49 protein-coding genes (1 of these 49 running past the window's edge) are annotated in these 57,671 nt (G+C 54.3%); 34 read left to right on the top strand and 15 right to left on the bottom strand.

The features are described from left to right. Positions 1 to 246: 246 nt before the first annotated feature. The 8 genes from ACT3XD_RS01310 to ACT3XD_RS01345 all read left to right on the top strand — a co-directional run bounded on the left by ACT3XD_RS01310 (position 247) and on the right by ACT3XD_RS01345 (position 10,050). A complete protein-coding gene (locus ACT3XD_RS01310) occupies positions 247 to 1,224 on the top strand; it encodes a TRAP transporter substrate-binding protein (protein ID WP_192537816.1) in 978 nt (325 codons plus the stop codon). Between the two features lie 68 nt (positions 1,225 to 1,292). Further along, positions 1,293 to 1,853, top strand: coding sequence for a TRAP transporter small permease (locus ACT3XD_RS01315; RefSeq protein WP_192537815.1), 561 nt, complete (start codon positions 1,293 to 1,295; stop codon positions 1,851 to 1,853). Positions 1,854 to 1,862: 9 nt separating this feature from the next. Beyond that, positions 1,863 to 3,146, top strand: coding sequence for a TRAP transporter large permease (locus ACT3XD_RS01320; protein WP_192537814.1), 1,284 nt, complete (start codon positions 1,863 to 1,865; stop codon positions 3,144 to 3,146). Positions 3,147 to 3,157: 11 nt separating this feature from the next. After that, positions 3,158 to 3,964, top strand: coding sequence for an enoyl-CoA hydratase/isomerase family protein (locus tag ACT3XD_RS01325; RefSeq protein ID WP_192537813.1), 807 nt, complete (start codon positions 3,158 to 3,160; stop codon positions 3,962 to 3,964). A gap of 19 nt (positions 3,965 to 3,983) precedes the next feature. Continuing rightward, positions 3,984 to 5,171: a CaiB/BaiF CoA transferase family protein gene (locus ACT3XD_RS01330; protein ID WP_192537812.1), complete on the top strand. Its 1,188-nt coding sequence runs from the start codon at positions 3,984 to 3,986 to the stop codon at positions 5,169 to 5,171. 79 nt (positions 5,172 to 5,250) lie between these two features. After that, complete coding sequence (locus ACT3XD_RS01335; RefSeq protein ID WP_192537811.1) at positions 5,251 to 6,468, top strand: pyridoxal-phosphate-dependent aminotransferase family protein; 1,218 nt, start codon at positions 5,251 to 5,253, stop codon at positions 6,466 to 6,468. A gap of 16 nt (positions 6,469 to 6,484) precedes the next feature. Further along, entirely contained in the window at positions 6,485 to 9,487 is a 3,003-nt protein-coding gene (locus tag ACT3XD_RS01340) for an FAD-binding and (Fe-S)-binding domain-containing protein (RefSeq protein WP_192537810.1), read from the top strand. A 38-nt stretch (positions 9,488 to 9,525) separates the two neighbouring features. Then, positions 9,526 to 10,050 (top strand): gamma carbonic anhydrase family protein, encoded by a 525-nt coding sequence (locus tag ACT3XD_RS01345; RefSeq protein ID WP_192537809.1) that lies wholly within the window; start codon positions 9,526 to 9,528, stop codon positions 10,048 to 10,050. Positions 10,051 to 10,126: 76 nt separating this feature from the next. Here the strand turns inward: ACT3XD_RS01345 and ACT3XD_RS01350 are convergent, their stop codons facing one another. Further along, positions 10,127 to 11,818, bottom strand: a complete 1,692-nt coding sequence (locus ACT3XD_RS01350) for an L-lactate permease (protein WP_192537808.1) — start codon at positions 11,816 to 11,818, stop codon at positions 10,127 to 10,129. A 353-nt stretch (positions 11,819 to 12,171) separates the two neighbouring features. Here ACT3XD_RS01350 and ACT3XD_RS01355 point away from each other — a divergent pair, with 353 nt between their 5' ends. Continuing rightward, the gene (locus tag ACT3XD_RS01355) at positions 12,172 to 12,867 is read left to right on the top strand and encodes a glutathione S-transferase N-terminal domain-containing protein (protein ID WP_192537807.1); all 696 of its coding nucleotides are present in this window, start codon (positions 12,172 to 12,174) and stop codon (positions 12,865 to 12,867) included. A gap of 196 nt (positions 12,868 to 13,063) precedes the next feature. Then, a complete protein-coding gene (locus ACT3XD_RS01360; protein WP_192537806.1) occupies positions 13,064 to 13,462 on the top strand; it encodes a phasin family protein in 399 nt (132 codons plus the stop codon). A gap of 90 nt (positions 13,463 to 13,552) precedes the next feature. On the opposite strand, the gene uraD is transcribed toward ACT3XD_RS01360, so the two are convergent. Further along, positions 13,553 to 14,092 carry a 2-oxo-4-hydroxy-4-carboxy-5-ureidoimidazoline decarboxylase gene (gene uraD, locus ACT3XD_RS01365; RefSeq protein WP_192537805.1) on the bottom strand — a complete coding sequence of 180 codons (540 nt, stop codon included), beginning with the start codon at positions 14,090 to 14,092 and terminating at the stop codon, positions 13,553 to 13,555. A 118-nt stretch (positions 14,093 to 14,210) separates the two neighbouring features. On the opposite strand from uraD, the gene uraH reads away from it, so the two are divergent. Both uraH and ACT3XD_RS01375 read left to right on the top strand, forming a co-directional pair. Beyond that, a complete protein-coding gene (gene uraH / locus ACT3XD_RS01370) occupies positions 14,211 to 14,564 on the top strand; it encodes a hydroxyisourate hydrolase (RefSeq protein WP_192537804.1) in 354 nt (117 codons plus the stop codon). A 98-nt stretch (positions 14,565 to 14,662) separates the two neighbouring features. After that, a complete protein-coding gene (locus tag ACT3XD_RS01375) occupies positions 14,663 to 15,379 on the top strand; it encodes a GntR family transcriptional regulator (protein WP_192537803.1) in 717 nt (238 codons plus the stop codon). Positions 15,380 to 15,413: 34 nt separating this feature from the next. Here ACT3XD_RS01375 and ilvY read toward each other — a convergent pair whose 3' ends face one another. Next, positions 15,414 to 16,292 carry an HTH-type transcriptional activator IlvY gene (gene ilvY / locus ACT3XD_RS01380; protein ID WP_192537802.1) on the bottom strand — a complete coding sequence of 293 codons (879 nt, stop codon included), beginning with the start codon at positions 16,290 to 16,292 and terminating at the stop codon, positions 15,414 to 15,416. Between the two features lie 193 nt (positions 16,293 to 16,485). Between ilvY and ilvC the strand changes: the two genes are divergently transcribed. Next, on the top strand, positions 16,486 to 17,958 hold the full coding sequence (gene ilvC / locus ACT3XD_RS01385; RefSeq protein WP_192537801.1) for a ketol-acid reductoisomerase: 1,473 nt from the start codon (positions 16,486 to 16,488) through the stop codon (positions 17,956 to 17,958). A 102-nt stretch (positions 17,959 to 18,060) separates the two neighbouring features. Beyond that, a complete protein-coding gene (modF, locus tag ACT3XD_RS01390; RefSeq protein WP_192537800.1) occupies positions 18,061 to 19,548 on the top strand; it encodes a molybdate ABC transporter ATP-binding protein ModF in 1,488 nt (495 codons plus the stop codon). A gap of 103 nt (positions 19,549 to 19,651) precedes the next feature. Here the strand turns inward: modF and ACT3XD_RS01395 are convergent, their stop codons facing one another. From ACT3XD_RS01395 to ACT3XD_RS01405, 3 genes are all read right to left on the bottom strand, one after another. Beyond that, entirely contained in the window at positions 19,652 to 21,130 is a 1,479-nt protein-coding gene (locus ACT3XD_RS01395) for an NCS1 family nucleobase:cation symporter-1 (protein WP_192537799.1), read from the bottom strand. A gap of 64 nt (positions 21,131 to 21,194) precedes the next feature. Continuing rightward, entirely contained in the window at positions 21,195 to 22,565 is a 1,371-nt protein-coding gene (locus tag ACT3XD_RS01400; protein WP_192537798.1) for an NCS1 family transporter, read from the bottom strand. 108 nt (positions 22,566 to 22,673) lie between these two features. Next, on the bottom strand, positions 22,674 to 23,426 hold the full coding sequence (locus ACT3XD_RS01405) for an aspartate/glutamate racemase family protein (protein ID WP_192537797.1): 753 nt from the start codon (positions 23,424 to 23,426) through the stop codon (positions 22,674 to 22,676). Between the two features lie 265 nt (positions 23,427 to 23,691). Between ACT3XD_RS01405 and puuE the strand changes: the two genes are divergently transcribed. Next, entirely contained in the window at positions 23,692 to 24,627 is a 936-nt protein-coding gene (gene puuE / locus ACT3XD_RS01410) for an allantoinase PuuE (RefSeq protein ID WP_192537796.1), read from the top strand. A 53-nt stretch (positions 24,628 to 24,680) separates the two neighbouring features. Here puuE and ACT3XD_RS01415 read toward each other — a convergent pair whose 3' ends face one another. Further along, the gene (locus ACT3XD_RS01415) at positions 24,681 to 26,129 is read right to left on the bottom strand and encodes a YfcC family protein (protein ID WP_225736125.1); all 1,449 of its coding nucleotides are present in this window, start codon (positions 26,127 to 26,129) and stop codon (positions 24,681 to 24,683) included. A 110-nt stretch (positions 26,130 to 26,239) separates the two neighbouring features. On the opposite strand from ACT3XD_RS01415, the gene ACT3XD_RS01420 reads away from it, so the two are divergent. The 5 genes from ACT3XD_RS01420 (at position 26,240) to ACT3XD_RS01440 (ending at position 30,939) form a co-directional block, all read left to right on the top strand. Further along, positions 26,240 to 27,100 carry a MurR/RpiR family transcriptional regulator gene (locus ACT3XD_RS01420; protein ID WP_192537795.1) on the top strand — a complete coding sequence of 287 codons (861 nt, stop codon included), beginning with the start codon at positions 26,240 to 26,242 and terminating at the stop codon, positions 27,098 to 27,100. A 354-nt stretch (positions 27,101 to 27,454) separates the two neighbouring features. Next, complete coding sequence (locus ACT3XD_RS01425) at positions 27,455 to 28,288, top strand: bifunctional allantoicase/(S)-ureidoglycine aminohydrolase (RefSeq protein WP_192537794.1); 834 nt, start codon at positions 27,455 to 27,457, stop codon at positions 28,286 to 28,288. A 54-nt stretch (positions 28,289 to 28,342) separates the two neighbouring features. Next, on the top strand, positions 28,343 to 28,834 hold the full coding sequence (locus tag ACT3XD_RS01430; RefSeq protein ID WP_192537793.1) for an ureidoglycolate lyase: 492 nt from the start codon (positions 28,343 to 28,345) through the stop codon (positions 28,832 to 28,834). 84 nt (positions 28,835 to 28,918) lie between these two features. Next, on the top strand, positions 28,919 to 30,379 hold the full coding sequence (gene pyk, locus ACT3XD_RS01435) for a pyruvate kinase (RefSeq protein WP_192537792.1): 1,461 nt from the start codon (positions 28,919 to 28,921) through the stop codon (positions 30,377 to 30,379). A gap of 26 nt (positions 30,380 to 30,405) precedes the next feature. After that, positions 30,406 to 30,939 (top strand): DUF192 domain-containing protein, encoded by a 534-nt coding sequence (locus ACT3XD_RS01440; protein WP_192537791.1) that lies wholly within the window; start codon positions 30,406 to 30,408, stop codon positions 30,937 to 30,939. Positions 30,940 to 30,948: 9 nt separating this feature from the next. Here ACT3XD_RS01440 and ACT3XD_RS01445 read toward each other — a convergent pair whose 3' ends face one another. Beyond that, entirely contained in the window at positions 30,949 to 31,809 is an 861-nt protein-coding gene (locus ACT3XD_RS01445) for a DMT family transporter (RefSeq protein ID WP_192537790.1), read from the bottom strand. Between the two features lie 148 nt (positions 31,810 to 31,957). Between ACT3XD_RS01445 and ACT3XD_RS01450 the strand changes: the two genes are divergently transcribed. The 9 genes from ACT3XD_RS01450 to exaC all read left to right on the top strand — a co-directional run bounded on the left by ACT3XD_RS01450 (position 31,958) and on the right by exaC (position 44,034). Next, positions 31,958 to 32,968, top strand: a complete 1,011-nt coding sequence (locus tag ACT3XD_RS01450; RefSeq protein WP_192537789.1) for a DctP family TRAP transporter solute-binding subunit — start codon at positions 31,958 to 31,960, stop codon at positions 32,966 to 32,968. A 68-nt stretch (positions 32,969 to 33,036) separates the two neighbouring features. Continuing rightward, the gene (locus tag ACT3XD_RS01455) at positions 33,037 to 33,516 is read left to right on the top strand and encodes a TRAP transporter small permease (protein WP_192537788.1); all 480 of its coding nucleotides are present in this window, start codon (positions 33,037 to 33,039) and stop codon (positions 33,514 to 33,516) included. Continuing rightward, positions 33,506 to 34,810: a TRAP transporter large permease gene (locus ACT3XD_RS01460; protein ID WP_192537787.1), complete on the top strand. Its 1,305-nt coding sequence runs from the start codon at positions 33,506 to 33,508 to the stop codon at positions 34,808 to 34,810. The genes ACT3XD_RS01455 and ACT3XD_RS01460 overlap by 11 nt, the downstream gene beginning before the upstream one ends. A 338-nt stretch (positions 34,811 to 35,148) precedes the next feature. Next, positions 35,149 to 36,129, top strand: coding sequence for a TAXI family TRAP transporter solute-binding subunit (locus tag ACT3XD_RS01465; RefSeq protein ID WP_192537786.1), 981 nt, complete (start codon positions 35,149 to 35,151; stop codon positions 36,127 to 36,129). A 133-nt stretch (positions 36,130 to 36,262) separates the two neighbouring features. Continuing rightward, positions 36,263 to 38,863 carry a TRAP transporter permease gene (locus ACT3XD_RS01470; protein ID WP_192537785.1) on the top strand — a complete coding sequence of 867 codons (2,601 nt, stop codon included), beginning with the start codon at positions 36,263 to 36,265 and terminating at the stop codon, positions 38,861 to 38,863. Positions 38,864 to 38,874: 11 nt separating this feature from the next. Next, the gene (locus ACT3XD_RS01475; protein WP_192537784.1) at positions 38,875 to 39,303 is read left to right on the top strand and encodes a universal stress protein; all 429 of its coding nucleotides are present in this window, start codon (positions 38,875 to 38,877) and stop codon (positions 39,301 to 39,303) included. A gap of 257 nt (positions 39,304 to 39,560) precedes the next feature. Further along, positions 39,561 to 40,076 (top strand): molybdopterin-dependent oxidoreductase, encoded by a 516-nt coding sequence (locus tag ACT3XD_RS01480; RefSeq protein ID WP_192537783.1) that lies wholly within the window; start codon positions 39,561 to 39,563, stop codon positions 40,074 to 40,076. Beyond that, a complete protein-coding gene (locus ACT3XD_RS01485) occupies positions 40,063 to 42,306 on the top strand; it encodes an ATP-binding protein (RefSeq protein ID WP_192537782.1) in 2,244 nt (747 codons plus the stop codon). The genes ACT3XD_RS01480 and ACT3XD_RS01485 overlap by 14 nt, the downstream gene beginning before the upstream one ends. A 207-nt stretch (positions 42,307 to 42,513) precedes the next feature. After that, a complete protein-coding gene (gene exaC, locus ACT3XD_RS01490; RefSeq protein WP_192537781.1) occupies positions 42,514 to 44,034 on the top strand; it encodes an acetaldehyde dehydrogenase ExaC in 1,521 nt (506 codons plus the stop codon). Between the two features lie 64 nt (positions 44,035 to 44,098). Here exaC and dauA read toward each other — a convergent pair whose 3' ends face one another. Next, positions 44,099 to 45,856 carry a C4-dicarboxylic acid transporter DauA gene (gene dauA / locus ACT3XD_RS01495; RefSeq protein WP_192537780.1) on the bottom strand — a complete coding sequence of 586 codons (1,758 nt, stop codon included), beginning with the start codon at positions 45,854 to 45,856 and terminating at the stop codon, positions 44,099 to 44,101. Positions 45,857 to 46,009: 153 nt separating this feature from the next. Then, positions 46,010 to 46,423, bottom strand: coding sequence for a hypothetical protein (locus tag ACT3XD_RS01500; protein ID WP_192537779.1), 414 nt, complete (start codon positions 46,421 to 46,423; stop codon positions 46,010 to 46,012). A 136-nt stretch (positions 46,424 to 46,559) separates the two neighbouring features. Between ACT3XD_RS01500 and ACT3XD_RS01505 the strand changes: the two genes are divergently transcribed. The 5 genes from ACT3XD_RS01505 to ACT3XD_RS01525 all read left to right on the top strand — a co-directional run bounded on the left by ACT3XD_RS01505 (position 46,560) and on the right by ACT3XD_RS01525 (position 51,653). Next, positions 46,560 to 47,489: an alpha/beta hydrolase gene (locus tag ACT3XD_RS01505; protein ID WP_192537778.1), complete on the top strand. Its 930-nt coding sequence runs from the start codon at positions 46,560 to 46,562 to the stop codon at positions 47,487 to 47,489. A gap of 110 nt (positions 47,490 to 47,599) precedes the next feature. Next, positions 47,600 to 48,616 carry a Bug family tripartite tricarboxylate transporter substrate binding protein gene (locus ACT3XD_RS01510; RefSeq protein ID WP_192537777.1) on the top strand — a complete coding sequence of 339 codons (1,017 nt, stop codon included), beginning with the start codon at positions 47,600 to 47,602 and terminating at the stop codon, positions 48,614 to 48,616. Positions 48,617 to 48,667: 51 nt separating this feature from the next. Next, on the top strand, positions 48,668 to 49,120 hold the full coding sequence (locus ACT3XD_RS01515) for a tripartite tricarboxylate transporter TctB family protein (protein WP_192537776.1): 453 nt from the start codon (positions 48,668 to 48,670) through the stop codon (positions 49,118 to 49,120). A 9-nt stretch (positions 49,121 to 49,129) separates the two neighbouring features. After that, complete coding sequence (locus ACT3XD_RS01520) at positions 49,130 to 50,638, top strand: tripartite tricarboxylate transporter permease (RefSeq protein ID WP_018916365.1); 1,509 nt, start codon at positions 49,130 to 49,132, stop codon at positions 50,636 to 50,638. 4 nt (positions 50,639 to 50,642) lie between these two features. Further along, on the top strand, positions 50,643 to 51,653 hold the full coding sequence (locus ACT3XD_RS01525; protein WP_192537775.1) for an AbrB family transcriptional regulator: 1,011 nt from the start codon (positions 50,643 to 50,645) through the stop codon (positions 51,651 to 51,653). Here the strand turns inward: ACT3XD_RS01525 and ACT3XD_RS01530 are convergent. The 5 genes in view from ACT3XD_RS01530 to ACT3XD_RS01550 are tightly spaced (at most 36 nt apart) and all read right to left on the bottom strand, a layout consistent with a single transcriptional unit that may run on beyond the window. Next, the gene (locus ACT3XD_RS01530) at positions 51,634 to 53,025 is read right to left on the bottom strand and encodes a sensor histidine kinase (protein ID WP_192537774.1); all 1,392 of its coding nucleotides are present in this window, start codon (positions 53,023 to 53,025) and stop codon (positions 51,634 to 51,636) included. The genes ACT3XD_RS01525 and ACT3XD_RS01530 overlap by 20 nt on opposite strands. A gap of 1 nt (position 53,026) precedes the next feature. Then, positions 53,027 to 53,716, bottom strand: coding sequence for a response regulator transcription factor (locus tag ACT3XD_RS01535; RefSeq protein ID WP_018916368.1), 690 nt, complete (start codon positions 53,714 to 53,716; stop codon positions 53,027 to 53,029). A 14-nt stretch (positions 53,717 to 53,730) separates the two neighbouring features. Beyond that, a complete protein-coding gene (locus ACT3XD_RS01540) occupies positions 53,731 to 54,435 on the bottom strand; it encodes a response regulator (protein ID WP_192537773.1) in 705 nt (234 codons plus the stop codon). Positions 54,436 to 54,471: 36 nt separating this feature from the next. After that, positions 54,472 to 55,872, bottom strand: coding sequence for an ATP-binding protein (locus tag ACT3XD_RS01545; protein ID WP_192537772.1), 1,401 nt, complete (start codon positions 55,870 to 55,872; stop codon positions 54,472 to 54,474). After that, on the bottom strand, positions 55,872 to 57,671 hold the 3' portion of the coding sequence (locus ACT3XD_RS01550; protein ID WP_192537771.1) for an efflux RND transporter permease subunit. 1,296 nt of this gene lie beyond the right edge of the window; 1,800 of the gene's 3,096 nt are visible here — the last part of the coding sequence; the start codon falls outside the window, past its right edge — the gene reads right to left on this strand; it ends in the stop codon at positions 55,872 to 55,874. The genes ACT3XD_RS01545 and ACT3XD_RS01550 overlap by 1 nt, the downstream gene beginning before the upstream one ends.

Here is a 57,671-nt window from a genome sequence, read left to right on the forward strand (position 1 = left end):
GCTGACAGTTTTTACGTTTAGCGCCTACAGATGATTGCTTGTAAATCAAACGGCTGTGAAGCACGACTTTCGATCAATACGAAAGTTTAATACCTAATTTTGAATTTTGAATTCAAATTGAATGAGTGCACAGGAGCGGTGTACGCGTCGCAGGGATGCGACAACTGAATGAGCGTGCAAGGTTCATCGGGCCACAAGCCCCGGTGGCAACGATCCAACAACAATAAGTTTCTCTTGGAGTGCTCTATGAAATTTTTCAAAACAACACTTTTGACCGTTGCCGTGGCGATTGGCTTACAGGCCTCTGCGGCGAATGCCAATACGGAAGTGCGGCTGGGCCATGTAGGCGGCCCTGGTTCGCTGTTTGAAATTACTGCTAATCGCTTCGCCGAGCTTGCCAATGAACGCTTGGACGGCGTGGCTGAAGTGAATGTGTACGGTAATAGCCAGTTGGGAAGCGACGAGTCGATGATGCGCCGCTTGCGGTTGGGGTCTTTGGACCTGTCGATTCCCTCGACGGTAATGAGCTCTGAATCCGATCAGTTCGCGTTATTTGAAATGCCCTACCTGATCAAAGACCGTGAACACATGAAGCGGGTTCGCGATGAAGTCGTCCGTGGGCCGCTTTATGAAGCAGCTGAAGCGCGCGGTTTTAAAATTATCGGGGTATGGGAGAACGGTTTTCGTCAGATCACCAACAACGTAAGACCTATTGTCGTGCCGGAGGACCTGGAAGGCATCAAGCTGCGTACGCCAAGCGGCGTATGGCGTATTGAGATGTTCAGAAGCTACGGTGCCGCTCCTTCGCCAATGTCGCTTTCTGAAGTGTTCGTGGCGCTGCAAACCGGCGCAATGGATGGTCAGGAAAACCCCCTGATTCAAACCTATTCTTCGCGTTTTCAGGAAGTTCAGGACTATCTCTCCTTATCCAATCACGTCTATACGCCCGCTTATCTGACCGCGGGTGCCAGCTGGAATCGCCTGCCTGAAGAAGTGCGCACAGTGCTCGAGGAAGTCGCCTTGGAAATGGAAGACTTCGCTCTTGAAGAGGGTTTGCGCCTGGATGAAGAGACGTTGGTAAAAATGCGTGATGAAGGCATGGAAGTGAATGAAGTCGACTTCGACGCCTTTGTTGAAGCCTCTCAGGCCATTTATGACAAGTTTGCCAACGATGTCGACGGTGGTCAGGAACTTATCGATACGGTAGCTGGGCTACGCGACTAAGCCAGTTAACCGTCTCTTAGAGGCGCAATGCCTGCGTACAGGGGCGCCTCAACGTTCTGGAGGTTTTAATGAGTGCTTATACCAAGTTCAAGAACGCCTATTTCTCGTTTCTTGAGGGGATTGTGGTGGTCTTGGTTATTGCCCTGGCAGGCGTTGTCACTATCGGGTTCGTTACGCGCTATCTCGGCTTCCCATTGAGCTGGTACGACGAGCTGGCTGCCGTGCTGCTGGCATGGGTGACGTACTACGGAACGGCACTGGCAGCCGCCAAGGGGGCGCATATTACCTGCCCAAGCGTATTGAATATGTGCCCGCCGTCGATCCGCGTGCCGATTGCCTTACTGGCTGAGGCCATCACCATCGGCTTTTTCATATTTCTTGGTCTGGCAAGCTACCAGGTAATGCTGATTCTTGAAGGCGTCAATATGGTCAGCCTGCCGTCCATCTCCATGCAGCTTACCCAATCGGCCATTCCCGTAGCTTCTGTACTATTCATTATCGCTGAACTGCTGCGCTTACCTGACGTGCTGAAAAGCGCTCGCGGCAAAGGGTTTATCGATCACGAACTGGAAGAAGCTGGTATCGATGCCGAAGAAGTCGAAGCCGTCAGTACTCAACAGCGAGGGTAAGTAGCCAGCATGACCATACTGTATATCTTCATCGCATTGATCGTGCTGATTCTGATCAATGTGCCGGTGGCCGTTGCCCTGGCGTTAGTCGGCACCATTGCCACCTTTATGACCTACGGCAGCATGGCGATGCCGACGGTCGGCATGACTATGTTCGAGGGGGCCACGAACTTTCCTCTGATCGCCATTCCGCTGTTTATCCTGGCCGGTGCGATCATGAATGCATCGAGTATCTCGCGGCGTTTGATCGATTTGGCCATGGCCATGGTCGGGTTTATCAAGGGCGGGCTTTCCATGGTGACTATTGGAGCTTCGGTATTTTTCGCCGAAATCTCGGGGTCATCGGTGGCGGGGGTGTCGGCGATCGGCAGTATCCTGATTCCGGCCATGCGTAAAAAGGGCTACTCGAAAGAGTTTGCCGCTTCCATCTCTTCATCGGCTGCCAGCTTGGCGATCATTTTACCGCCGTCGATTCCCATGATTCTGTACGCGGTGATGTCCGGCGAGTCCGTGGTACAGATGTTTGTGGCGGGTATCTTCCCCGGCCTGTTGGGCGCCATGGGACTGGCCGCCATGTGTTACTACCTTGCCCGAAAATACAACTTTCCTTCTGAAGGGCGTTTCCGGGCATCTGTACTCTGGAAAGCCCTGAAGGAAGCGGTCTGGGCGTTGCTGATTCCCGTCATTATCCTGGGCGGAATTTTTGGTGGCTTTGTGACGGCAACCGAAGGCGCGGCCCTGGCCGTCTGCGTGGCGATCTTTATTAGTGCGGTGGTGTATCGCGAGTTTACGATCAAAAACTTTATCGACTCGTGCAAAAGTGCTGGTGTGCAAACGGCGGTAGTAATGCTGTTGGTGGCAGCTTCTGCGGTGGTGGGCAGCTATCTCACCGAGACCCGCGTGCCCCAGGAAATTGCCATGCAGATCAGCGATCTGACGGATAACAAATACGTCATTCTGACCCTTTTGAACGTCATCTTCCTGATTTTGGGAATTTTCCTGCACTCGGCCGCGGCGATTATTCTGGTCGTGCCTATCGTGCTGCCGCTTGTCCTGGAAGTGGGTATCGATCCGCTGCACTTTGGCTTGATTGTCACGCTGAACCTGGCGATTGGACAGCAGACGCCGCCCGTGGCCAGCGTACTGATTGCCGCATGCTCGATTGCCAAATCGGATATCTGGGCGACGTCCAAAACCAACCTGTGGTTTATCGCGGTGCTGTTCACGATTTTGATGATCAACACCTACATCCCCGCGTTTGCACTGGCGCTGGTTAACTTTATCTACGGCTAAGGGAGTCATTTATGAAAGATTCACATGATTCACCGCTAACCGACAGCGTGCATTTTGAAATTCGCGACGGTGTTGCCTGGATCGGTTTTAACCGCCCGCAAAGCCGCAATGCAATGACCTGGGAGATGTACAACGCCCTGGAGCACTACTGCGATGTTCTGGCGGGTGATGACGAGGTTCACGCCGTGGTGCTTCACGGGGTAGGCGGCGAGGCGTTTGTTGCGGGCACGGATATTACCCAGTTTGCCAACTTTTCAAAGCCTGACGATGCCATCGGCTATGAACGCCGGATCGATCAGGTGGTGGGCAAGCTCGAGCGCTTCCCCAAGCCGACCCTGGCGTTGATTGAAGGGGCCTGCGTGGGTGGCGGTGCCGCGCTTGCCCTGGTATGCGACTTTCGCTACGCCACTCCGACCATGAAGTTCGGGGTGCCCATTGCCAAGACCTTGGGCAATACGCTGTCGATCAATAACGTATCGCGCCTCATCGACATGATCGGCGTGGCTCGCACCAAGGAAGTGCTGATGATGGCGCGGCTATTTGGCGCTGAAGAAGCGCACGCAGCTGGGCTTGTGAACCACGTCTTTGCTGCCGACACCATTTACGCTGACGTCGCCATGCTCGCGGCAGACTTTGCCAAGCGGGCGCCGCTTACCCTGCAGGCCAGCAAAGAGTTGATCAACCGGGCGCTTGAACAGCGAAGGCTTGAAGCGGATGCCAGCGATGACTGGGTAACGACCTGCTATATGAGCCGCGACTTTGCCGCTGCCGTGGATAAGTTCGTCAATAAAACGTCGTTTGAGTGGACGGGCCGCTAAACAAGAAGGAGGAAGGCATATGCTTCCCTTACAAAATATAAAAGTGCTGGACGTCTCCCAAATCATGGCGGGACCCTACTGCACCATGGTGCTGGCCGATATGGGCGCTGAGGTCATCAAGGTTGAAAAGCTCAACGGCGGTGATGATAGCCGCCAGATGGGACCTTATGTGAATGGGGAATCCACCTGCTTTTCGCAGATCAATCGCAATAAAAAAAGCATTTCACTCAATCTCAAGGACGAACGGGCAAGGCAGATATTCTACCGCCTGGCGAGTGATGCCGATGTCATCGTCGAAAACTACCGGCCAGGCGTGACTCAATCACTGGCAATCGATTACGACACCATCAAAGCCATCAACCCGGGTATCGTTTACTGCTCAATTTCAGGTTATGGCCAGACCGGCCCCTACAGCCATAAAGGAGGATTCGATCTGGTAGCCCAAGGCATGACCGGGTTGATGTCGATGACCGGCGAAGAGGGCAGGCGTCCGCTTAAAACCGGCATTGCGGTTTACGATATCGGCGCGGGCATCACCGCGGTCTACTCAATACTCGCGGCGCATATTCATAAGATGACCACCGGCGAGGGCCAGCATATCGATATTGCGATTACCGAGTGCGGCCTGCCCTGGTTTACTTGGGAAGCGGCAGCGTACTTTTCTGAGGGCACGGTGCCGGGCCCGACTGGATGGCGCCACCGAGTATCGGCACCGTATCAGGCGGTAAAAGCACGCGACGGGTATTTGATGCTGGGCTGCGCCAACCAGCGCACCTGGGAGCGGTTTTGCCGCGACGTATTGAAGCGTGACGCCTTGATGGAAGACCCGCGCTTTCTCACCAATCACGACCGTGGCCAACACGTTGATGAGCTGGAAGCGCTACTGGAAGAGCTGATGGCCGAGGCAAGCGTGGATGAGTGGTTAACGCTTTGCGATAGTGCGGGCGTGCCTGCCGGGCCTATCAATAACTTCGCCGATGCCATGGCCGATGAGCACTATCTGGCCCGCGGCATGGTGGAAGAGATGGAGCATCCGGTAATAGGCAAAATGAAAACCATCGGCTTTCCCAGCAAGTTCTCCCTGACGCCTTCGACAATACGCAGCGCGGCGCCGCTGTTTGCGCAGCATACCGATGAGGTGCTTGAAGGAATGGGCTTTGCTGATGACGAACTAAGCCACCTGCGGGCTGAGGGCTGCATTAAGTAGGTTTTTTTAAAACCATCAATTGAATTCATTATCCATTTTTTCAGGCTTTAATCGGTAACAATAACAAGAGGCACACACCATGCTGAAACTCGACTTTCACCCATCCGGCCGTCATTTCCTGCAGATCCCAGGCCCCTCACCGGTGCCAGACCGCATATTGCGCGCGATGAGCCTGCCCACCATTGACCATCGTGGGCCTGAATTTGGCGCCCTGGGGCTGGAACTACTTGCCAAGGTTAAAAAGGTCTTCAAGACAGAGCACCCGGTGATTATCTATCCGGCCTCGGGTACCGGCGCTTGGGAAGCAGCACTCGCTAACACCATGTCGCCGGGCGATCAGGTGTTGATGTTCGAGACCGGCCACTTTGCCACGCTATGGCAGAAAATGGCGCTGCGCCTGAGCCTCAAGCCTGAATTTATCGGCCTGCCGGGTTATGAGGGCTGGCGCCAGGGCGTTCAGGCCGACATGATCCAGGAGCGCCTCACCAATGACCCCGAACACGCCATTAAAGCGGTGTGTGTAGTGCATAACGAAACTTCAACCGGGGTAACCAGCGATATCGCGGCGGTGCGTCGCGCCATTGATGCCACCGGGCACCCGGCGCTTCTTATCGTGGACACCATTTCCGGGCTTGCCAGTGCCGACTACCGCCACGATGAGTGGGGCGTGGATGTCACCGTATCCGGCTCACAAAAAGGGCTGATGCTGCCGCCGGGGATTAGCTTTAACGCGCTTTCACCCAAGGCGATTGAAGTTAGCCGGGAGGCCAAGCTTCCCAGAAGTTTCTGGGCTTGGGATGAAATTCTCGAAGCCAACCAGAAAGGCTACTGGCCGTATACGCCCAGTACTAACCTGCTGTATGGCCTCAATGAAGCGCTGGATATGCTGCTGGATGAAGGCATTGACCACGTGCTGGCGCGTCACCAGCGCTGGGCTGCTGGCGTGCGTACGGCGGTCGAGGCCTGGGGGCTGGAAATTCAGTGTCAGGATCCGACACTTTATTCCCCTGTACTCACGGGTGTCGTGATGCCTGAGGGCGTCGATGCCGATGAGATCCGCAAGATTATCTACGAGCGCTTTGATTTGTCGCTAGGCATGGGGCTGGGCAAGGCCAAAGGCAAGATGTTCCGCATCGGCCACCTGGGCGACTGCAATGATCTTACCCTGATTGCCACGCTGGGCGGCTGTGAAGCCGGGATGAAGCTTGCGGGCGTTAACTTACAGGGCAGTGGCGTCACGGCTGCTCTGGACTACTTTGCCAACAATCCGCTTAGCACAGGCACTTCAGAGCGTTAATGATGGGGAGAGTCACATGACATCACTGACGAAACAGCCCCCATTGCGCGACGCCAGAATTAAACCCGTCGGGGAGCTGGCGGCGCGCTTAAGCCGGGAAATGGCAGGCGACGTGTTGTTTGATCAGGCAACCCGGGGGCGCTACGCAACCGACGCCTCGATCTATCAGGTTACTCCGGTGGGCGTGGTGATCCCCCGCCACCAGGAGGATCTCAAGATTGCTCTGGATATCGCTCGTGATGCCCGTGTGCCGGTGCTGGCGCGCGGTGCAGGCACTAGCCAGTGTGGCCAGACGGTCGGCGAGGCGCTGGTTATCGACACCACGCGCTGGCTTAACCAGATCATCGAGTTCGACGCTGAAGCGAAGACGGTGGTGGTAGAGCCGGGCATGGTGCTTGATCACCTCAACGCCTGGCTAAAGCCTTACGGGCTTTGGTATCCGGTGGATGTTTCGACCAGCGCTCAGTGCACCATTGGCGGTATGGCTGGCAATAATTCCTGCGGATCGCGCTCGATCTACTACGGCAATATGGTGCATAACGTAATGGGCATCGACGCGATACTCGCCGATGGCTTTGAAGCACGGTTTAGCTTTGTGGATAGCCTTGCCGAGGGCTCGCGGGAGCAACAGCTCGCCCAAAAGGTCAAGGCGATTGCCGAGCACGTCAGCCCCGAAATTCGCGAGCATTTTCCTAAAGTGTTGCGCCGTGTCGGGGGTTATAACTTGGATCTGTTCGACTGCCAGAACCCCATCCCTTACGATCCCGAGGGCCGAGTGAATTTAGCTCACTTGCTGATTGGCTCGGAAGGCACGCTTGGGGTAAGTAGCCGCATCAAGCTGCGGCTTTCCCCGCTACCCAGCCAAAAGGTGCTGGGCGTGGTGAATTTTCCCACGTTCTATCAGGCGATGGATTTAACCCAGCATATCGTCAAGCTCGGCCCCATGGCGGTCGAGCTGGTCGATAGAACCATGATCGAGCTTGCCCTTGAAAACCCCGCGTTTCGACCAGTGATCGAAAAAGCTTTGATCGGCAAGCCCGAAGCCATTTTGCTGGTGGAGTTTGCAGGTCACAATCACGCCGAGCAATTGGCGGCGCTGAGCGCGCTTAACGAGCTGATGGGCGATTTGGGGCTGCCGGGTAGCGTGGTGAATATGCCCGAAGCAAAGGAGCAGAAAGCGCTTTGGGATGTGCGCAAGGCGGGGCTCAATATCATGATGAGCATGAAGGGCGACGGCAAGCCGGTCTCGTTTATTGAAGACTGCGCCGTGCCCCTTGAACATCTGGCCGAGTACACGGACAAGCTTACCGAGGTGTTCAACCGCTACGGCACCGAAGGGACCTGGTATGCCCATGCCGGCGTGGGTACGTTGCACGTACGGCCGATTCTGGACATGCGCCGCGATGGCGCTGAAAAAATGCGCGAGATCGCCGAACTGGCGTCTTCGCTGGTGCGTGAATACAAAGGCGCTTACTCCGGTGAACACGGCGACGGCATCTGTCGTGGCGAATGGGTCGCCTGGCAGTTTGGCGATACGCTTAACAATGCCTTTCGCGAGATCAAGGCGCTGTTCGACCCGCAGAACCTGTTCAACCCCGGCAAGATCGTCGATACCCCGAAAATGGATGACGAGCGCTATTTCCGGTTCCCCAGAACGTATCAGACGATTCCGATTACGCCGGTGTTTGATTGGTCAGCCTGGAACGTAAAGCGCGACCCGTTAACCGGCGAGCAGACGCCGCCCGGTACCGCAGGCGATCCTACCCATGGACTCGCCATGGCGGTCGAAATGTGCAACAACAACGGCCACTGTCGCAAGGTTGATGCAGGCACCATGTGCCCAAGCTTTCGAGCGACCAAAGACGAGCAGCATTTAACGCGGGGGCGGGCCAATACGCTGCGCTTGGTGCTTTCGGGCCAGCTCGGCGAGGAGGGGCTTGCCAGCGACGCTGTTAAAGAAGCGCTCGATCTGTGTGTTTCCTGCAAAGGCTGTAAACGCGAATGCCCGACCGGCGTGGATATGGCCAAGTTCAAGATCGAAGCGCGTACTGCACGCGTCAAAGCGAAAGGCCTATCGCTGCGTGATCGCATGGTCGGTGAGATGCCGCGCTATGCGCCGTGGGCGAGCCGCTTTTCAGGCTTAATGAACTATGTGGAGCGCACCCCGTTTCTGGTCAACCGAGTCAAAAAGACGCTCAATTTTGCCCCGGAGCGAGCACTGCCTGCCTTCAAAGGTAACTTCCTAGCAGGCAACCACAAAGCGGCAAGTCACGAAGTCGCTGAGCGCGAGGTACTGCTGTTTGTCGATACCTTCAATAATTATATGGAAGGCGACAACGCCAAAGCCGCTAAGCGCGTACTGGAAGCTGCCGGGTATCGGGTGCACCTCAACGTCACCAAGGGCCAGCGGCCGCTGTGCTGTGGGCGTACTTATCTATCCTCCGGCCAGTTCGAGAAAGCCAAGGCAGAAGCCAGGCGTACGCTTGATCACTTGATGCCGTTTGTCGACCGCGGCGTGGCGGTCGTGGGGCTTGAACCATCGTGTCTTTTAAGTATGCGCGATGAGTTCCTGCAGTATGGGTTTGGTGAACAAGCCCGAGCGCTCGCCGACTCGGCGTATTTATTTGAAGAGTTTCTGGTCACTGCCCATGAGGCCGGTGAGCTGCCGCTGGCACTCAAACATTCAGGTTATAAGCAGGCCCTGCTGCATGGCCATTGTCATCAAAAGGCCTTTGATGCGCTGCGCCCGGTCGAACAGGTGCTACGCTGGGTGCCGGGGCTTGAAGTCAAAACCATCGAGTCTTCCTGCTGCGGTATGGCGGGGAGCTTTGGTTATGAAGCCGAGCATTACCAGGCCTCGCTTAAAATGGCTGAACTTTCGCTTCTGCCGGCCATTCGTGAAGCTGAAGAAGACGCTGTTTTGGTTGCCGACGGTACCAGCTGCCGTCACCAGATTAAGGATGGCAGTGGCCGAGAAGCCATTCATGTTGCCTGCCTGCTGGAACAGGCGTTAGCCTAACCAAGAAGGCGATTAATAATAATGATCAGGAGGTTAATGTGGCTATTTACCAATATGGTGAGCACCGGCCTGCGATACACGAAGACGTGTATATCGCGGACACGGCGGATGTAATCGGGCAGGTGACCTTAAGCGCGCGTTCAAGCGTTTGGTATCAGGCCGTTTTACGCGGTGACAGCGATCATCTGGAAATAGGTGAAGAAAGCAATATTCAAGACGGCGCAGTACTGCATGCCGACCCCGGCTACCCGCTTAAAGTAGGTAAAGGTGTAACGGTCGGCCACCAAGCCATGCTACACGGCTGTACCGTGGGCGATGGCTGTCTGATCGGTATTCAGGCGGTGGTGCTCAATGGCGCGGTAATTGGTGAAAATAGCCTGGTAGGCGCCGGCGCGTTTATTAAAGAGGGCGCCACTTTTCCCCCCAACTCCCTGATTGTTGGCTCGCCCGCTCGGGTAGTGCGGGAACTCTCGGCGGATGCCGTAGAAGGTTTAAAGCTAAACGCACAAAGCTACGTTATCAAAGGCCAGCAGCATGCTAAGGAGTTAAAGCGAATCGATTAGCCGTATGTCATGAACAGGCGCCCAATAAAAACCCCAGACAGTGTCTGGGGTTTTTTATGCCAATAGCTTGTTAGGCCTACATCAGCGTATCGGTAATCCCAATCACATAAAAAGCGATTAACGCGATAATACCGGTAAACACCAGATAGTAGATGGTCGGGATAATCGTTTTACGGATCGTCGCGCCTTCGCGGCCAAGCAAGCCTACGGTTGCCGAGGCCGCAACCACGTTATGAATCGCGATCATATTACCCGCTGCCGCACCGACCGCTTGAAGCGCGACCATCATGGCTGTAGATAGCCCCAGGGTTTGAGCAACGTTAAACTGGAACTCTGCCAGCATCAGGTTGGAAACCGTGTTGGAGCCTGCAATAAAGGCGCCCATGGCACCCACGGCCGGGGCAAAGAACGGGTAGATGTCGCCAACGCCGCTGGCCACGGCCTGGGCCATCATTACCGGCATGGAGACCAAGTCAGCCCCGTTAACGCCAGAGTTAATCAGGATACGCACCATCGGAACCGTGAACACCAACACGAAACCGGCCCCAAAAATCGTCTTGGTGGATTCCGACACTGCCGCGCTGATCTTCTGGGGATTCATGCGGTGCAGGAAATAAGTGATCAATACCACCGCGATAATGATGCCGCCCGGCAGATACAGGGGTTGAACACCACCGCTGACACCGGCTTCGCCAAGAATATTATTCCAGCTCAGGTTGATCGAGGTAAGTGCCACACGCAGTGGTTCAATGGTCCGCGAGGCGACCAGGAACAACGCCAGCAGTACGTAAGGAATCCAGCCCTTAAGGGTCGACATCGGGGCCTTTCCAGCCACATCGTCCAGCTTGATCTGCAGGTTACCAATCCACTCATCCGGCCAGGAAGTAGACTCAGGGAAGTCCCAGGTATCTTTGGGCAGCAAGAAGCCTTTACGCGCCGCGGGGACGACGATCGCCAGGCCAACCATGGCTCCAATCATAGAAGGGAACTCAGGCCCCAAGAGCACGCCTACCAGCATGTACGGTACAACGAAGCAGATACCGGTAAAGATGGCGAACGGCGTAATCGAAAGGCCCTCTTTCCAGGAACGGTTCGCCCCGAAAAAACGCACCATCATGATTACGAGTATCAGGGGCATCAGGATACCCACGATGCCGTGAGTAATAGCGACTTCGCTGGTGATCAGTCGGAAAAATTCGTTCCAGGTCGAGCCATTGGCTTCAAGCTGAGCAGTAATACCGGCGCGATCCAAGCCGCTGCCCACCCCAACCACGACGGGCGTGCCCACAGCACCAAACGAAACGGGCGTTGACTGTATCATCATACCCACGACAACCGCTGCCAGCGCTGGGAAGCCAAGAGCAACCATCAAGGGAGCCGCTACCGCAGCAGGGGTGCCAAAACCAGAAGCCCCTTCAATAAAGCAGCCAAATAGCCATGCAACAATCAGCGCTTGAACCCGGCGGTCAGGGCTAATCCCTGAAAAACCGTTGCGGATAGCCGTAATGCCGCCCGAGTGCTTAAGGGTATTCAGCAGCAAGATAGCCCCGAAAATAATCCATAGAAGCCCTGCTGTTTGGATAAGCCCTTGAATAGTAGAAGCAACTACACGGGTAAACGACATCTCCCAAACGGTCAGACCAATGATTGCCGCAGTTAAGAAAACGATAGGCATGGCTATTTTTGCAGGTACTTTAAACCCAACAAGCAAAATACCTGCTAGCAGTAGTGGCAGGAAAGCCAAGAGAGCAAGTGTTGTTTCATTCATAGGAGAAAATCGCCCCTGTTATTTATTAGGTATGTACCGTCGTCATCTAACGTTTTAGGCGTTAAACGCGAGTAGGGTGAAAGATACGACCCGGTTCAGGAAATAACACTATTGGAAAATTGGTCTGACCAGATTGGCGGCGATTTAAGCACCCAATAAATATATGGTGTTTTTAATTAAGGTTTTGTTTTAATTGTTTTTTATAAGTATTTTTAAGCAGCATTTAAGGCGCCGTTCATTAGACTAAAAGACAGGGCTTAAAAGCTCCTCTTGTATAGCCCGTGCATTAAGCTCAAAGTCTATTAATCAGCTTTGCTGTAGCCCATCTGACCATTAACGGTAAGGATAAAAAGATGACAAGAACGCTTTATGACCTATGTGGGCGTGATGAACGATTACGTTTTTCCCCTTACTGCTGGCGCGTGCGGATGGCGCTGGCCCATAAAAAGCTTGAATTCGATACCATTGCCTGGCGGTTTGAGGACAAAGAGGCACTGGCCTTCGCTGACTACGATAAAGTCCCGGTGCTATGTGATAACGAGCAGATAATTACCGATAGCTTTGAGATCATGCGCTATCTGGATAAAGCCTACCCAGAGTCGCCTGTACTGGGCGAGGGTGTCGACTACCAGCGCGCGCTATTTTTTAAATACTTTGTCGAGCGTAGCGTAACGCCAGGGCTTTTCCGCATTGTTGCGCTGGATCTATTAGATGCTATTCATCCCGATGACCGTGACTATTTCCGTAAAACCCGTGAAGCCCGGTTTGGCATGCCCCTGGCAGAGGTCCATAACCCCGAACAGGGCAGGCAGCAGCTAACTCAGGCGTTGGCACCCGTGCGGGACCAGCTGCGCAGCAGTCCTTTTATCGATGGAGAAGCGCCGAGTGGTGCTGATTATCTGTTGTTTGGCAGCATGATGTGGGCACATACCGTATCGCTTGAGCCACTTGCCGAGCCAAACGACCCGGTGGATGAGTGGTTTAAGCGTATGTTGACGGTTCACGGCGGCGTAGCAGGCAACGCCTTAACCATTCGTGATTTAAGTTAAAAATAAATTAAGATTCTGATTTTTAATATTTTTTTATGAGAATTTCTGACGATAGGCAAGCCGTTTAATAAAATCATGTTGCGCTGCACAAAAAGCGCTGCTAGCTTGGGGGTAGCGCTGGCCAATGCCAACGCATCAGCATCGCCTCCACCACGAACGGGCGGCGACCTGCTAGCCAACTCGAGGAGATGTCGTGATGATGAAAACTGCAGAGAACACCAATCAACAGTTTGAGTCTGCTTTTGTATCGCCCATGCGTTCTTACACGCTGGCAGCGCTCGATTATTACGAAAAGTTAATGGGTGCCCAAATTGACGCTGCTCGCGCCTACTCGGACATGACCATTTCTCAAGCTCGCACCTGGCTTGATGTTAAAGATGCCGACAGCTTCAAAAAAGCCCTGGAAAGTCAGCAGCGTGCTGCCGGTGATTTCATGGAACGTGTAAAAGGAGATTCTGAAAAAGTATCTTCTATCGGTCAGGATTTTATGCAGGAAAGCCAAAAAATGGCTGAAGAAAATACCCAGAAGGCGGTCGATAATACTCAAAAGGCGGCTGACAATGCTCAGAAAGCCGCGGGTACCAATAAGCAGTAAGCCTTTTTAAGCTGCTAACCCCCTGGCAGCGAAAAACGCTGCGCCCTTTCGGCGCGGCGTTTTTTTATGGGCGCAAGCCACGTGGACGAATTATTCGCCTAAGGCCCGGGCGGTTAACCGAAAGCAGGCAATGCGGACGATTTGCTCAATGGCCGTTGCGCGCTCGGTTAACACATCATTATGCAAGCGCTCTTCAAACGCCGCCAAAATGGCATGTCGGTCAAGACCCTTTACGGCGATAACAAACGGAAAGCCGAACTTGTTTTTGTAAGCTTCATTTAGCGCTTCAAAACGAGAAAACTCCTCTTTAGAACACTTATCTAGTCCAGCGCCTGCCTGTTCGCGAGTAGAGTCCTGGGTCAGCGCCCCCGCAAGCGCTGCTTTCCCGGCAAGATCCGGGTGGGCCTGAATAATGGCCACCTGCTGCTCAGCGGGGGCATTTTGCAACATTTTGCCCATCAGTATCGCAAGCGCCCCTGGAGAATCATGCTCTTCTCGCAGCCCTTGCTGCCAAGCCGCTTCGGCAACCCAGGGCGAGTGCTCATATATATCGCCGTAGTGAGCAACAAAAGCGCTTAGCGATAGCTCGCTAGGGCGGGGGTGCAACATTAATATGGTTTCAGAAGACATGACGATTCCTTAAGCGTGCTCTGATGCTAATCATGTATACAATATAAACACCACGAAGGTAATCTAGATCGATGACTTTGTTCGAGTCGCGATCACTCACCAGTAACAAGGAGTTGTTATGGGCCGTTTAACTACCCACGTGTTGGATACTGCAAAAGGTCAGCCGGGCAGCGGAATCACCATTGAGATATTTCGCCTGGCCGCAGGGCATCGCGAGCATGTGGGCGAAGCGGTGACTAACATGGATGGCCGCTGTGACGTGCCGCTTTTGGAAGGCGAGGCATTTACGCCCGGTGAGTACGAGCTGGTGTTTCATGCTGGAGACTATTTACGTGTCCAGGGCGTTGAAGACGATGAGCCGCGCTTTTTAGACGTTATTCCCTTGCGCTTTGGCGTAGCCGACTCAAGCCAGCATTACCATGTGCCGCTTCTGTTATCCCCCTATGGTTATTCCACTTACCGTGGCAGTTGATAGCCATCTCACCATTTGCCGATATCTCATAAAACAACGCTAAGCACGGTATGATGGTGTCCTAAAAGACGCCAGAAGGTAGGGGACAGGAGAGCTACATGAGTGATGCGCAGGCGACCGCGAAGCGAGTCGCTCCAGAAAAAGAGGCTGATGAGCGCCACGAGGCTATTTATCGCGCAGTAAGCGATGCGATTGTTGAGCAGCGCTTAAAGCCCGGCGCTCGGCTACGTGAAGATGCGCTTGCCGAGGTCTTTAGTATTAGTCGTACCGGCATTCGCAAAATATTGCAGCGCCTTGCGCTAGAGCAGTTGGTAACCCTGACGCCGCGTCGTGGGGCTAGCGTGACACGGCCTACGGCGGAAGAAGCCAAAGATGTTTTCGATGCCCGCCAGCTTATCGAATGCGGACTAATGCCCGATGTGGCAAGGCGGATTGGTGAGAAAGAAGCCGCTGAGTTGCGTGACATGGCCCGCCAAGAACGCCAGGCGCTGCGCAGCGGTCAGCAAAGCAGCGCCATCCGCCTATCAGCAGACTTTCATGTGCGTCTAGCCCAGCTATCCGGCAACGCAACGCTTGCCGAGTTTGTCGAAAGGCTCTGCTCGCGTTCTTCCCTTATTCTCGCGGTATACGGTCATCGTGGCCATCTAGGCTGCGAATCCCACGACCACGATGACCTGATTGGTTATCTGGAAGCCGGCAACGGTGAGCGCGCCAAGGCCTTTATGAGCCGCCACTTAAAGGCTATCGAGGCGTCCCTTTCCATGGTTGAAGGGGAGGAAAGCGCGCCGGATCTACAGCAGATATTTGGGGGATGATGGTTGGCCCCGTCGCTAAAACGGCGTGTAGAGCTTACATCAAGCGCCAGAACGCCTCGACCAGCGGGTTTTTCAGGTTCTTCTTCAGGGTGAACAGTCCGATATCGTAGGGCGCAAGCTTGGGCGCCACGTCGAGCACGCGAATACGGTCCATCAACGGGCTGTTGTCGAGGACGATCTTGGGCACCACGCCAATACCAAACCCCAGGCTTACCATACTGACGATCGCCTCATTACCGGTCACCTGGGCATAGATACGCGGCGAGATGTCCTGCTTGCGAAACCATTCATCCACGCGCGCTCTGGAAACGCCGCTTTCCGACAGAATCATGGGAATACTCGCCCACTCGGCCGATGTGGTCGGCGTGCCGGTCGGCGCATTCGGCACCTGCTGCTCCAAGGGGGCGATAAACAGCAAGGGGGAGGTGGCGATGGGCTTAAAGGCCAGCCCCCGGGGTAGATGGGCGGGCTTTGCCGCAATGCTAAGGTCTTCCTTGCCATCCAGCACATGGGCGATGGCATGCTCCGGGTCGCCGGTGCGCAGCTTTATCTCGATGGCCGGATAGGCGATACGAAAACGGCGCAGCAGCTCGTGTAAAAAGCTGTAGCTTGCCGTCACCGAGCCATACAGGCTTATTTCACCGCTCAACTGACCAGGGTTTTCGATAAGCTCGTGACGAATCAGATTCCACTGATTGCTGGCTTCGCGAGCGTACTCGAGAAATTTCTGCCCTTGCTGGGTCAGCACCACCGTCCGGTTGTCGCGGTTGAACAGCGTCACGCCCAGCTCGTCTTCCAAGTGACGGATGTTGCGCGAAAGCGCAGAAATGCTGACGTAGCACTCGTCGCTGGCACGGCCGAAATGCAGCGTTTCCGCCAGTGCGAGGAATTGTGTCAAGAGTTTGAAGTTCATGAACGCCATCATAATGATATTTTGTGAAAAAAGGGACATGCTGTTGCAAATATATCAATTTAAGAAAGAGTCGTTTTTAGGTAGATTGGCTTTATTCACATGGCGCTGAAGCTTGTGTTGAGCAGCTGTGTCACTTTTTTCGTGTCGATGTGCGACATCGATCATCGTACGATCACCCATCAGGATGTTAACCATGGCTAACTATTTCAATACCTTGGCACTGCGCGAACAGCTGGAACAGCTGGCGAAATGTCGTTTCATGTACAGCTCGGAATTCGACGATGGCGTCGACGCGCTGAAAGGCAAGAAAATGGTCGTGATCGGCTGTGGCGCCCAAGGCCTCAACCAGGGTTTGAACCTGCGCGACAGTGGTCTGGACGTTTCCTACGCACTGCGCCCGGACGCCATCGCGCAAAAGCGTCAGTCCTGGAAGAACGCCACCGAAAACGGCTTCACGGTGGGTACCTATGAAGAGCTGATCCCGACGGCGGACGTGGTCCTGAACCTGACCCCAGACAAGCAGCACACCGCGGTGGTGAACGCTGTCATGCCGCTGATGAAAGAAGGCGCGTGCCTGTCTTACTCTCACGGTTTCAACATCGTGGAAGAGGGCATGAAAGTTCGTGATGACCTGACCGTCATCATGGTAGCACCCAAGTGCCCAGGCTCCGAGGTGCGTGCCGAATACGTGCGTGGTTTCGGGGTGCCCACCCTGATCGCCGTTCACGAAGCCAACGATCCCAAAGGCGAAGGACTTGCCCTGGCGAAAGCTTATGCTGTGGGCACCGGCGGCCACAAGGCTGGCGTATTGATGTCCTCGTTCATCGCGGAAGTTAAATCCGACCTGATGGGCGAGCAGACGATTCTTTGTGGCATGCTGCAAACCGGTTCTATTCTCTGCTTCGACAAGATGATCGAAGAGGGTATCGAGCCAGGCTACGCCTCCAAACTGATCCAGTACGGTTGGGAAAACATTACCGAAGCGCTCAAGTACGGCGGCGTGACCAACATGCTGGACCGTCTTTCCAACCCGGCCAAGATCAAGGCCTTCGATCTGGCCGAAGAGCTGAAAGACATCATGCGTCCGCTCTACAACAAGCATCAGGACGACATCATGAGCGGGCACTTCTCGCGCACCATGATGGACGACTGGGCGAATGACGATGCCAACCTGCTCAAATGGCGTGCAGAAACCGCGGAAACCAACTTCGAGAAGACGCCTGCCGGCGAGGTTGAAATTTCCGAGCAGGAGTACTTCGACAACGGCATCCTGATGGTGGCCATGGTGAAAGCGGGTGTGGAGCTTGCGTTCGAAACCATGACCGCGGCGGGCATCATCGCCGAGTCCGCCTACTACGAGTCGCTGCACGAAACGCCGCTGATCGCCAACACCATCGCGCGTAAGAAACTCTACGAGATGAACGCGACGATCTCCGATACTGCGGAATACGGCTGCTATCTGTACAACCACGCCTGCGTGCCGCTCTTGGCGGACTTCATGAAGGACATCAAGTCCGATGTCATCGGTAAGGGACTGAATGTAGATGACAACGGCGTGGACAACGCGCGGCTGATCGAAGTCAACGATGCGCTTCGCGCACACCCGGTGGAAGCCGTCGGCGCCGTGCTGCGTGGGCACATGGCCGATATGAAGAAGATCGTTTAATTCACGAATTGAGCGTTAGCTAGTCGCAGGAAAGCCGAGCTATCCCACACGATACGCTCGGCTTTTTCGTCTCTCCTTTTTCAACTTACAAGGAGCACGTTCATGGTGCCCTCGACCCGTCTGGCGAGTATTCAGTTAAACAATGCGACGATCAGTTTCGAGGATCGCTTCACCCTGAGCGAGCTTGACTGGACCATCGAACCCGACCAGCACTGGGTGATCACCGGCGCTAACGGTTCCGGCAAGTCGGCGCTGGCGGCGGCGCTGGCAGGTATAGGTAAGCTTGAAGCGGGCACCGTCGAAGGGCTACCCGAGCGCGTCGGGCTGGTCTCTTTCGAAGCGCAGGCCGAGCTTATTACCGCGGAGCTTAAAAAGGACGATGCCGATATCATGGACGTGGTGTCGCTCGGCACTCCCGTCAGAGACATGATCTTCGAGCACTGCCGGGACGGCGAGCTTGCCAATGAACTGGTCGAAAAATTCGGGCTCTCACACCTGCTCGACCGGGCCTTTCGCAAGCTCTCTACCGGGGAAACCCGCAAGGTTATGCTGATTCGCGCGCTTGCCAATGAGCCGGATCTGCTGATTCTCGATGAGCCGTTCGATGGCCTGGACGTGGATACGCTCGCCATGCTCCAGGCGCACCTCGCCGCTATCGTCGAAAGCGTTCCCATGGTGCTGGTGCTCAACCGCTTCGACGAAATGCCGGATTTCATCACTCACGTGGCCTACCTGGATAAGGATCGTCCTGACCCGGTCAAGGGCAGTAAAAAGCCCAGAGAAGGAGGCCGCCTAGCGTTCACGGTGGACCGACAGGACGAGGCCGCCTTCAACGAGCTTTACCAGCTGCTGCATTTGAAGACCACTGACCTGCGCGTGCCCGAAGCCGACCCTGCAAGCCGGCTGCCCGTGCTCGACCCGAGCCAGCCGCTGGTGAAGCTTACCCAGGCGACGATCCGCTACGGCGATACCCTGATTGTCGATAGGCTCGACTGGACGATCGAGCGCGGCCAGCACTGGCAGCTGAGCGGCCCGAACGGCAGTGGCAAGACCTGCGTGCTGTCCCTGATCACGGGAGATCATCCGCAGTGCTACACCAACGATATTTCCGTGTTTGGATTTCAGCGCGGTAATGGCGAAAGTATCTGGCAGATCAAGCAGTTCATCGGCTACGTCTCCACGGCCCTGCAGTGGGAGTATCGCGTCAGCACCAGTTGCAGAAACGTGATCATTTCGGGCTTCTTCGACAGTATCGGCGTGTACACCAAGTCCACCGACCATCAGAAGAAGATTGCTGATCAGTGGCTCGCGCTACTGGGTATGCAGGCGCGCGCCGACCAGCCGTTCAACAAGCTCTCCTACGGCGACCAGCGGCTCTTGCTGATCGCCCGCGCCATGGTCAAGCACCCGCCGCTTCTGATACTCGACGAGCCGTGCCTGGGCCTTGACGACATGAACCGCCAGCTCGTGCTCGCGCTGATCGAGAAAATCTGTGAAGGTAACGAAACCACGGTGCTCTACGTCAATCACCACACCGAAGACCGGATAAAGGAGATAGACAACCATTTGACGCTTGATAAAAACCACTAGACTACGGCTTTTTCGTAGCCGCTTGTGCACTAAAAAAGCGCCATCGGCACTCAGCCGGTGGCGCTTTCAAATCGTCTGAACGGCCAGTTAAAGCTCCCTTATCTCAACTTGCCTTCTGCTCGGTAAAGGTGGGCGCTGCCTTAAACTGTCGCATCAAGCCAAAGTAAAACGCGCCTCCTAGTCCTGCGCCAATTAGCCAACCGTAGCCATCCAGGCTTGAGAGGGCGGGTACTAATACCGTAGAAAGCGAGAACAGTGCAGCGGCGCCAAAGGCGATCAGGGCGCGGCTATTCCAGCCGTTCACATAGTAATACGCGCTGCTGGGGGCTGAGGAAAAGAGCTCCTGCATATTTAAGTGCTGACGCTTAATCAGATAGTAATCCACCACAATAATGCCGTAGAACGGTGCAACGATAGCGCCCAGGGCGTTCACAAAGCCGGGTACGCCAATCTGACTAATCACCGAGACCCACAGCGCACCCACAAAGAAGGCGATAACGGCGGTAATTAGGCCGCCTGTCTTAAAGCTGATTTTACTGGGAAATAGATTCGCCAGATCATAAGCGGGCGGAATAAAGTTAGCGACTAGATTAATCCCCACGGTAGCGGCAAAGAAGGTAAGAGCGGCGATAATGGTCAGCGGTAGCGAATCCACGCGCTCAACAATATCGGCGGGGTTAGTTAGCGCCTCGCCAAACAGTACCAGGGTACCTGCGGTGATAATGAGAGCGATAAATGAGAAAAACGCCACGTTAAGCGGCAGCCCAAGCAGGTTGCCCAGCTTCATTTGGCGTTCGGTTTTTACAAAGCGTGTGAAGTCGCCAAAGTTGATAACCACTGCCGCAAAGTAGGCCACCATGGTGCCTACAATGGCAAGAAATGCCCCCACGGTGCTAACGTCTTGCTCACCGCTGCCGCTAAAGATAGTACCAATCGCGGGTAACAGTTCATCTCCCGCCTGGTACCAAACAATACCCATCAGCACTAGCATTACCACGTAAACCAATGGACCTGCTAAGTTCAAAAAATGCTTAATACGGTCAATCCCTTGCAGAAAAATCGCAATTTGAAAAAGCCATACGATTACAAAGGATATCCACGCAACACCTGAAAGACCCAGAAAGGTCGCGCCGCTGCCCGCGCCGATAAAAGCAGTAATTAGCAGGGCGACTGCCGTCGATGCGAAATAGGTCTGCACGCCATACCAAAAAATACCCACAATCGCGCGTAGCATGGCGGGTAGGTTGGCGCCGCGTACGCCCATGCTGGCGCGCACCATGACCGGAAAGGGAATGCCGTACTTTACGCTTGGTTTGCCCGTTAGATTCACCAAAAACATTACGATTACGCCGGCAAGAATAATCGCTGTCATCACTGCCCAGCCGTTCAAGCCATAGGTGAGGAACAACGATGCCGCCAGGGTATAGCCAAACAGGCTCTGAATATCGTTGGACCACACATTAAAGATTTCAAACGCGCCCCAGTTACGCTGCTGTGGTTTTAAAGGGGCCAGGTCTTCGTTATAAAGCGTTGGGTCGATCTGCTTTATATCGAGGTCGCTGTTAGACGGTTGCTCATGCATGACAGACTCTCTTTGCATTAGTCGCTAGCACGGCTACACGTGTGTAGCCGTTGCTTGGAAGAATTTATTGTGTAAAACGCTGGCAAGGAGCCCAGTGCTTCATTAACAGGTAATAGGTCACCCCGGCTGGAATTAAGCTTGCATACCATGAAACCGTTGAGAACGAGAGCGCTGCGACGATACCTACCGCCGTAGCGATAAGCGCCGCTTTGTTAACCCCTTGATAAGGACCGGTAGGATCGTAGAGTTTGCTTATATCCAGAGTGCGGCGGCGGATGATGTAGTAATCGACCACTAAAATGGCAAAGATGGGGCCAAGAAATGCCGAGTAGGTTTGCACAAACATCTGCAAACCAGCCGCCGATCCGGGCTGAACCAACTTCCAGGGGAAGGTGGCAAAGGCGAGTAAACCCACGATCACGGTGGCAATCGGGAATTTAATCTTGAACACGTCCATGAGCACGTAAGTGGGCGGCACCACATTATTAAGTACGTTGGTGGTTACCTGAGCAAAGGCAATAAACAGCAGGGTGATCATTAAAAGCGGGGTGTTATCGACCGCGTTGGCAAACACCTGAATGGGGTCTGCCGTGCCGGTCGCCTCTGACACCATATAGCCAATCAGGCCCATAAACAGCGTGCAGGGTAGAATCGACATCGCATAAATAGTGGTAAGCAGACCTTTTCCGGTGCCTTTTTTGTGCTCGCGAGAGTAGTCGCTAACGTTAAGCATCATGGTGCTATAGATGCCTAAAAACAGCATGGTGGCACTCCAGAACGGCATGCCCCATGAGCCTTCCATGGTGAAGAGGCTGGTAGATAGCTCATCGCCATAGCGCTGCACCGTGGCGTAGAACATGTACATCAGCGAGCCCAAGATAAACGCGCTGCCGATATTCTCCAGCCACTTAATACCCTGAAAGCCCATGACGGAAAGGCCAATTTGCAGGAACTGGAAGGTAATAAAGTAAAACACCAGATTATCAAAGCCGAACAGGGTGGCCGACACCATGTTGAGTGCCCCCGCACCAATCCAACTTTGAAAGCCGTACCACACCACGGCAGGTAGTGCGCGAACCAGGCCGGGGATGCGAGTCCCGGTAAACCCAAAGGCGCTGCGCGCTTGCACCATAAACGGAATGCCGTACTTGTAGCCCGCTGCGCCGTTGATCGCGAGCGCAATGCCAATCACAAAACAGCCAATCGCAATGGCAAGTGTTGCCTGTAACAGGTTTAACGTACCCACCACGCTTGACCCCATGGCGAAGGTGCCAATGGATACGCAGCCGCCAAACCACGCTAGAAAATAGGAACCTCGTCCCATAATCCGAGTGTGTTGTGGAGCCAGACTCTCAGCCCCTAAACTTTTCGTGCCTAACGCTGCGTTCGCAGCGGATGGTTCCTCTGACGCTAGAGCAGATGTTGAAATGCTCATGATGTCGTCCTCGCAAGATTATGAGTATTGTTGGTATCTCAGGCTTTAACCTGAAAGACGCTTGCGGCATGGCGTGCTACTGGACGTTCTGTTTCTATTATTAAGTCGTTATTTAAGAGGTAAGTGGAGATCTGATAACGCAGCAAACTGACCGGTAAAGGGTTTGGGGCGCGGATAGGCAAGATCACCGTGTTTACTGGTATGTAGCCCCAGGCTTACTAACGATTCGGCAAGCTTTAAAGCAGCACTCACGCCTTCAACCACCGGAATGCCCACTTCGTGGCTAATTTCCTGGGTAAGATTTGCCATCCCTCCGCAACCCAAAACAATCGCGCCGATATCGTCTTCATCCCGAGCGCGGCAGCACTCTTCAACAATACGCTGAAATGCGACCTCTGGATGATGCTCAAGATCGAGTACCGGGATCTCCGCGGCACGAATACGTCGGCAGTGATGGCGAAAGCCATACTGCTCCAGCAGGTGTTCGGCAATAATCCCGGTGCGGCTGAGCGTTGTCACAATCGAAAAGCGAGTGCTAATCAGCGTCGCCAGATGAAAGGCGGCTTCTGCAATACCAATCACCGGTGCGCGAGTTAGCTCACGGGCAGCAAGGAGTCCAGGATCGCCAAAACAGGCCACGATATAGGCATCAATGCCTCCTTCGCGTTCGCCTTTCAACACCTCTTGAGCCACACCTACCGCGCTGACGACTTCATCAAAGTGACTTTCGATGGAGACCGGCCCAGACTCTGGTTGGGAAGCGGTTAGGCGAGTGCCTGTTGAAGCTTGACGCTCAGCGGCATGATGAATGGCTTGCGTCATCGATGCCGTGGTATTGGGGTTAATAATATGTATATGCACGATAAGCGATCCACAGGTAAACAAATCAAAATATCTTGTATACGAAAATAGGTTGATTTATCACCAAGAGCAAGGCCTTTAAGCTCATTAAAAAGGCTAATGAGGTTGACCAACCGTTCAGTTTTGCTCCTTGGTTGCTAATAAAGTGGGATTCGGTGTATTAAGGTTGTATTGCGATTGGCTAATAATCTGGCTACTTTGTATACAAATATTGATGGCATTCTTGGGCTTATACGCTCAGCGATTACCGGTAAGGATCTGCTCTATGACGTTGACGACTCACCCTACCTATCCGCGCGATTTAATGGGCTATGGACGTACGCCGCCTCACGCTAACTGGCCGGGCAAGGCCAAAATAGCCGTTCAATTTGTACTTAACTATGAAGAGGGCGGTGAAAATAGCGTTCTGCATGGAGATAACGCTTCAGAGCAGTTTTTATCGGAGATAATTGGCGCCGCCGCCTACCCGGACCGCCACTTAAGCATGGAGTCGATTTATGAATACGGCTCCCGGGCAGGCGTATGGCGGATTTTGCGTGAATTTGAGCGACGCGGGCTGCCGCTGACGATTTTTGGGGTGGCAATGGCCTTAGAGCGTAACCCTGATGTCGCTCAGGCGTTCAAAGAGCTGGGGCATGAAATTGCCTGCCATGGCTATCGTTGGATCCACTATCAGGAAGTACCCGAGCATATTGAGCGCGAGCATTTGCAAAAAGCGCTAGAGGTTTTCCAACGTCTTTACGGCGAAAAGCCCGAAGGCTGGTATACCGGGCGGGATAGCCCCAACACCCGCAAGCTGCTGCTGGATGAAGGTGGTTTTTTATATGACAGCGATTACTACGGGGATGACCTGCCGTTCTGGACGAAGGTAACTGATAGCCAAGGCAGCGAGCACCCCCACCTTATCGTGCCCTATACGCTGGATACCAACGACATGCGCTTCGCCGCGCCACAAGGCTTCAATACGGCCGACCATTTCTTTACCTATCTGCGCGATGCCTTTGATGTTCTGTATGCAGAAGGTGAAGAAGCGCCCAAAATGCTTTCCATCGGTATGCATTGCCGTTTGCTTGGGCGTCCAGGACGTTTTCGCGCCCTGCAGCGCTTTTTAGACTATATCGAAACCCATGACCGGGTTTGGGTAGCGCGCAGGGTGGATATTGCCCGCCATTGGGCAGAGCATCACCCGGCACCTGTTTGAGCTTTAATCCCCCTTTCTGAGCTAAGAAAGGGGGATTAAAAAAGCTTAACTTTTTAGCCTACCCACTGCACCGCCTGGGCAAAGATGAGAAAACCTAGCGCGATTAATACCCAGACGCAGAAAAGCGGGAAAAAGAACTTCACCCACTTTTGCCAGGAAACGCCAGCAAGCGCTAACGTCGCCATGAAATAGCCTGACGTGGGATAAAGAATATTCCCCATGCCGTCGCCAAGCTGGAACGCCAGCACGGCGGTTTGACGGGTAACGCCGATAATATCGGAAAGCGGTGCCATAATGGGCATGGTGACAAGTGCTTGGCCACTGCCTGAAGGCACCACAAAATTGAACAGCAGCTGGGCAAAGTACATACCAATAGCCGACAGAATCGTCGGCAGCTCGCCGACTAGGTTGCCCAGGCCATACACTAGCGTATCCATGATTTGGCCTTGCTCTAGCATGACCGCAACGCCTCGGGCGATCCCCGCAATCATGGCACCTACAAGAACATCCCGAAAACCTTTGTTAAAGCCTTCACAAATATCATCGGTCGTAAGGCCCGCAATTAAGCCTACGACCACGCCCATAATGATAAACAGGCCAGCCATTTCGAGCATGAACCAGCCTTGTTTAAGAACACCGTAAACCAGGATGCCAAAAAAGATGAATGTGGCCAGTGCAGCCAGTTTCTGTCGCGTATTAGCCATTAGCGCTGACTCCGTAACGCTATGCTGATAGCTCAAACGTTTGTCCGCTTCTGCTTCATCATTTTGCATCAGGCTCAGGGCAGGATTTTGGCGCACTTGATGGGCGTAGCGCATGACGAAAAAAATAGCCGCACCCAGAACCGCAATGAACGCGACTACCCGTAAACCAAACCCTGAATATAACGGCAAGTCAGAAAGCTGCTGTCCAAGGCCCGTGTTAATCGGGTTTAATATGCCGGTAGCAAAGCCTGCCGTTGTCGCACACAGGGCTACCGCCGCCGCCGTTACTGAATCAAAGCGTAAGGCAATCATCAGCGGCAGAATAACCGGCACGTAGACCAGCGCCAGCTCTTGGGTGCCTATGATGGTGGCGATTAAGGCAAATACCGTCATCAAAATTGGAATCATCAGAAGGCTTTGATTGGCGAAGCGTCGCGTCAATTTATCAACACCAATTTCAATAATGCCGGTGCGCCGCAGCACCATGAACATACCGCCGATCATAAAGGTGAAAAACACAACCTCGCCTGCGCTTATCAACCCATTGGGGATCGCCAGCATAAAATCGGTGATGCCGGCAGGGGACGCTTCTACAAACTGAAAGGAATTAGGGTCAATCGTTATGCGCCCTGCAGGGCCCGGAACACGCTCAAACTGTCCGGCGGGAACAAAGTGTGTGGCAATCGCCGCGATTGCAATAAAGATAAATAAAATGACATAGATATCGGGAACCCTGCACCATCCTCGCTTAATGTTTTTGGGTGAAGGCGGAGTCGAGCGCTGAATTTTGTGGGACATAGGTGCCTCGCATGGGTGGGCGTTATCGTTATGTGAGCGTTATTGCCCATTTATATTGTTCGATGTTTCTTAATGAATTTGCGTGTTGTTTAGGCGCTAAAGGAGTTTTTTTGGGTACGCAGTCCTCCTCTTCTATTCCCCATATTGGCCAGCGAATTGGCGCACAATTTGCCGAGCTGAGCGCTCAGGAACAGCGTGTTGCCAGTTTCATACTTGATCATTTTGATGATCTGGCTACTTTTAGTGCCGCCGAATTGGCGCGCTTGACGGGAGTGTCTAAATCTACCGTTAGTCGCTTGTTTAAAAAGCTTGGATTTGAAAGCTTTCAAGTGGTTAAGCAGCATGCAAGGCAGCTGCGTAGCATGGGAGTGCCACTGGTAACAGGGAACGGGCAGCCGGATGAACAGCGCTTTAAGCATCATTTGATGCGCGAAAATGACAACCTTCAGCAAACGTTTGCCAATATTGACCCTGAAACGTTTGAGTCGGTGGTCAACGCGCTCGATAACGCAAGCCGTGTCGTGCTGATTGGGTTTCGTAACAGCTACCCTCTTGCTGTGCATTTTCGACAGCAGCTGATCCAGACCCGCGATAACGTCAGCTTGGCGCCACAACCCAATCAAAGCTTGGGTGAGGAGCTTGTCTCTCTCGGCGAAAATGATGTCGTCGTGCTGTTTGGGTTTCGACGTCGCCCCGCGATCTTTAACAATCTGCTGACATCGCTTATCGCTAAAGACTGCCGGGTATTGCTGTTCGGCGATGCCACCGTAAAGCCTCATATGCCCTACGTAGATTGGTGGTTTGAGTGCCCCTTGGATAGCATCTCTGCCTTTGACAGCTATGCCAGCGCAATGAGCCTGATCAGCCTGATGTCGAATAGCTTGCTCCACCAGCGGCTTGCCAAGGGACGTGTGCGTATCAACGCTATTAGCGAGCTTTATCAAGAACTTGATGAGCTTGAACTCAGCTAATATGAATACGTGCATTTTTTCCCATCGGGCGATGCGAAGGTCTATGCAAAGTCCTATACAAAGTCCCATGTAAGCCATGCGAAATGCTTTGGTATTAAGTGCCATCTTTCGTATAGTTTGTTAGTTTTTGGAACGAAGGTTTCTAAAGACGTTACTATTGGGACTAATGTTGCACAAGCTCAATTATCGTCCATGCCTCACACAAGCCGTTCATTTAACCGACCGAAAAGCATCATTATTCTTAGTTTATTTAAAAAAGATTTATAAAATAAATGCTTATGGTCGTTTTAAAGCTTTTGGATTGCTGTGCTACACATTCCTAGCCTCATCTATCAATGGTCTAAAGGAGAAACAATGCCAACAAAAAACGTACCTACTTACTACGCCTCCATGGGCGGGCATCCGCCGCAGACCCAGCTAACCGCTGACCGTGCGGTATTCACCGAAGCCTATGCGTTGATCCCCAAAGGGGTAATGCGCGATATCGTGACCAGCAATCTGCCATTTTGGGAAGGCACTCGTGCCTGGGTGTTGGCGCGACCGCTATCAGGCTTTGCTGAGACGTTTTCCCAGTACATCATGGAAGTGCAGCCGGGTGGGGGAAGCGACAAGCCCGAGCCTGCGGCTGATGCCGAGGGCGTGCTGTTCGTGGTCGAAGGCGAGCTTACCCTGACCCTTGACGGAGTGCGCCATACGCTGGCACCGGGCGGCTATGCGTTTATTCCTCCGGGTGTTGAGTGGCGGGCACGCAACGATGCGCAGGCGCCGGTGCGCTTTCACTGGATCCGCAAGGCGTTTGAATATGTGGACGGCCTTGAGGTGCCTGAGGCTTTCGTTACCAACGAACAGGCGATCACCCCCAGTGAAATGCCGGGTACCGAAGGACGCTGGTCGACCACTCGCTTTGTCGACCCCAACGACGTGCGCCACGATATGCACGTCACTATCGTCAACTTCCAGCCGGGCGGCGTGATTCCGTTTGATGAAACCCACGTCATGGAGCACGGCCTCTACGTGCTGGAAGGCAAGGCGGTGTATCACCTGAACCAGCAGTGGGTGGAGGTAGAGGCGGGTGACTTTATGTGGCTGCGCGCTTTTTGCCCCCAGGCGTGCTATGCCGGCGGCCCAGGGCCGTTCCGCTACCTGCTTTATAAAGACGTTAACCGCCACGCGGCACTAAAACTGTAATGTCGACGGCTTCGTTGCTGTGCGGCAGCGAAGCCGACACGTCAGGAGTTCATTATGCTTACATTGACTGCCCAGCCGCTAACGTCGGAAGCCTTCGCGCCGTTTGGCGACGTCATCGATGCGCGTACTTCCGCGTCATTTCCGATTAATGCGGGGCGCACCCAACGCCACCATGATTTAGCCAAGGTCGAAACCCTGGGAGAAAACGGCCATACGCTGGTTAATATCTTTGTCAGTCAGCCGGTTTCGCTGCCGCTTAAATTAACCTTTTTAGAACGTCATCCCCAAGGCAGCCAAGCATTTATGCCGCTGCATCAGGAGCGCTTTATCGTGGTGGTGGCCCCGCCAGGGGAGCAGATCCATGCGCAGGACGTCAAAGCGTTCGTCACCGATGGCCGGCAAGGGGTCAACTATTGTGCGGGTACCTGGCACGCGATTCAGTCCGTGTTGGAGCGCGAGGGCGAATTTTTAGTGGTTGATCGCGGTGGTGAGGGCAATAACTGCGAAGAATATCCGCTGGAAATCACGGTCGATTTAAGCGAATAACTTGTGCACGCGGCTTACGGTTGTCATCTTGGTCGTCTTATACTGATAAGCTAAAGACACACCACGTGATTGCTTAGGAAAATTATGAACGCACAGACACATATCCCGCTTCGTCGTACCAAAATTGTTGCAACCTTAGGCCCCGCCAGTGACCGTGAGGGCGTTTTGGAGGCGATGCTTAAAGCGGGGGTGGATGTCGTACGTTTGAATTTTTCCCACGGCACGGCGGACGATCATCGCCGCCGCTTAGTACAGGTTCGTGAAATAGCCGCCAAGCTGGGGCGTAGCGTGGCCGCGTTAGGCGATCTTCAAGGGCCGAAAATCCGCATTGCGCGCTTTAAAGAGGGCGCTGTTAGCCTTAAAGAAGGTCAGCCGTTCGTGCTTGATATGGCGATGGACAGTGATTCAGGCGACGTTCATCAAGTGGGCTGTGACTACAAGACCCTTGCCCAGGATGTAGGCGCTGGCGACCGATTGCTGCTGGACGATGGGCGTGTCGTGCTGGACGTTACCCGTGTAGAAGGCCAGCAAGTTCATACCCAAGTAGTGGTGGGCGGCAAGCTTTCCAACCACAAAGGTATCAACAAGCAGGGCGGGGGGCTTTCTGCCCCGGCGCTGACGGATAAAGATAAGCAGGATCTCAAAACCGCCGTTGAAATTGGTGTCGACTACCTGGCTATTTCTTTTCCGCGCCACGCCGAAGATATGCTCGAAGCGCGTCGCCTGCTGGGCGAAGAAGGTAAAGAGATTGGCTTGGTAGCCAAAGTAGAGCGTGCTGAAGCCGTTGCCGATGAGGCGACGCTCGACGGCATTATCGAAGCCTCTGAAGCAGTCATGGTGGCACGTGGTGATCTGGGCGTTGAGATTGGCGATGCCAAGTTGGTGGGCGTGCAGAAGCGCATGATCAAACGCGCCCGCTCGCTCAACCGTGCGGTGATTACCGCCACCCAAATGATGGAAAGCATGATCTCGGCGCCGTTGCCTACCCGTGCTGAAGTCTTTGATGTGGCCAACGCCGTCCTGGATAGCAGTGACGCCGTGATGCTGTCAGCGGAAACCGCCGCCGGTGATTACCCGGTGGAAACCGTGCAAGCGATGGCGCGTATCTGCCTGGGTGCCGAGCGTGAAAAGGTGGCGCAAGAGTCCGGTCACCGAATTCATGAAGGCTTTACCCGCCCCGATGAAACCATCGCCCTTTCTGCAATGTACGCCGCTAACCATATGACCGGCGTGGCCGCGATTGCCTGCATGACCGCATCCGGCTATACACCACTGATTGCCTCGCGCATTCGGTCTGGCTTGCCGATTGTCGGCCTTGCCCATAACCCGGTCGCCCAGCGGCGTATGGCGCTGTATCGTGGGGTCGTTTCGCTGCCCTTTGATACCTCAGAGATGAGCGCTACCGAGCTTAATGCTCGCGCGTTAGAACTGTTAGTACAGCATAAGCTTGCCGAGCCGGGCGACCACGTCATTCTGACCCGGGGCGATCATATGAATGCCCACGGCGGCACCAATACAATGAAAGTCATGACGATCGCCGAATAGCCGACCGACAAAAGGAATTCGCCTTTATGAACCTGACTCGCCGCCAGTTGCTCAACGCTTCACTGGGTTTGTCGCTGGTCGCCTTGTTGCCGGGGTCGTTACTGGGAGCACTTGCATGGGCCGGAGCAAATGATGAAAGTGCTGACAGGCTTTCATTGGCTATTCATAGCGAAAGTGGGCCGCACCGCTTGGACGTTGAAGTTGCTAAAACGGCCGCTCAGCGCCAACAAGGGCTCATGGAGCGAGAACACCTGCCTGACCAGCAAGGCATGCTGTTTCGTTTTGAAAGCGAGCAGCCTGCCGGCAACGCATTTTGGATGTACCGTACGTTAATCCCTTTGGATATCGCGTTCATGGATAAAGAGGGTCGGATTGTCGCGATTAACACAATGCCGCCCTGTGAGTCCGATAACCCCGGCGCCTGCCCCGCGTATCCTGCCGGGGCGGCCTATTATTCAGCACTTGAAACCAACGCTGGCTATTTCGCTGCACGGGGTATCAAAGTAGGCGATTGTGTATCAGTGCCTGGCGAGGCCGGATTTTGCCAGCCCGCTGATTAATAGAAACATCTATAACGCCGGGCGGCGTTTACGAAAGCGGATCAGAATCAAACCGATCCCTGCTACCACCAGGCCGCCGCCCGCTAGCTTATGGATACCCAGACTATCGCCCATCAGCAGCGCCCCTAAACCCACGGCCAGCACCGGTACTAAAAGTGTCATCGGTACCACCCGGTTGACCGGATGGCGCCGCAGTAAGGCGTACCAGATGCCGTAAGCAACAATTGACGACATTGCTGCGGTGTAGAAAACCGCGCCCCAGCCCACCCAGCTCGCCTCTTTGATTGCCTGCCACTGACCGTTTTCAAACAGCCAAGAGCCAATAGCTACCTGCGGTACTGCCAATAGCGCAACCCACCCAGCCAGTGCCAGCGGCGCAATAGCCGGACCGCGTTTGATCAGAAGCTGCGATACCGCCCAGCCAAAAGCACTCAGCAGTAGAATGGACAGCGGAAGCGGCGAAGGCAGCGTAGGTCCACCGGCCAGTACGATCACCCCGGCAAATGACAGCAGCAGGCCAGTCAATCGTTTGGGACCCAGCTTCTCCTTAAGAAATATGACCGCCAAGAGTGTGGCGAAGGGCGTTCCCATCTGCACCAGAAGTGCCCCGGTGCCCGCCTCCGACTGGCCCAGGCCAATAAATAGCAGGGCAAAGTGCAGAGTGCCGAAGGTAAAGGATAGCAGGAGTAGAAACGGTAGCTGGGTGCGCGCCACCGGATAGAAGGGCACCAGAAGAATAGCCACCAGCATAAAGCGCAGCGTGGTCATCAGCAGCGGCGGAAGCTCAGCGACTCCCACCTTGATAACAATAATATTGAGCGCCCAGATGGCAATGACCAACAGGCCGAGCAGCAGATCGCGTAGGGGCACGGCAGTATCCAATCAGAATGAAAAGTTCTGCGCATCATATCAGCTTGGGTGTCTTCCCTTCGTCCTTTAAGTCCCTACAATAGAGCGGGGCAGCCGCCTACAAACGGCGGCGGGCCTACCATAAAAAATTGATAAAAAAGGAATCACAATGACGCTGACACGCTCAATGGGTCGTTTAACTGTGGGTTTGGCTGGTGCTGCGCTGCTTTCGGCGGCATTCTCTGCGCAAGCACGCGAACTATCGGTTTCTACCGTGCTTTCAGAAGCCTTTCCCTGGGGGCAGGCCGCCGAAAAATGGGCGGAACTGGTCGAAGAACGCAGTGATGGCGAGCTTACGCTACGCGTTTATCCCAATTCTCAGCTGGTTTCAGGCGACCAGACTCGCGAATTTTCTGCAATGCGCTCGGGGTTGATCGATGCCGCGGTGGGTTCGACCATCAACTGGTCGCCGCAGGTACCGGAACTCAATCTATTCTCACTACCCTTTTTTATTCCGGATGAAGCCGCCGTGGATGCAGTAACTGGCGGTGAAGCTGGCGAGATGGTCTTTGAAGCGATTGAATCACGCGGTGTGATTCCGCTGGCATGGGGTGAAAACGGTTTTCGCCAAGTGTCGAACTCGCGTGGCCCCATTGCCGCGCCGGATGACCTTGATGGCTTAAAAATCCGCGTGGTGGGTTCGCCGCTGTTCCAAGATACGTTTAATGCTCTGGGGGCTGACCCCACACAAATGAGCTGGACCGATGCCCAGCCAGCGCTGACCACTGGCGCAGTGGATGGTCAGGAAAACCCGCTTTCTGTGTTTGACGTGGCGCGTATTGACCAAGTCGGTCAGCAGCATCTGACGCTTTGGAATTACATGAACGATCCGTTGATTTTTGCGGTGAACCAGCAAGTCTGGCAGACGTTAAGCGAAGAGCAGCAAACCTTGCTGCGCGAAACGGCGCTTGAGGCAGGTGAGTGGGAAACCGCGATGACCCGTGAACAGGAGAGCGAGCGCTTGGCCGCGATCCAAGAGCGCGGCGTAACGGTGACCGAGCTTACTGATGAGCAATACCAGACGTTTGTGGATGCGACTCAATCGGTTTACGAAAAATGGGCACCGCGTATTGGCGAATCACTGGTTGAGGCCGCGCAAACGGCTATCGACGGGCGCTAACCGCTGACTTTGATGGAACAACTACCGGCCTCCTTGAGGCCGGTAGACTTGGTTGTGAAGAGGCTTTTATGAAAGGCTTTCCTGATGCGCGCCCCGAGCGCTGGATAGGCGCGCTGGCGCTTATCGTAATTTCGTTGATTAGTCTGGGGAATGTAGTTACCCGCTATATTACCGGCGGCTCATTTTCGTTTACTGAAGAATTTTCCGTGTTTTTACTGGTGGTGTTGACGTTTGCTGGCGCGTCGGTAGCGCTGCGCCGTAACCGACACATCCGTATTGGCTTTCTGGAACGGGCATTGCCTTTGCGCTTTCGTCAGCCGTTAATAGTCTTTCAGGCGTTATGCGGTATCACCGTGCTTGGGCTGATTACCTGGTATGGCGGCAAGCTCGCCTGGCAGGAATACCAGTGGCAGTCACTTTCTCCAGGGCTTGGCTTACCCCAGTGGTGGTATCTGGTCTGGCTGCCGGTGCTAACGCTCGCCATGCTGTGGCGGTTACTGCAGCAAACCCGTGACCGGTTAACCGGGGAGCTTTCTGATGACGCCTGATGTCTGGATGATTCTGGCATTTGCCGGACTGCTGATTGCCGGTGTGCCCGTGGCCTTTTCGCTGGCCCTTTCGGGCGCCGTAGGTATCGTGCTTGGCCTGTCACCCGATATGCTGGCAACGTTGGGTACCAATACCTATAACAGCATTGCCAAATATCCTTTGATTGCGATTCCGCTGTTTATTCTTACCGGGCTGATTTTTGAGCGCTCGGGCGTCGCCCTGCGGCTGGTACGTTTTGCTCAGGCGCTGATTGGTCCACGTCACGGCGGCCTGGCGCTGGTGGCGGTACTGGTATGCATGATAATGGGTGGGATGAGCGGTTCAGGCCCCGCCGACGCAGCCGCCGTCGCCATGGTAATGCTGCCCAGCATGACCAAGGCGGGCTATCCCAAGCCGTTTTCAGCCACGCTAATTGCGGCCTCCGCCTCGACTGCCATTCTGATTCCACCGTCGGTGGCGTTAATTCTGTATTCCATTGTGGTGCCGGGGGTCGATCTGCGTGCGCTATTTGCCGCTGGCCTGTTCCCCGGCATTTTGGCCGGGCTGGCGCTGCTGGTGCCCGCGCTGATTTTCGCTAAACGCAATGGTTGGGAAGGCGGCACGCTTACGGCAGATAATCCGCGCTTGAGCGTTCGGGCCACGTTTAAAGAAGCGTTGCCAGCGCTGTTTGCGCCCATTCTGATTCTGGGCGGCTTGCGTTCGGGGTTATTTACCCCCACTGAAGCCGCCGTGGTCGCCGTAGCCTATGGAACCCTGGTGGGGCTATTTTTAACCCGTGAGCTTTCCCTGCGCGATTTATGGGAGCTGCTCGGTGAAGCGGCGATTATTTCGGGCGTGGTGATGTTAATTATCGCCTTAGCGGGCATTTTTGCCTGGGCTGGCACGATGCTGGGCACCTTCCGGCATCTGGCTGAATGGATCATTGGGTTGACCGATAATGGCGTTTTGCTGCTGATACTGGTGATGCTCGCGGTGCTGGTCGCGGGCATGTTGCTGGATGCGATCTCTATCTATCTGATTATGATGCCGATCTTGATACCAGTGATGCAGCATTTTGAATGGAATCCAGTCTGGTTTGGGATTTTGCTGGCGATGAACATCGCGATCGGCCAGTTTACGCCGCCCGTTGCGGTCAACTTAATGGTCACCACTGAAGTCGCTAAAATTCGCCTTGAGCACACGATTGGTTGGGCACTGGTATTTGTGGTTGCCATGGGCTGTGCGCTTGCCCTAGTGGCGATATTTCCCGAGATTGCGCTTTGGCTGCCACGCCTGCTGGGCTACAACGTGTAAGTAGTAAAAAAGTTAAATGACGCTAATATAAGATAGATCGTCTAATGCTTTGCTAATAACGGCCCATGCAAAATATGCATAGCCATTAACGGTAGCTAAACGTTACGTGCGGTTAAACTCGTGTTTCAATAGGCTGTGAAAGGGTGTGCCCAGCACTGATGCTAGCTACTTCGCCAAGCGACGCTTTTTTCGCTAAAGTAGTGATCGTCGGTACACCAAATGCCGGGCTATAACAGTTTGTCTTGAAAACGTTTTGAAACGTAATTCACCTGAGGGAACGGATCGACAGGTGGTTTCAAAGCGCATAACGCTCACAACATCAAGATAGAGGTGTGTTTATGAATCGCCATGTATTTTCTACCGCCGCCTTTTCGGGCGCGTTGATTGCAGCGGCCACGTTTGCTGCTCCGGCCGTCGCCCAAGAGCGCTATATCACAATTGGTACCGGTGGCCAAACCGGCGTTTACTACGTCGTAGGCCAGTCGGTATGCCGCATGGTGAACCGCGGTAGTGAAGATCACAATATTCGCTGTAACGCGCCTTCAACCGGTGGTTCTGTCGCTAACGTCAACGGCATGAAGAGCGGTGAGCTGGACATGGGTGTTGTTCAGTCTGACGTTCAATTCCGCGCCTATAACGGTGAAGCCAACTTCGAAGAAGAAGGCCCTTGGGAAGACATGCGTTCTGTCTTCACTATGCATGGTGAGCCGCTGACCGTGGTTGCCCGCGCAGATTCCGGTATCGAGAATATCAGCGACTTCCCTGGCAAGCGCGTTAATATTGGTAACCCAGGTTCTGGTCAGCGTAACACCATGGACGTCGTCATGGACGCGTTCGGTTGGGACGAAGATACTTTTTCACTGGCATCTCAGCTAGACGCAGCAGAGCAGGCTTCTGCGCTGTCTGACAACAATATCGATGCCATGGTGTATGTAGTAGGCCATCCCAATGGTTCTATCCAGGAAGCGACCACCACAATTGATGCGCGCCTGGTGTCTGTTACCGGCGATGAGATCGACAGCCTGATCGAAGAATACCCCTACTACACGCGTTCGGTGATTCCAGGCGGCCTGTACCGTGGTAACGATGAAGATGTTGAAACCTTCGGCGTCGCAGCAACGTTCGTGTCCTCCGCTGACGTAGATGAAGATATCGTTTACGAAACCGTTAAAGCCGTGTTCGAAAACTTCGATCGTTTCAAACGCCTGCACCCGGCATTTGAAAACCTTAACGAAGAAGACATGATCTCTGATGGTTTAACCGCCCCGCTGCATGACGGCGCTGAGCGTTACTACCGTGAGCGTGGCTGGATCGAGTAAGGCATAGCCATGACGCTATTAGCCAAGGCCAATAGCGATCGTTTTTGAAGTGCAAAGCGCGGGCACCGGGAGTGTCCGCGCTTCTTGTTGAAAGCGCTGACAATCAGCGCTGACCATTAGGCAGGGCAAGCGTATGCGTGATGACAAACAACCCACGGCAGCCACTGGAAGCGACCTGGATGATATGGTCGCCTCCAGTGACTCAGGGGCAAGGAAGCCTCACGGCGTACCCGGTAAGCTGCTGGTAAGTATCGCAGCTGTTTGGTCGCTGTTTCAGCTATGGATTGCATCGCCACTTCCTTATATTGTCGGCTTCGGCGTTTTTAGTGCTACCGAAGCACGCTCCATTCACTTAGCATTTGCGCTCTTTTTGGCTTTTATGGCCTACCCGGCGCTAAAGCGCTCCCCGCGTGATCGTATCCCTCTGCAAGACTGGGCGTTTGCAGCGGTAGCCGCGTTTTGCGGTGCCTATCTGTTTATTTTTTATTCGGACCTGGCGCAGCGCCCGGGGCGACCCATTACCCAAGATATCGTGATCGGGATACTGGGCATTGTGATGCTGCTGGAAGCCACACGGCGTGCCCTTGGGCCTCCGTTGATGATCGTTGCCGCTCTGTTTATCGGCTACTCCCTATTTGGCCCCTATATGCCGGGTATTCTGGCTCACCGGGGGGTTAGCCTGGGTGGTTTGATCAATCATCAGTGGTTGGGAACACAAGGTGTCTTCGGTATTGCGCTAGGTGTATCCACAAGCTTCGTATTCCTATTTGTTTTGTTTGGCGCACTGCTCGATAAAGCGGGTGCGGGTAACTATTTTATTAAAGTCGCATTTTCAATGCTGGGCCACCTTAAGGGTGGGCCCGCGAAGGCGGCAGTCGTTGCCTCGGGCATGACCGGCTTGATCTCAGGTTCATCGATTGCCAACACGGTGACCACCGGTACGTTTACTATCCCCATGATGAAGCGGGTAGGGTTTAGCTCTGAAAAAGCCGGGGCGGTTGAAGTATCTTCATCGGTTAACGGGCAGATCATGCCGCCGGTTATGGGTGCTGCAGCGTTCCTGATGGTTGAATACGTTGGTATTCCTTATGTAGAAGTTATCAAGCACGCGTTTCTACCCGCCGTTATTTCGTATATCGCGCTGATCTATATCGTCCACCTGGAAGCCTTGAAAGCCAATATGACGGGGCTGCCTTCGAGTAACCCGGCGCGACCACTGCTTAATAAAGTGATTGGCTTTTTGACCGGCTTACTGCTGCTAATGGGGCTGTCGGTGGCGGTCTATTATGGTTTGGGATGGCTAAAACCGGTGCTGGGTGAGTCAACACCTTGGGTGGTATCGGTGGGTTTGGTCTTCATTTATGTTGGGCTTTTAAAAATCAGCTCTAACTACCCTGAACTGGAAATGGACGACCCGACTTCCAAGATCATTACACTGCCGCAAACCCGGCCGACCGTGATGGTTGGCTTGCACTATATCCTGCCGGTTATTGTGCTGGTGTGGTGTTTGATGGTGGAGCGCCTTTCGCCTGGGCTTTCGGCGTTTTGGGCGACCATGTTCATGATCTTTATCATGGTGACACAGCGGCCGATTATCGCCATCTTCCGTGGGCGTAGCAAAATGGCCGCTGACATTAAAGAGGGCTTTTTGGATCTGTGGGACGGCTTGGTAACCGGCGCGCGCAATATGATCGGTATCGGTATCGCAACCGCCACGGCGGGCATCATTGTTGGTGCCGTATCGCAAACCGGCGTAGGTCTGGTGCTGGCGGATGTCGTTGAGATTTTATCAGGCGGTAACCTGATGATGATCCTGCTGCTTACCGCGCTGCTGAGCCTGATCTTGGGTATGGGCCTGCCGACAACGGCCAACTACATCGTGGTATCGGCATTGATGGCGCCGGTGATTGTGCTGCTGGGCCAGCAAAACGGGCTGATTGTGCCGCTAATTGCGGTGCATCTGTTCGTCTTCTACTTCGGCATTATGGCGGATGTTACCCCCCCGGTGGGTCTGGCTTCCTTTGCCGCCGCGGCGATCTCGGGAGGCGACCCGCTACGCACAGGCTTCCAAGCGTTCTATTACAGTCTGCGTACGGCAGCGCTGCCGTTCTTATTCATCTTTAACACGGATCTGCTGTTAATCGATGTTACGGTCATGCAGGGCGTGGTGGTGTTTATCGTCGCGACGATTGCCATGCTGATCTTCGCGGCGGGCACCCAAGGCTTTATGTTGACACGTAACCGCTGGTACGAATCGCTGCTGTTACTGCTGGTCGCCTTTACGCTTTTCCGCCCCGGCTTCTGGATGGATCAGATTCATGACCCCTATGAGTCGGTACCCCCCGCGCAGCTTGCCGATGCGTTAGAGCGTGTGGACGATGGCAGCAGCCTGCGCGTGCAGATTGCCGGTGAGGATGCTTTTGGCGCCCCCATGTCGACTTACATTCTAGTGCCGGTACCCAGCGGTGAAACGGGCCAAGAACGCCTGGAAAATCTGGGTATAGAGCTTTATGTCGATGGTGATCAAACGCTGGTCGATTTCGTCGAGTTTGGTAGCCCCGCGGCCGAATTGGGCTTTGATTTCGATCAGGAAATTACCGAAGTTCTCGCGCCCGTTAACCGCTGGACCAAAGAGTGGATGTGGTTGCCTGCCTTGGGGCTCTTCGGCTTAGTGGTTCTTATGCAGCGTCGTAGGCGTCGTCAGGAACCTGATGACACAATGGCCAAAGCGTAACGGAGGTTGCTATGTACCAGAAAGTACTGCTGCCCGTGGATTTGAACGAAGAGGCCTCCTGGAAAAAAGCGTTACCTACGGCGGTAACGCTTTGCCAGACTTTCGGTGCATCGCTGCATATTGTCAGCGTGTTGCCGGAGTTTAAGATGCCGATGGTGGGGGCTTATTTTCCCAAAAACTTCTCAGAAAAGGCGAATGCTGCCATGAAGGAGGCGCAGCATACGTTTATTCAAGAAAATGTGCCGAAGGATATTCAAACCCAGAGCATCATTGTTGATGGGTCCCCCTGGGAGGCGATCATCAAGGTCGGTAAACAGCTGGATGCCGACCTTATCGTGATGGCCTCGCATACCAAGCATAAGTTTGTGGACTATGTGCTGGGACCTAATGCCGAGCATGTGGTGCATCATGCCAAGGTCTCGGTCATGATCGTGCGTTAAGCACCCATCGTTTGCTTAATGGCAGGTACTTTGAAAAACCCCAGCTTAGCCAAGCTGGGGTTTTTTTATAGGCGCGGCGATGCCTGTTGGTTAAACTAAATTTATTGACACATAACAGCTAACTACCTTTGCTATCCGGACGTATGAAAAAACTCGTGTTTTGCCTGACCTAAATAGTGAGATCACGTACTCTTATAGAGTCTCTATTAATGGCTCGTTTACAACATTTTAGATCCAGGCTCCATGAGGAAATAATGATGAAAGCCTTATTAGTTAGAGGGCTACTGCTGGCTTTGTGCATTCCCCAAATGGGAGTGGCTGGCGAATCAGCAGCTTTAGAAGCGCCCCAAGGCGCGGCGCTGTTAGAAATTAGAGGCGATATTACCCAAGAGAATGCGCTTGAAGGCGCGCGATTTGACTTTGCAATGCTGAAAGACCTTCCCCAGTTCGGTTTTGATACGAGCACGCCCTGGACCAGTGGCGTCAGCTATTATTCTGGCCCACTGATGCGCGATCTGCTGGAGCGTGTCGGCGCCAATAGTGAGATGGTAAGGGTGGCGGCGCTGAATGGCTACGAAGCTGAAATTCCTGTCAGTGATTTTTATGAGTATGACGTAATACTGGCACTTGAGCGCAACCACGCGCCAATGCCTATCCGTGAGTATGGCCCGCTATGGGTGCTGTATCCGTTTGATCAGGATGACACTTTATTAAATGAAAAAATGCGCTTTAGAGCTGTTTGGCAGGTGATGCGTATCGATGCGCTTAAGTAGCTCCGTGACGCAGTCTCCCAGCCTACTGCGTTATCCCCGGCGTCTAAAACTGGTGGCCATCATTACCGTGCTGCTGTTTGCCGCAGCACTCGTGGTTGCCGCACTTGCCGCATGGCGTCAGGACAACCTCACCCAAAGCCTGCGCGAAGATACCTCGTGGGTAGTGTATAAGCTTGACCGTGATGCGGTGCAGCTTCTTAACCATTTACTTGCGACAGCTCGAACCGATATTACACCGCCGGTGCAAAATGAACTGAACATGCGCTTTGAGCTGTTATACAGCCGCCTTACGCTGCTTCAGGAGGGTGAGGTCAGTACGCTGTTGCATGCCATTGGTGATGCGAGTGAATTAATGGCGCACATACAGCAGCAAATGGAAACACTGGACACCATGTTTGCGCCGTATAGTGAGCTTGAATCACTACCCGTTAGCTCGCTTGAAACGGCACTGGATAGGCTAACGCAGTTAACTGAACGATTTGTAATTACGATTAACGGCTACCTGGCAGAGTCCGCCACTGAAGAGCGCATATGGCTGAGTACGCTTTATAAGCTCTTAATGACGCTGCTGCTGGGTATGAGTCTGGCCGTGCTGTTAGTGATAGGCTTCTTGCTACGTGAAATGCGTGAAAGCGCGGCCGCCAGGCGCGAGCAGGAGCAGCTAAGTCGGCAGTTGGAAGTTACTGCTGAGCAAGCCCAGGCTGCTAACCACGCTAAATCAGATTTTCTGGCCATGGTAAGCCATGAGATTCGCACGCCGCTTAACGGTGTGATCGGCATGAGCGAGCTGTTACGCGAGCCGACAAGCCCGGCTCAGGTGGAAGATTATGCCCGGACGATTCACGACAGCGCCAACCAACTGCTGGCCATGATCAATGAGATTCTCGATTTCTCTAAAATTGAAGCTGGCCACTTAACACTCGAAACCACACCGACGGCACTAAAGCCCTTGATTGATAGCGTAGTGGCCCTCTTTGAGCCGCGTGCGAAGGCGAAAGGCTTGGTATTAAGGGTAAATGTTGATGCCTTGGTGCCCCCTTGGATCATGATTGACGCTGGTCGTTTCAGGCAGATCTTACTGAACCTGGTGGCCAATGCGACGAAGTTCACCGACCACGGTGAAATACATATTCATGTCTCGTCAACGGTTGAAAACTTGTTGCTCGAAGTCATCGATACCGGCTGTGGGCTTAACGAGGAGCAGCAGGAAACTTTATTTGAACCCTTCCAACAGGCTAACTCCTCAATTGCACGTCGCTATGGCGGCACTGGCCTCGGGCTTGCCATTTGCAAGCGGTTGAGCGAGGCCATGCAGGGACGTTTAGGTGTGCAGAGCCAGCCGGGGCAGGGCAGTACCTTTTGGTGTGAGTTGCCGCTTGTAAAGGCCAGTCCGGAAACCGCATCTCTGCCTAATGAGCCGGCGGGAGACTTTGCGGGTACAACGCTACTGCTGGTCGAAGATAACGCGGTCAACCGCAAGGTAGCGACGAGCCTGTTATCGCGCTTAGGGTGCGATGTGGTCTGTGCAGAGAATGGTCAGGATGCGCTAACCATGGCGCAGTCTCTGCAGATGCATTTAATTTTCATGGATATTCAGCTACCGGATATGGATGGCCTGATGGTCACCCAACGCCTGCGAGAGCAGGGCGGCTGGTTGGCTCAGGTGCCTATTGTGGCCATGACCGCCGGCGGCAATGATCGCCAGCGCTGCCTTGCCGCGGGTATGAACGACTATATTACCAAACCGCTCTCCTTATCAGCGCTGAGTAACGTGCTTACGCTGCACCTATTGTCGTCAAGGCAAGATTTATTGCTACCGTCGCTCGAACAGTTAAACGAAGATGCGCCAGAGCACGCATTACTCAACATCAACACACTGAATATGCTGCTGGAAAATCTGGGAGATGAGCGGTTAATCCAGCTTATGGTGCTTTATCAACAGCAGGTAAGCGATTATCTCTTACAGTTGGCGGCTTACCTTGCGGCATCGGAACGCCTGTTTGATGAACAGCTGCAACAGGTAGCGCGGTTGGCGCACCAGCTGCGCGGTGAATCATTGAGTATGGGCGCAGAGCAGTTAGCGGATGATGCCCAGCATCTTGAGCTATTAGCCCATGAAGAGGGCCATACCCCGTGCCAGCTAGACAGCGTGTTTAGTTTATTGCGCCATAACGCTGCTCGAACGCTTACAGAACTTGAACGGTGGCGGCGCGACGTTCTACAAAGCTAATACCTGAAAAGCTAGTACCTGAAAAGCGGGATCCTGAAAACCAAGAGACACTGAACGCTGGTTTACAACGTCAGCCTTCTGGAGCCGTGTGCTTATCTTCTACCAAGGGATGAGAGCTAATCCTGTCCTCGTGCTCTATCGTCGTAGCCAATAATAAACAATACTGTCAAAGCACGTTTAATAATCATAAAACTCAGGAGCCTTGTCATGATCTATGCCAATCCAGGTGAAAACGGGTCAGTTGTCTCATTTGAAAAACGCTATGGCAACTATATCGGCGGTGAGTTTGTGCCTCCCGTTAACGGCCAATACTTTGATAATGTTAGCCCTGTTAATGGTCAGGTATTCTGCGAAATCCCGCGCTCTACCGCCGAGGATATCGATAAAGCGCTGGATGCTGCGCACAAGGCAGCGCCTGCCTGGAGTAAAACCGCCGCTGCTGAACGCAGCAATATTTTATTAAAAATCGCCGACCGCATTGAACAGAATATCGAAATGCTGGCCGTAGCCGAAAGTTGGGATAACGGTAAAGCCGTTCGCGAAACGTTAAATGCGGATATCCCTCTGGCCGTTGATCATTTCCGCTACTTTGCAGGCTGCCTGCGCGCTCAGGAAGGCAGCGCTGCGGATATTGATGCCAATACGGTGTCCTACCACTTTCACGAACCGTTAGGCGTGGTTGGGCAGATCATTCCTTGGAATTTCCCGATTTTAATGGCCGTCTGGAAGCTGGCGCCCGCGCTTGCCGCCGGTAACTGCGTGGTACTTAAGCCTGCCGAACAAACCCCGGCTTCCGTGCTGGTACTCATCGAGCTGGTTGGCGATTTGCTGCCCGCTGGTGTCGTCAATATTGTTAATGGCTTCGGTGCCGAAGCTGGGCAAGCGTTGGCCAGCAGCAAGCGCATCGCCAAGATCGCATTCACCGGTTCCACCCCGGTCGGCTCGCACATCCTTAAATGCGCGGCTGAAAATATTATTCCCTCCACCGTAGAGCTTGGCGGTAAATCGCCCAATATTTACTTTGCCGATATCATGAACGCCGAACCGACGTTCATCGATAAAGCGGTCGAGGGTTTGGTACTGGCGTTCTTTAACCAGGGCGAAGTATGTACCTGCCCATCGCGCGCGCTGATTCAGGAAAGCATGTACGACGAGTTTATGGCGAAAGTGATGGAGCGCACCCAAACCATCAAGCGTGGTAACCCGCTGGATACCGATGTTCAGGTCGGCGCTCAAGCCTCTCAGGAACAGTTCGACAAAATCATGTCGTACATGGAGATTGCCCGTGAAGAAGGCGCGGAGTTCTTGACCGGGGGCAACAAAGAAACCCTGGATGACAGCATTAACGGCGGTTACTACATCCAGCCGACGCTGCTTAAAGGCAACAATAAAATGCGCGTTTTCCAGGAGGAGATTTTTGGCCCGGTAGTCGCGGTCACGACCTTCAAGGATGAAGAAGAGGCGCTCGCGATTGCCAACGACACCGAGTTTGGCTTGGGCGCGGGTGTATGGAGTCGCGATATCAACGTGGCGTTTCGTATGGGCCGGGGCATCCAGGCCGGCCGTGTATGGACCAACTGCTATCACCAATACCCGGCTCACGCCGCGTTTGGTGGCTACAAGAAATCCGGCGTCGGCCGTGAAACCCACAAGGTTGCCCTCGAACACTATCAGCAAACCAAGAACCTGCTGATTAGTTACGACATCAATCCGTTGGGCTTCTTCTAAACCACGCTTACGTGCTACCCCCGCTCGGTATTGCCGAGCGGGATTGTTAGTCCCCTGATACCCGCTATTGGTTATTGATTTCCGGGTGACCGTTTCTTGCCAGCCAGAGGCGCGCTATCCGCTCAGCGTGGGCCAGATTGCTCGCGACAGCTAGCTTGCCCATTTCGCGACGTATGCCAGCACGTTTGATTTTTAACATCATGCGCGGCGGTAGCCCGACGAAGATAATGCCCACTTTCTGTTCGCTCAGTTCGCGACGCAATGTATCCAGCGCCACCATGGCGGTAGTATCCAGGCTGGGCACATCGCGCATATCCAACACGATAATGCGCACGCTGTGATCAATCATGCGCAGTGTCGCAATAGCCTTTTCAGCAGCGCCAAAAAACAGCGGTCCCGTGATCTTGTAATGCGCCACTTCAGCTGGGTATTGCGCGTGCGTATCCGGCGCGGTGAAGCGCTGGGTATTGGTCAACTGCGCCATCCGGCGAATAAACAGAGCGGCGGCTAGGCCTATGCCGACAGCTACCGCTATCACCATGTCGAAAATGACGGTGAGCAGAAAGCAGATCACTAGTACCCATACATCGCTTGCGGGGGCGCTTTTCAGCGTGTGAACAAAGTGGCGTGCTTCGCTCATGTTCCAGGCAATGATAAACAGTAAGGCTGCCAACGCCGCCATGGGAACGTAGCCCAGCACGCCCGCCAGGACGACTACGGCCAACAGTACCACCAGCGAATGTACCAGTGCGGCTATCGGCGAAAACGCCCCGCTTTTGATATTGGTAGCGGTACGGGCAAGCGCTGCGGTCGCGGTTATGCCACCAAAGAAAGGGACTACCATGTTGCCCAGTCCCTGACCGATCAGTTCGGCATTCGGGTTGTGACGTGTGCGGGTCAAACCGTCGGCCACAACCGCGCACAGTAGTGATTCGATCGCCGCCAACAAGGCGATGGCAAGCGCCGGGCCAAGTAACGACTGAATCAAGGCGAAGTTGATTTCAAGCGGCGTGCCATCCTCCCCCAGAAAATGCCACGGCAGCGCAACGCTTGGCGCAAAGGGCGGAATGCCATTGCCGTTTTCGCCTTGAAACTCCCAGCTAAACCGTGAGGCGATAGTGTCGACCTCAATGCCGCCCAGGGTCAGCAAAAAAGCTGCCAGCGTGCCCACCGTTAATCCAACCAGCGGCGCTGGAATCGGCGTTTTTAGACGCGGCCAGATCAATAGTGTGGCTAGGGTAGCAAGTCCGACGCTGATATCTGCCAGCGACAGGCCGGGCAGTGCCTGGCTGATCAGCATCAAATTATGCAGGGTGCTGTCACCCAGCTCGACACCGGATAAGCCTAGAAAATCAGGCAGTTGTAGCAGTGCGATCACCACGCCAATACCTGCCGTAAAGCCTAGAATTACCGGGTAGGGGACATACTGAATCAGGCTGCCCAGGCGTGAAAGCCCGAGTGCAACCAGAATTGCCCCGGCCATCAGCGTGGCAATTAGTAGCCCGCCCAAACCGTGATGGGCAACGATAGGAAATAGAATGACTACAAAGGCCGCCGTGGGGCCTGAGATGTTAAACCGTGAGCCACCCGTCAAGGCGATTACCGCACCCGCCACGATAGCGGTATAAAGCCCATGTTGAGGCGGTACGCCAATCGCAATCGCCAGCGCCATGGAAAGCGGCACCGCTACCACGCCAATGGTGAGACCCGCCATCACATCGCGCTTCAACATGCCGAGCGTATAGCCTTCACGCCAGGCGTTAAGCAATGCGCTGCCAGGCATCGGAAACACATAGTCCGAGGGGCGATTCGCGCGGGACATGGGTAGGCCTCTTGAGTGGCGAATAGATATACGCTTTACGCTACTCCTGACCTCAAATTTGCACAATCGGACGTTAGTGCGGTGCCCTTAAGGCACAAAAAATAAAACGCCCGGTGATGGCCGGGCGTTCTAGAAATATAGCGATTAAATGGCTTACTCGCTGGCAGTTTCCGCGTTTCTTTCGTGATGGTCATGCTCACCGCGGCGGCCGTGGCCTTTACCGTCGCCACGGTGCTCTTCGCGCACCTCTTGCATGGCATTTTTTAAAGCGTCGCGTTCTTCTTCAGAAAGAAGTTCCGCGACTTTTTCGTGGTGCTCTTCACGCAATGCCTGCATGGCCTGATAGTGTTCAGCGTTCAGCTCATTAAGGGCCGTTTGCTGCTCTTCATCTAATCCAGCACGCTCATATACTTCCTGGCGGCGCTCTTCCATGCGCTGTTGGAATGCTTCACGATCAACCTCTGAGGCATGGTCTTCGTGTTGGTTTGCCTGGGCTGCAAAAGCGAGCGGCGTTAGCGCGAAAGCAAGCAGAGCGGGAGCAAAAACCTGACGTAATGACATTTTCATAACGTACCTCTTGGTAAGTTGACGATGTCAGTATCAAGCGGCGAAGTGCAAATCGTATGCACGGAGTGTGCAATAACGGTGATGTTGGTGGACTATGGCTATTTGCTAAACACTTTCTTCGCATAAGGAATGATAAATGCCATACGCCCGTTTTGTTTGCCGCTACCTTGGCTTGGGCACGCTTGCTCTGCTGCTTGGTGGATGCACTGCAACGCACTATGTTCATAACGATCAATCGGCTATTGAGCAGCGTGTCTCACCGCGTGATACCGTGACCTTTGAGCGTCTTGATCCGCAGCCTTATACCCCGGCTGATTGGCCGCAAATGCTCAATGCTCAAGTACTGCTTCCCCATACCCAAGGCTTGGAACGTCGCCCGGCGGCGTTGATTGTTCACGGCGGGGGATGGCGCAATCGTGGTCCAAACGATATGCAGGGGATTGCTGAACAGCTGGCAGAGCAGGGCTATGTCACGATCAACATCGAGTATCGCTTTGCCCCTGAGTATCAGTTTCCCGCTCAGCTTTACGATCTAGAGCAAGCCATGAACTGGCTTCACGCCCATGCGGCAGAGTGGCGTATAGACACCGACAGAGTAGTGGGGGTTGGTTACTCTTCCGGGGCGCATCTGGTAAGTCTGCTAGCCGTGGCGGGGGCTGAAGGCCCACTCGCGGCCCCTTATGGCGGCGAGCATACCCGGCTAGCCGCCGTGGTGGCGGGTGGGCTTCCAAGTGATTTGCTGAAATTCGATGATGGCCCGCTGGTGGTTGATTTTATAGGCGGCACGCGCGCCGAGAAAACCGAAGCCTATACGCTGGCATCTCCCGCTCGCCAGCTAATCCCTCAAGCGCCGCCGTTTTTCCTGTTCCATGGCAAGTGGGACAGGCTGGTGCCCGTCGACCATGCCACTGATTTTTATCGGGCTCTACAAGCTCAAGGAACCCCGAGCGAGCTTTATCTCCAGCCATGGCGTGGCCATTTAGCCAGCTTTATATTCCGCGGCAGCGCCATGAAAGCGGCCATTGCCTTTTTGAATCGCCAGGTTGAAAACACGGTTAGACTTTAGTTGGCTTTTTACGTCGTGCAAGGTTGGTGACAGGTTCATGGGATAGCTTTGTGCTCCGCAGGCGATAGCCTGCTTTGAAATTTATAATTCTATAAGAAAGAGAGCGCGCTATGCCCAAGAAAACATTTGCTTCGTTTAGCTTCAATATGAAATCGCTACTCGTTGGTGCCACGGTTGTGGCAGCATCACTTGCGTTAATCATGCCTGCCGCCGCGGCAGATGATTATCCTGAGCGCCCGATCAATATGGTGGTTGGCTTTGGTACCGGCGGTAGCGCCGACCGCTTGGCACGTATTATGTCAGGCTACATCGCTGAAGAAATCGGCGTGCCTGTTCAAGTGACCAACCGCCCGGGTGCAGGAACTCAGGTCGCATCCAACTACGTGCTGAACATGCCGGATGACGGCTACACCACTTATGCCTCAACTTTTGCTCCTTATCTAGCCAATTCGGTCCTGACCGGTGGCGCCAACTTTAGTGTTGATGATTTTTCGTATATCAACTTTCAGTGGTTCGATCTGGATCTGATCGCTGCTAATAAAGATAGCGGGTACGAAGATCTGCCTTCACTGTTGGAAGCGATTCGCGAAGAGCGCGGCCAGGTGCGTGGCGCGGTCGTTCAAGGTTCAGCCGGCCACTTGATGATTCGTCTGTTGCTGGAAGAAGCCGGTATTCCTCAAGAAAACCTTAACCTCGTGACGTATAACAGCGGCGGTGAAGCCCGCTCAGCGGTTGCCGGTGGTCAGGTGGATTTCGTTTCTATCAGTGCCCAGGGCAGTGAGGGAATTCGTGAGTTTCTGACGCCGCTTGCCATTGTAAGTGACGAACGCATTGACCAGTGGGATGCCCCGCCGATCAATGAAGCGCTGGCATCAATGGATCTGGAGGTGCCGGTACTGCAAGGTTCGATGCGTGGTTTTGCGGTAACCAGCGAAGTTGAGCTTCAGCATCCTGAGCGCTTTGAAGCACTCGCTTCAGCCATCCAGAGCGCGCTGGCCCGTAAAGACGTTCAAGAGCACCTTGAGCGTAATGAAATGGGCGGTGTCTGGATTGGACCTGAACGTGCCAACGAACTGATGCGCGAAAACTACGCTGTATTTGAAAAATACGCCCACCTGCTTAACTGATCTTCCTGTCATGGCTGGCCACCTTTCATATGGCCAGCCTGGAGTTGAACCATGCCTGCACAGAAACGCGACTATGGGGACTTTTTAGTTCTCATCGGTCTGGCTTCCTTTACCTTGTGGTATTTGCTGGACGCGATCAGCGTCTCGGCACAGCCCCAGAATTTACTCCTGATACTGCCGCTTTCAGTCATTGTTCTGTCGATTATTGCCATCGAGCTGGTGTTACGCCTAAAGAAGGGGGCCCTGTTTAGCATCGCTGACGACGAGGAGCCGTTACATCAAACGCTGCCCGTCGTAGTTCTGTTTGGCGCCTATGTGTTATCGCTAGAAACGCTCGGTTTTGATGTGTCGACCGTGCTGTTTATTGCGCTCTTTTTGATCCTCAAAGGTGAGCGTAACTGGTTAGCGGTGGCTGGCTTTAGCGCAGCGTTCGGGTTCGCCGTGGCATTCTTCTTCTCCCAGATGCTGCCCTATCCCATGACGCTGCTACTGCTACCCAGTTAAGGAGGCAATATGATCGATTTTGGCGCAGTACAGCAGGGTCTGGATCTGCTCTTTTCTAATTTTGGCCCCTGGCTCGTGGTAATACCGGGCATCGTGTTGGGGTTAATCTTTGGCGCAACGCCGGGTCTGCAGATCTCCATGGCCATGGCGATCTTCCTGCCCATGACCATGTACATGGATTTCATTCAGGCCATGCTGTTCTTAACCGCTATTTTTACCGGCGGCTCGTTCGGCGCGGGTATTCCCGCCATTTTGATGAATATTCCGGGCACTTCATCGGCTATAGCTACCGCTTTCGATGGCTACCCAATGGCACGCAAAGGGCAGCATAACCAGGCGTTGGGCGTGGCGCTGGCGGCCTCTGTAGTAGGCGCGCTGATGGGTTATCTCGTGCTGTTTTTCATGATTCAGCCGCTCTCCTATCTGGTACTGAGGCTTGGCCCTTCCGAAATGTTTGTGGTCATCCTATGGGGCATGACGCTGATTGCCAGCCTGAAGGGCGAGCAGGTACTTAAAGGTCTGGTGGCGGGTTTTGTCGGCCTTCTGGTAGGTACCATTGGGTTTAGTGAAATTGGCTTGGCGCGCGGCACCATGGGGCAAACGTACCTTCTAGATGGTATTCCAGTGATTCCGGCCATGATGGGCATGTTTGCCGCCTCTGAGCTTTTCAAGCTTGCCAACAAAGGCTTTATTGTTGAATCCGCCGATTCACGCAAAGTGAAAGTCAGCGAGATTTTTGAAGGCTGCAAGATGGCGATGCGCTACCCGGTTGTCATGCTGCGCGGTGGTTTGATCGGCGTGCTGGTCGGGGCAGTGCCCGGCGTGGGCTCCTCGGTTTCCAATTTGCTTTCCTATATTGAAACCAAGCGCCGTGATAAAGATCCTGACTCGTTTGGCAAGGGTAACCCGAAGGGGGTGGTGGCATCAGAAGCCGCTAACAGCAGCTCTGAAGGCGGCTCAATGGCTACTCTGCTGGCGCTCGGGATTCCCGGCGGCGGGGCAACAGCGGTAATGCTGGCTGCGTTTGCCATGCATAACATCACCGGCGGGCCGCAGTTTATTCGCCAGCAAACCGACGTGGTCTACGCGATTATTTTTGCCAACTTCGCTCAGGTGTTCCTGCTGGTGATAGTGGGTCTGCTGTTTATTCCGCTGTTGGCCAATATTGTCAAAGTGCCCATGCGCTACCTGATTCCCTCGGTACTGGTACTCGCGGTTATGGGGTCGTTTGGCCTGACCGGCAATATGACAGGTCCCGCCACCGTGCTGGTATTTGCGGTCATTGGCTGGATATTCCGCCACTACGGCTACTCGGTACCTGCCGCTGTGATTGGCATGCTGCTGGGGTCGCTTGCTGAGAAGTCTCTGCTGCATTCTTATCAAATCAGCGGTGGGGAGTTCAGCTACATCTTTGAGCGCCCGGTAACGCTCGGAATTCTCGCGCTCTTGCTGTTCTCACTATTTAGCCAGCCGTTAATGGCGCGCTTCAGTACCTGGCGTGCGGCCAAACAGGCGTAGCGTAATGGCAAAAAAAACGCTGAAAACGTTAGTCTTGGGTTGCTTGGGTGGCGTTATCGCCACCCTTTTTTCATTGCCCCTGGCCTGGATGCTGGGCGCACTTTTTATGGTGATGGTGGTATCTCTTGGCGGTATTAAAACCGGCGTTGATAAGCGCTTGCATCGTGTGGCCATTGCCCTGCTGGGACTCTTTATCGGGAGCCGAATTCAGGCCAGTGAGCTGGTCAGTCTGGTGCAGTGGTACCCAAGCGTACTGGCGATGCTGGTTTATATGGGGATTATGCTGGTGGGCGGGTACTTTATCTTTATCCGCGCCAACGTAGGGCCTATGGACGCTATGTTTTGTGCCTATCCCGGGAGCATGAACTCAGCCCTAGTGCTTGCCGAGCGCGCCAATGGCGATGTGCGCTGGATCGCTATTTCGCACTCGCTGCGGCTGGTCACTGTGGTATCTGGAGCGGCGCTGATGGCAAGCTTCTTTGTGGATGATGTCACGCTGCAAAGCTCGCCCGTATCGCTTTCCCTAATGGATGGGCTGCCGCTGTTATTGGCCCCGCTTTGCTGGTGGCTCGCCCGTTTGCTGCGCATTCCCATCCCGGAATTTTTAGGTCCGATGGCCGCAGGCGCTATCATTGCGAACCTGGGTATGGATTACTCATTGCCCACCTGGGTGGTGTTCACGGCCTTTTTGGTGTTGGGCTCTTCGGTCGGCGCGCGCTTCTCGGGGACCCACTGGTCTCAGGTGGTCAGCGTGGGGCGGTTTGGGATGATATATGCACTGTTTGCGCTAATCGTTGCGGCGCTGATGGCCTGGCTGGTCGCAAGCATAACGCCGCTTTCCTTTGTGGCGGTGTTGCTGGCATTGATTCCTGGCGGTGTGGGGGAGATGGCCGTCATCGCCATGGTGATGGATATCGATCCGGTGTATGTGGTGTCACACCATGTCCTGCGTCTGTTACTGCTGATCTTTATGACCCCGCTGGTCATTCGCATTGCTAAGCAGACGGCTGCATAGCGGGAAACGCTACCGTGACAGCGAAGCCCCCTTCAGGCCTATTGCTAAAAGAGAGGAGGGCGGAGTGCGCGGTGGTAATCTGCTCCACAATGGCCAAGCCTAAGCCGCTACCGGGAGCGTGCGGATTGTGGCGGAAAAACCGCTCGGTCAGCTTGCCAAGCTGCGCCTCCTCCACGCCGGTACCCAGGTCGCTTACCGTCAGGATTACCTTTTGCTGCTGCGTCGTCAGGGTAATATCAATCGGGCCCTGATAGGCCTCAGTGCCTCCCGCGTGCAGGCTGGCGTTTTCAATCAGGTTAATTACCAGCCATAGCAACATGATCGGGTCACCCAGCACTTTTGGAATGGTATGGGGCTGATCAAACGACAGCTCCTGGCCTTTTTGGTAGATGCTGGTGGCGGTTTGCGCGCAGGCGTCCTGGCATATCGCCACCAGATCTACAGCTTCAAGATGGGTATCATCCACCAGCTCGCTGCGGGTCTTGGCATATTTCAGCAGCTGTTGAACCGTATGACTGGCATGCTCTGAAATGCGCTGTATTTCGATAAGGTTTGCCCGAATTTCGGGCTCCTGGGCTGCTTTCAGCGAGATTTCAGTCAGTGCCCGTATTTCAGAAATGGGTGTTCGCAGCTGATGGGATACATCGGCATTTAATTGCTGCGTGCTTTCAATGCTGCGTCGGATACGCAGCATCAATTGATTGATACTAATAATCAGTGGATGGATCTCTTTGGGAGCACCGTCTTCAAGCGGCTGAAGGTCACGGGGTGAACGGCGACGCAGCGCTTGGCTTACGCTATTAAGCGGTGCCAGGCCTTGATAAATCGCAAGCCAAGCGATGGTAATGGCAAGAATCCCGGCAATTACCGCTAACCCGGTGAGCGTTACCATGAAGTCATTGATCAGCGTGTAGCGCGCTTCTTTGGACTCCGCAACGATTACTTCAATATTGACGTTCTCACGACCGCGGTTGAAGGGAAACGTCAGGGCAACGGCGCGTAGCTCGTTGCCAGCGTATGTCACGTCATAAAATATCGGTTCTGAAAGGTCTTCGGGAGGGTCGCCCAGGCCCTGAAAACCGGCAATCATCCCACCATTTATTTCGCGCATTCGGTAGAATATTTTGCCCTCACCGCGGCTACCCAGTGTGCTGATGCTGAAGTAGTGCATGTTAATACGTAGCGCGCCGTCCACCGTATAGATACGCCTTTCCAGGCGCTCGGCGGCATTGAGCAGCATACCGTCAAAGGTTTCGTTAATTTGGCGCGTCAACAGCAGGTAGCTTGAAAGAAGTGCAAGAAAGGCCAGAGCCGTAAACGGCAAACCAATCCACAGCAGCAAGCGGCTTTTTATCGATTTGTTAACAGGCATATCAGGCGTCAGATGCTGGGTTGGAGGCTTCTTTGGGGGCCAGGTAATAGCCTAGACCGCGGACCGTTTTCAAACCGAAGTCATAGCCGATTTTCTTACGAATACGCGAAATATAGGTCTCCACTGCCGCATAGCTAACAGGCTCGTCCGTAGTAGAGAGCCGATCGATAATCTGATCCTTACTGACCAGACGATTTTGGTTAATCATCAAATATTCCACTACTTCCAGCTCGCGGCGATGTAATGCCACTGGCTGGCCATCAATTCTGAGTTCCATCGCGTCAGGCAAAAACTCCAGGCGACCACACTGCAGCGTTTCACCACCAAAGTGTTTGGCACGACGAACGAGTGCACGGGCGCGGGCTACCACCTCATCAAGAGAGAAGGGCTTGCACAGGTAGTCATCGGCACCTTCTTCAAGCCCTAGAATGCGCTGGTCCAGCGTGTCTCTGGCGGAGATGATCAGCACCGGAATGGTATTCTGCTGATGACGTAATTTGCGCAAAAGGCTAATACCATCAAGTTCTGGCAAGCCTAGATCCAACACCAGCAGATCGAAGCCGCCCTGTGCCAGTATCGGAAGGGCCTTGGCACCATCGTTGGCGACAATAATACTGAAACCTGCATCGTGCAGGGTTGTGGCCATCGAACGCGCTAGATTGTCGTTATCTTCTACTATAAGCGCCTTCATAGTGAATCCTGCGGTTAGCCCTCTGGCTGATACTTATATCCTACCCCATACACTGAGCGAATGATCTCCTGCTCGGGGAGGGCTTCAGTGATTTTTTTACGTAACTTTTTAATATGGCTATCCACGGTGCGCTCTGACACGATGCGGTTATCGCGGTACATGTGATCCATTAGCTGCTCACGGCTAAAGATTCGCCCCGGCGATTGCATCATCACCCGCAGCAGCTGAAATTCAACCGCAGTGAGCCCTATATCATGGCCATGGGCTAGGGCTTGCCAGCCATCTTCGTTGAGAGTGACCGGCGCCAGTGTTTCAGGTTGATCCGCCGTGGCTTGTTCAGCAAGGGCTTGGCTTCTGCGTAGCACGGCTTTTACCCTGGCCACCACTTCGCGGGGGCTAAAGGGTTTACAGATGTAGTCATCGGCGCCCAGCTCTAACCCTAGCAGGCGATCCACCTCCTCTACCTTGGCGGTGACCATGATAATGGCGATCGTAGGCCACAGCTGGCGTATTTCCCGGCATAGCGTGAGGCCATCTTTGCCGGGCAGCATAACGTCTAATAGGATTAGCTTGGGCGAGTTGTTTTCTAACCAGGGAAGCACTTCGTCACCATGACCAAGCGTGGTCACGGCATAGCCATGAGAGCTTAAGTAGTCATCCATCAGGCGAGCAATTTTGGGTTCGTCTTCAACGATCAACAACGAGGCGTCATGCGACATAGTGGACTCGCTCAGTAGTTAATGAACAGTGAGTAATTAATGGGCAGTGAGCAACGGAAAACGCAGCGTCCAGCAAAGGCCGCCGAGCTGGGTGTTTGTGGCCTTAAGCGTTGCCCCGTGAGCATTGACCAGCGCGCTGGCAATCGAAAGCCCTAAACCGCTGCCGCCGCTGGCACGGTTACGCGACCCCTCTACCCGGTAAAGACGCTCGGTAAGCCGCACAAGCTCACTTTCGGGCACGCCGGGTGCGCTATCTTGCCAGGTAATCACTGCATGGTGGTGTTGGATACCAAGCGTCACCTGAAGTTTGCCTGGGGCATCGGTATAGGCGCAGCTGTTATCCAGCAGATTATTCCACAGCTGATGCAGGCGCTGAGCATCGCCGCGAATCATAACGCCGGGGGCAATATGCGTGGTCAGGGTAAGGCCGCTTTCCTTGAGCCAGCGGTCGGCGTCCTCAAGGCGACTGGTCAGGCTTTCGCTAAGATCCATCGGGGCTAAATGAATATCCAGCGCCCCGGCATCACTTTGCGAGAGCAGACGTAAATCGGCAACCAGACGTTCGAGCTGAGCCACTTCCTGGGCAAGAGAAAACAGATTTTCCTGATTCAGAGGGCGAATGCCATCCTGCATGGCCTCAATTTCACCACGCAATACGGCAAGCGGCGTACGTAGCTCGTGAGCCGTATCGGATACCCAGCGCGAGCGCGCGTCCCGGTTGGCTTCAAGAGTCGCTGCCAAAACGTTAAAGTCCCGCGCCAGACGCGAAAGCTCGTCGCGGCCACGCTCGGGCAGGCGGGAGTGATAATTGCCTTCGGTGAGACGCCGTGTCGCAATGGCCAGGGCACGCGTGCGTCGGCTCAGCCACCAGGAGAGCCCGGCTGCCAGCAGCAGTGAGGCCAGGCCAATCGAGATGACGATAATCATCAAATTGCGCTGCTGGCGCTCTAAAAAGTGATTTTCCATGCGCTCAAGCATTTGCTGAGGCGGACGAAACCCCAGCTCGCCGATTTCCAGATCGTTGCTATAAAGCGTTAGCCAGCGCCAATCGCTCGAGCCCGTTCGATTATCCATGGGTGGGATAACAAACCGGCCGTCGGGGGCACGTAGTGCAAAATCCCGGGCTTCACCCAGCGGAGAAGGGCGCTCGCGGTCTTCCTGGCCTAGCTCAAAACGCACAATATTCGGCCAGCGGCGGGGCTTATTTTCCAACCACTGCCAGTTGTTCTGCGTTTCCCAGCGAGTAATTAAGCCGTCGGCCAGCAGCATGGCACGACGCTCCTGGGCCTGACTTAAGTAATCGAGAAAGCCACGATCGATACTGTAGGAAACCGCCAGGAACATGCTGGCTGAAATGGCCACGTTAACGCTTAATATGGCCGCAAACAGCTTTAAGCCCAGCCGTGAGGGCCGCCATTTGGGAAACGAAAAAACCATCAGATGGTGCCTTCCTGGCCAGGTTGACGTGGCATGCTCAATCGCTCGCGCCAGTTCTCCATGCCCAGATAGAGACACGGCACCAGAACCAGCAAAATAGCGGTCGCAAAAATCATCCCAAAGCCAAGCGATATGGCCATCGGGATCATGAAGCGCGCCTGGCGGGAGGTTTCGAGAATCATCGGCGCCAGACCTAAAAAGGTGGTTAGGGTGGTCATCATGATAGGACGTAAACGCCGGGTGGCCGCCGCTACAATGGCTTCCCGCGGGGCCATGCCTTCGCGCCGCTTGCGGTTGGCGTAATCGATCAGCACCAGAGCGTCATTGATCACCACCCCGGAGAGCGCCAGCATACCCAGCAGGCTGATAATCGAAAGCCCAAACCCCATGATGATATGCCCCATCACCGCACCGACAATACCAAAGGGGATCGCCGCAAGCACCAGCAAAGGCTGCAGATAGCTCCTGAACGGAATTGCCAACAGCGCGTAGAGGGCCGCCAGCATAAGCCACATGGCGGTGCGCAGCGTAGCAAGGTTGTCAGCGGTATCCTGCTGGCGCCCGCCCAAGCTGACCTCAAGCCCTGGCCAGGTGTTCTCAAGTATCGGGAAAACGTCTTCCTGCAGTGTTGCCAACACCTGATTAATGGTTCTATCACCTTCGGCATCGGCCGTCACGGTAATGATCCGTCGGCCATCAATACGCTGTAGGCTGCTGGAGGCCTGGCTGAGGGTAATATCCGCCACGCGGGAAAGCGGCACGCTAAGCCCGTCCGGCGTGCGAACGGGCATGCGGTAAAGCTCGTTTAAGCTATCGCGGTCGGCTTCTGGCAAGCGAACTTCCACACTAATCTCGCGGCGCCCGACAAACTGCTCAACAGCGGTAGCACCCTGCAAGGGGCCACGCAGTGCCTGGGCCAAGTCGCTGCCGGTAAGGCCCAGCGCCCGACCTTCTGCGGAAAGGCGCATTTCCAGCTGCGGCTTACCATCGCCAATCCCGCTATCGATATCGGTTAGCCCGTACTCACCCAGCTCATCGGCAAGCCGTGAAGCGGCCGCTTCAAGCACCTGAGTGTCGGGGTGAGACAGGCGTAGGCTAAGCGCCGCACCACTGCCAGGGCCTCCAAAATCGGATTCAAAACGCACCGACTGAGCGCCGACTAGATCCCCCGCAAGCGTGCGCCACTCACGCGCAATACGCGAGGGTGGCCAGGCTTCCAGGCTATCATTTGCGATATCAAGCCTGACTTGTAGCTCTTCGCCGTCTAGGCGGCTGCGCGTGCTGCTAAAGCTGAGCGTGTCTTCCTGCTCGCTCAATGTCTGAGCGGCATTAAGCAACTGCTGACTAAGCTCCCGGCTAACGCTGATGTTGGTGCCAATGGGCAGCGTGACGGTTGCTTGAACCTGATCCGACTCCGCGCGGGGCATCAGCGAGAAACCCAGCCGCCCGCTCATTATCCAGGCGAGAGCCACGACCAGCACCGCTACTCCTAGCGCGACGCTTAGCAGGCGCTGATTGAGCGCACGCTGTAGAAAAGGCTCAAACTGGCGGTAGGTGAAGTGGTGTAAGCCGCTCTGCATGCGTTGACGCACCGCTTCCAGTGGTCGCTGCCAGGCCGGTGTTTCACGCGGCTTGCGGCTGTGGGCCAGATGCGCGGGGAGAATAAACAGCGCTTCTGCCCAGGAAATCAGAAACACGGTGATGACCACGACCGGCACGGTCGCAAACAGCATGCCCAAAAAGCCGGGTAAAAACAGCAGCGGTAGAAACGCGACGATATTCGACAAGATGGCAAAGGT

The organism is Halomonas sp. AOP7-B1-5, assembly GCF_052353045.1.
Taxonomy (GTDB): Bacteria; Pseudomonadota; Gammaproteobacteria; order Pseudomonadales; family Halomonadaceae; genus Vreelandella; species Vreelandella colorata.

Coding starts and splice junctions, on each gene's coding strand:
- ACT3XD_RS01310 (WP_192537816.1), top strand. CDS start 247: ATGAAATTTTTCAAAACAACACTTTTGACCGTTGCCGTGGCGATTGGC.
- ACT3XD_RS01315 (WP_192537815.1), top strand. CDS start 1,293: ATGAGTGCTTATACCAAGTTCAAGAACGCCTATTTCTCGTTTCTTGAG.
- ACT3XD_RS01320 (WP_192537814.1), top strand. CDS start 1,863: ATGACCATACTGTATATCTTCATCGCATTGATCGTGCTGATTCTGATC.
- ACT3XD_RS01325 (WP_192537813.1), top strand. CDS start 3,158: ATGAAAGATTCACATGATTCACCGCTAACCGACAGCGTGCATTTTGAA.
- ACT3XD_RS01330 (WP_192537812.1), top strand. CDS start 3,984: ATGCTTCCCTTACAAAATATAAAAGTGCTGGACGTCTCCCAAATCATG.
- ACT3XD_RS01335 (WP_192537811.1), top strand. CDS start 5,251: ATGCTGAAACTCGACTTTCACCCATCCGGCCGTCATTTCCTGCAGATC.
- ACT3XD_RS01340 (WP_192537810.1), top strand. CDS start 6,485: ATGACATCACTGACGAAACAGCCCCCATTGCGCGACGCCAGAATTAAA.
- ACT3XD_RS01350 (WP_192537808.1), bottom strand. CDS start 11,818: ATGAATGAAACAACACTTGCTCTCTTGGCTTTCCTGCCACTACTGCTA.
- ACT3XD_RS01355 (WP_192537807.1), top strand. CDS start 12,172: ATGACAAGAACGCTTTATGACCTATGTGGGCGTGATGAACGATTACGT.
- ACT3XD_RS01360 (WP_192537806.1), top strand. CDS start 13,064: ATGATGAAAACTGCAGAGAACACCAATCAACAGTTTGAGTCTGCTTTT.
- uraD (WP_192537805.1), bottom strand. CDS start 14,092: ATGTCTTCTGAAACCATATTAATGTTGCACCCCCGCCCTAGCGAGCTA.
- uraH (WP_192537804.1), top strand. CDS start 14,211: ATGGGCCGTTTAACTACCCACGTGTTGGATACTGCAAAAGGTCAGCCG.
- ACT3XD_RS01375 (WP_192537803.1), top strand. CDS start 14,663: ATGAGTGATGCGCAGGCGACCGCGAAGCGAGTCGCTCCAGAAAAAGAG.
- ilvY (WP_192537802.1), bottom strand. CDS start 16,292: ATGAACTTCAAACTCTTGACACAATTCCTCGCACTGGCGGAAACGCTG.
- ilvC (WP_192537801.1), top strand. CDS start 16,486: ATGGCTAACTATTTCAATACCTTGGCACTGCGCGAACAGCTGGAACAG.
- modF (WP_192537800.1), top strand. CDS start 18,061: ATGGTGCCCTCGACCCGTCTGGCGAGTATTCAGTTAAACAATGCGACG.
- ACT3XD_RS01395 (WP_192537799.1), bottom strand. CDS start 21,130: ATGCATGAGCAACCGTCTAACAGCGACCTCGATATAAAGCAGATCGAC.
- ACT3XD_RS01400 (WP_192537798.1), bottom strand. CDS start 22,565: ATGAGCATTTCAACATCTGCTCTAGCGTCAGAGGAACCATCCGCTGCG.
- puuE (WP_192537796.1), top strand. CDS start 23,692: ATGACGTTGACGACTCACCCTACCTATCCGCGCGATTTAATGGGCTAT.
- ACT3XD_RS01415 (WP_225736125.1), bottom strand. CDS start 26,129: ATGTCCCACAAAATTCAGCGCTCGACTCCGCCTTCACCCAAAAACATT.
- ACT3XD_RS01425 (WP_192537794.1), top strand. CDS start 27,455: ATGCCAACAAAAAACGTACCTACTTACTACGCCTCCATGGGCGGGCAT.
- ACT3XD_RS01430 (WP_192537793.1), top strand. CDS start 28,343: ATGCTTACATTGACTGCCCAGCCGCTAACGTCGGAAGCCTTCGCGCCG.
- pyk (WP_192537792.1), top strand. CDS start 28,919: ATGAACGCACAGACACATATCCCGCTTCGTCGTACCAAAATTGTTGCA.
- ACT3XD_RS01440 (WP_192537791.1), top strand. CDS start 30,406: ATGAACCTGACTCGCCGCCAGTTGCTCAACGCTTCACTGGGTTTGTCG.
- ACT3XD_RS01450 (WP_192537789.1), top strand. CDS start 31,958: ATGACGCTGACACGCTCAATGGGTCGTTTAACTGTGGGTTTGGCTGGT.
- ACT3XD_RS01455 (WP_192537788.1), top strand. CDS start 33,037: ATGAAAGGCTTTCCTGATGCGCGCCCCGAGCGCTGGATAGGCGCGCTG.
- ACT3XD_RS01460 (WP_192537787.1), top strand. CDS start 33,506: ATGACGCCTGATGTCTGGATGATTCTGGCATTTGCCGGACTGCTGATT.
- ACT3XD_RS01465 (WP_192537786.1), top strand. CDS start 35,149: ATGAATCGCCATGTATTTTCTACCGCCGCCTTTTCGGGCGCGTTGATT.
- ACT3XD_RS01470 (WP_192537785.1), top strand. CDS start 36,263: ATGCGTGATGACAAACAACCCACGGCAGCCACTGGAAGCGACCTGGAT.
- ACT3XD_RS01475 (WP_192537784.1), top strand. CDS start 38,875: ATGTACCAGAAAGTACTGCTGCCCGTGGATTTGAACGAAGAGGCCTCC.
- ACT3XD_RS01480 (WP_192537783.1), top strand. CDS start 39,561: ATGAAAGCCTTATTAGTTAGAGGGCTACTGCTGGCTTTGTGCATTCCC.
- ACT3XD_RS01485 (WP_192537782.1), top strand. CDS start 40,063: ATGCGCTTAAGTAGCTCCGTGACGCAGTCTCCCAGCCTACTGCGTTAT.
- exaC (WP_192537781.1), top strand. CDS start 42,514: ATGATCTATGCCAATCCAGGTGAAAACGGGTCAGTTGTCTCATTTGAA.
- dauA (WP_192537780.1), bottom strand. CDS start 45,856: ATGTCCCGCGCGAATCGCCCCTCGGACTATGTGTTTCCGATGCCTGGC.
- ACT3XD_RS01500 (WP_192537779.1), bottom strand. CDS start 46,423: ATGAAAATGTCATTACGTCAGGTTTTTGCTCCCGCTCTGCTTGCTTTC.
- ACT3XD_RS01505 (WP_192537778.1), top strand. CDS start 46,560: ATGCCATACGCCCGTTTTGTTTGCCGCTACCTTGGCTTGGGCACGCTT.
- ACT3XD_RS01510 (WP_192537777.1), top strand. CDS start 47,600: ATGCCCAAGAAAACATTTGCTTCGTTTAGCTTCAATATGAAATCGCTA.
- ACT3XD_RS01515 (WP_192537776.1), top strand. CDS start 48,668: ATGCCTGCACAGAAACGCGACTATGGGGACTTTTTAGTTCTCATCGGT.
- ACT3XD_RS01520 (WP_018916365.1), top strand. CDS start 49,130: ATGATCGATTTTGGCGCAGTACAGCAGGGTCTGGATCTGCTCTTTTCT.
- ACT3XD_RS01525 (WP_192537775.1), top strand. CDS start 50,643: ATGGCAAAAAAAACGCTGAAAACGTTAGTCTTGGGTTGCTTGGGTGGC.
- ACT3XD_RS01530 (WP_192537774.1), bottom strand. CDS start 53,025: ATGCCTGTTAACAAATCGATAAAAAGCCGCTTGCTGCTGTGGATTGGT.
- ACT3XD_RS01535 (WP_018916368.1), bottom strand. CDS start 53,716: ATGAAGGCGCTTATAGTAGAAGATAACGACAATCTAGCGCGTTCGATG.
- ACT3XD_RS01540 (WP_192537773.1), bottom strand. CDS start 54,435: ATGTCGCATGACGCCTCGTTGTTGATCGTTGAAGACGAACCCAAAATT.
- ACT3XD_RS01545 (WP_192537772.1), bottom strand. CDS start 55,872: ATGGTTTTTTCGTTTCCCAAATGGCGGCCCTCACGGCTGGGCTTAAAG.